Origin of the sequence: Brachybacterium atlanticum (genome assembly GCF_025669985.1) — a bacterium.
In the GTDB taxonomy this organism is placed as follows: Bacteria; Actinomycetota; Actinomycetes; order Actinomycetales; family Dermabacteraceae; genus Brachybacterium; species Brachybacterium conglomeratum.
Window position 1 is genome coordinate 1 of the sequence record NZ_JAKJJW010000023.1, and the last position, 52,716, is coordinate 52,716.

50 protein-coding genes are annotated in these 52,716 nt (G+C 72.9%); 24 read left to right on the forward strand and 26 right to left on the reverse strand.

Annotation, left to right across the window (positions count from 1 at the left end; all coding sequences use genetic code 11):
- Positions 1-397: 397 nt before the first annotated feature.
- From L3K22_RS11555 to mphO, 6 genes are all read right to left on the reverse strand, one after another.
- A complete protein-coding gene (locus L3K22_RS11555; protein WP_263311491.1) occupies positions 398-1,174 on the reverse strand; it encodes a MerR family transcriptional regulator in 777 nt (258 codons plus the stop codon).
- A 321-nt stretch (positions 1,175-1,495) separates the two neighbouring features.
- Positions 1,496-2,344: a sugar phosphate isomerase/epimerase family protein gene (locus L3K22_RS11560; RefSeq protein ID WP_263311492.1), complete on the reverse strand. Its 849-nt coding sequence runs from the start codon at positions 2,342-2,344 to the stop codon at positions 1,496-1,498.
- Positions 2,345-2,434: 90 nt separating this feature from the next.
- Positions 2,435-3,607, reverse strand: a complete 1,173-nt coding sequence (locus L3K22_RS11565) for a Gfo/Idh/MocA family protein (RefSeq protein ID WP_263311493.1) — start codon at positions 3,605-3,607, stop codon at positions 2,435-2,437.
- Between the two features lie 164 nt (positions 3,608-3,771).
- Complete coding sequence (locus tag L3K22_RS11570) at positions 3,772-4,131, reverse strand: MFS transporter (RefSeq protein WP_263311532.1); 360 nt, start codon at positions 4,129-4,131, stop codon at positions 3,772-3,774.
- 504 nt (positions 4,132-4,635) lie between these two features.
- Positions 4,636-5,631, reverse strand: coding sequence for a transglycosylase family protein (locus L3K22_RS16690; RefSeq protein ID WP_308445929.1), 996 nt, complete (start codon positions 5,629-5,631; stop codon positions 4,636-4,638).
- Between the two features lie 375 nt (positions 5,632-6,006).
- The gene (mphO, locus tag L3K22_RS11580) at positions 6,007-6,960 is read right to left on the reverse strand and encodes a macrolide 2'-phosphotransferase MphO (protein ID WP_263311494.1); all 954 of its coding nucleotides are present in this window, start codon (positions 6,958-6,960) and stop codon (positions 6,007-6,009) included.
- A 258-nt stretch (positions 6,961-7,218) separates the two neighbouring features.
- Between mphO and L3K22_RS11585 the strand changes: the two genes are divergently transcribed.
- Positions 7,219-7,776: a lysoplasmalogenase family protein gene (locus L3K22_RS11585; protein ID WP_263311495.1), complete on the forward strand. Its 558-nt coding sequence runs from the start codon at positions 7,219-7,221 to the stop codon at positions 7,774-7,776.
- A 128-nt stretch (positions 7,777-7,904) separates the two neighbouring features.
- Here the strand turns inward: L3K22_RS11585 and L3K22_RS11590 are convergent, their stop codons facing one another.
- The 6 genes from L3K22_RS11590 to L3K22_RS11615 all read right to left on the reverse strand — a co-directional run bounded on the left by L3K22_RS11590 (position 7,905) and on the right by L3K22_RS11615 (position 13,466).
- On the reverse strand, positions 7,905-9,293 hold the full coding sequence (locus L3K22_RS11590; protein WP_263311496.1) for a TerC family protein: 1,389 nt from the start codon (positions 9,291-9,293) through the stop codon (positions 7,905-7,907).
- Positions 9,294-9,535: 242 nt separating this feature from the next.
- Positions 9,536-9,862, reverse strand: a complete 327-nt coding sequence (locus L3K22_RS11595) for a plasmid stabilization protein (protein ID WP_263311497.1) — start codon at positions 9,860-9,862, stop codon at positions 9,536-9,538.
- A gap of 219 nt (positions 9,863-10,081) precedes the next feature.
- Positions 10,082-11,188, reverse strand: a complete 1,107-nt coding sequence (locus L3K22_RS11600; protein ID WP_263311498.1) for a baeRF2 domain-containing protein — start codon at positions 11,186-11,188, stop codon at positions 10,082-10,084.
- A gap of 174 nt (positions 11,189-11,362) precedes the next feature.
- Positions 11,363-12,547, reverse strand: a complete 1,185-nt coding sequence (locus tag L3K22_RS11605; protein ID WP_263311499.1) for a YeiH family protein — start codon at positions 12,545-12,547, stop codon at positions 11,363-11,365.
- Positions 12,544-12,684, reverse strand: coding sequence for a hypothetical protein (locus L3K22_RS11610; RefSeq protein ID WP_263311500.1), 141 nt, complete (start codon positions 12,682-12,684; stop codon positions 12,544-12,546). Before L3K22_RS11610 ends, L3K22_RS11605 begins: the two co-directional genes overlap by 4 nt.
- Positions 12,685-12,815: 131 nt before the next feature.
- Positions 12,816-13,466, reverse strand: coding sequence for a mismatch-specific DNA-glycosylase (locus L3K22_RS11615; protein WP_259883396.1), 651 nt, complete (start codon positions 13,464-13,466; stop codon positions 12,816-12,818).
- Positions 13,467-13,638: 172 nt separating this feature from the next.
- Here L3K22_RS11615 and L3K22_RS11620 point away from each other — a divergent pair, with 172 nt between their 5' ends.
- Positions 13,639-14,256 (forward strand): thymidine kinase, encoded by a 618-nt coding sequence (locus L3K22_RS11620; RefSeq protein ID WP_263311501.1) that lies wholly within the window; start codon positions 13,639-13,641, stop codon positions 14,254-14,256.
- Positions 14,257-14,339: 83 nt separating this feature from the next.
- On the forward strand, positions 14,340-17,579 hold the full coding sequence (locus tag L3K22_RS11625; RefSeq protein WP_263311502.1) for a GH92 family glycosyl hydrolase: 3,240 nt from the start codon (positions 14,340-14,342) through the stop codon (positions 17,577-17,579).
- Here L3K22_RS11625 and L3K22_RS11630 read toward each other — a convergent pair.
- The 4 genes from L3K22_RS11630 to L3K22_RS11645 form a co-directional block, all read right to left on the reverse strand.
- Positions 17,513-18,370: a YwaF family protein gene (locus L3K22_RS11630; protein ID WP_263311503.1), complete on the reverse strand. Its 858-nt coding sequence runs from the start codon at positions 18,368-18,370 to the stop codon at positions 17,513-17,515. The genes L3K22_RS11625 and L3K22_RS11630 overlap by 67 nt on opposite strands.
- A 115-nt stretch (positions 18,371-18,485) precedes the next feature.
- The gene (locus L3K22_RS11635) at positions 18,486-20,606 is read right to left on the reverse strand and encodes a PTS fructose transporter subunit IIABC (protein ID WP_263311504.1); all 2,121 of its coding nucleotides are present in this window, start codon (positions 20,604-20,606) and stop codon (positions 18,486-18,488) included.
- Between the two features lie 47 nt (positions 20,607-20,653).
- The gene (locus tag L3K22_RS11640; RefSeq protein WP_263311505.1) at positions 20,654-21,610 is read right to left on the reverse strand and encodes a 1-phosphofructokinase family hexose kinase; all 957 of its coding nucleotides are present in this window, start codon (positions 21,608-21,610) and stop codon (positions 20,654-20,656) included.
- Complete coding sequence (locus tag L3K22_RS11645; protein ID WP_263311506.1) at positions 21,607-22,368, reverse strand: DeoR/GlpR family DNA-binding transcription regulator; 762 nt, start codon at positions 22,366-22,368, stop codon at positions 21,607-21,609. Before L3K22_RS11645 ends, L3K22_RS11640 begins: the two co-directional genes overlap by 4 nt.
- Positions 22,369-22,573: 205 nt before the next feature.
- Between L3K22_RS11645 and L3K22_RS11650 the strand changes: the two genes are divergently transcribed.
- Positions 22,574-24,775, forward strand: a complete 2,202-nt coding sequence (locus L3K22_RS11650; RefSeq protein ID WP_263311507.1) for a BCCT family transporter — start codon at positions 22,574-22,576, stop codon at positions 24,773-24,775.
- 153 nt (positions 24,776-24,928) lie between these two features.
- Positions 24,929-25,441 carry a phosphoribosyltransferase gene (locus L3K22_RS11655; RefSeq protein WP_263311508.1) on the forward strand — a complete coding sequence of 171 codons (513 nt, stop codon included), beginning with the start codon at positions 24,929-24,931 and terminating at the stop codon, positions 25,439-25,441.
- Positions 25,442-25,723: 282 nt separating this feature from the next.
- Here L3K22_RS11655 and L3K22_RS11660 read toward each other — a convergent pair whose 3' ends face one another.
- Positions 25,724-26,788, reverse strand: coding sequence for a DUF808 domain-containing protein (locus L3K22_RS11660; RefSeq protein ID WP_263311509.1), 1,065 nt, complete (start codon positions 26,786-26,788; stop codon positions 25,724-25,726).
- A gap of 226 nt (positions 26,789-27,014) precedes the next feature.
- Here L3K22_RS11660 and L3K22_RS11665 point away from each other — a divergent pair, with 226 nt between their 5' ends.
- Positions 27,015-27,665, forward strand: coding sequence for an SDR family oxidoreductase (locus tag L3K22_RS11665; protein ID WP_263311510.1), 651 nt, complete (start codon positions 27,015-27,017; stop codon positions 27,663-27,665).
- Here L3K22_RS11665 and L3K22_RS11670 read toward each other — a convergent pair.
- Positions 27,655-27,984: an acylphosphatase gene (locus tag L3K22_RS11670; RefSeq protein WP_263311511.1), complete on the reverse strand. Its 330-nt coding sequence runs from the start codon at positions 27,982-27,984 to the stop codon at positions 27,655-27,657. The genes L3K22_RS11665 and L3K22_RS11670 overlap by 11 nt on opposite strands.
- A gap of 211 nt (positions 27,985-28,195) precedes the next feature.
- Positions 28,196-30,664: a phosphoketolase family protein gene (locus tag L3K22_RS11675; RefSeq protein ID WP_263311512.1), complete on the reverse strand. Its 2,469-nt coding sequence runs from the start codon at positions 30,662-30,664 to the stop codon at positions 28,196-28,198.
- Positions 30,665-30,977: 313 nt separating this feature from the next.
- Between L3K22_RS11675 and L3K22_RS11680 the strand changes: the two genes are divergently transcribed.
- The 6 genes from L3K22_RS11680 to L3K22_RS11705 all read left to right on the forward strand — a co-directional run bounded on the left by L3K22_RS11680 (position 30,978) and on the right by L3K22_RS11705 (position 36,244).
- A complete protein-coding gene (locus L3K22_RS11680; RefSeq protein WP_263311513.1) occupies positions 30,978-31,709 on the forward strand; it encodes a PepSY domain-containing protein in 732 nt (243 codons plus the stop codon).
- 130 nt (positions 31,710-31,839) lie between these two features.
- Complete coding sequence (locus L3K22_RS11685; RefSeq protein ID WP_263311514.1) at positions 31,840-32,766, forward strand: polyphosphate kinase 2 family protein; 927 nt, start codon at positions 31,840-31,842, stop codon at positions 32,764-32,766.
- A 60-nt stretch (positions 32,767-32,826) separates the two neighbouring features.
- Entirely contained in the window at positions 32,827-33,324 is a 498-nt protein-coding gene (gene tpx / locus L3K22_RS11690) for a thiol peroxidase (RefSeq protein WP_263311515.1), read from the forward strand.
- A gap of 197 nt (positions 33,325-33,521) precedes the next feature.
- Positions 33,522-33,902 carry a DUF488 domain-containing protein gene (locus tag L3K22_RS11695; RefSeq protein ID WP_263311516.1) on the forward strand — a complete coding sequence of 127 codons (381 nt, stop codon included), beginning with the start codon at positions 33,522-33,524 and terminating at the stop codon, positions 33,900-33,902.
- A 151-nt stretch (positions 33,903-34,053) separates the two neighbouring features.
- The gene (locus L3K22_RS11700) at positions 34,054-35,343 is read left to right on the forward strand and encodes a globin domain-containing protein (RefSeq protein ID WP_263311517.1); all 1,290 of its coding nucleotides are present in this window, start codon (positions 34,054-34,056) and stop codon (positions 35,341-35,343) included.
- 52 nt (positions 35,344-35,395) lie between these two features.
- A complete protein-coding gene (locus L3K22_RS11705) occupies positions 35,396-36,244 on the forward strand; it encodes a sulfite exporter TauE/SafE family protein (RefSeq protein WP_263311518.1) in 849 nt (282 codons plus the stop codon).
- A 10-nt stretch (positions 36,245-36,254) separates the two neighbouring features.
- On the opposite strand, the gene L3K22_RS11710 is transcribed toward L3K22_RS11705, so the two are convergent.
- The 4 genes from L3K22_RS11710 to zupT all read right to left on the reverse strand — a co-directional run bounded on the left by L3K22_RS11710 (position 36,255) and on the right by zupT (position 41,675).
- On the reverse strand, positions 36,255-37,043 hold the full coding sequence (locus L3K22_RS11710) for an alpha/beta fold hydrolase (RefSeq protein ID WP_263311519.1): 789 nt from the start codon (positions 37,041-37,043) through the stop codon (positions 36,255-36,257).
- A 145-nt stretch (positions 37,044-37,188) separates the two neighbouring features.
- On the reverse strand, positions 37,189-39,417 hold the full coding sequence (locus L3K22_RS11715; RefSeq protein WP_263311520.1) for an NADP-dependent isocitrate dehydrogenase: 2,229 nt from the start codon (positions 39,415-39,417) through the stop codon (positions 37,189-37,191).
- 198 nt (positions 39,418-39,615) lie between these two features.
- Positions 39,616-40,800: a hypothetical protein gene (locus tag L3K22_RS11720; RefSeq protein WP_263311521.1), complete on the reverse strand. Its 1,185-nt coding sequence runs from the start codon at positions 40,798-40,800 to the stop codon at positions 39,616-39,618.
- Positions 40,801-40,844: 44 nt separating this feature from the next.
- Positions 40,845-41,675, reverse strand: coding sequence for a zinc transporter ZupT (gene zupT / locus L3K22_RS11725; protein ID WP_263311522.1), 831 nt, complete (start codon positions 41,673-41,675; stop codon positions 40,845-40,847).
- A 102-nt stretch (positions 41,676-41,777) separates the two neighbouring features.
- Here zupT and hisD point away from each other — a divergent pair, with 102 nt between their 5' ends.
- The gene (gene hisD, locus L3K22_RS11730; protein WP_263311523.1) at positions 41,778-43,115 is read left to right on the forward strand and encodes a histidinol dehydrogenase; all 1,338 of its coding nucleotides are present in this window, start codon (positions 41,778-41,780) and stop codon (positions 43,113-43,115) included.
- A gap of 2 nt (positions 43,116-43,117) precedes the next feature.
- On the opposite strand, the gene L3K22_RS11735 is transcribed toward hisD, so the two are convergent.
- Entirely contained in the window at positions 43,118-43,561 is a 444-nt protein-coding gene (locus tag L3K22_RS11735; protein WP_263311524.1) for a DUF3054 domain-containing protein, read from the reverse strand.
- Between the two features lie 172 nt (positions 43,562-43,733).
- On the opposite strand from L3K22_RS11735, the gene L3K22_RS11740 reads away from it, so the two are divergent.
- From L3K22_RS11740 to L3K22_RS11770, 7 genes are all read left to right on the forward strand, one after another.
- On the forward strand, positions 43,734-44,867 hold the full coding sequence (locus L3K22_RS11740) for a histidinol-phosphate transaminase (protein WP_263311525.1): 1,134 nt from the start codon (positions 43,734-43,736) through the stop codon (positions 44,865-44,867).
- The gene (gene hisB / locus L3K22_RS11745; protein ID WP_062947818.1) at positions 44,864-45,481 is read left to right on the forward strand and encodes an imidazoleglycerol-phosphate dehydratase HisB; all 618 of its coding nucleotides are present in this window, start codon (positions 44,864-44,866) and stop codon (positions 45,479-45,481) included. Before L3K22_RS11740 ends, hisB begins: the two co-directional genes overlap by 4 nt.
- Entirely contained in the window at positions 45,478-46,083 is a 606-nt protein-coding gene (locus tag L3K22_RS11750; RefSeq protein ID WP_263311526.1) for a hypothetical protein, read from the forward strand. Before hisB ends, L3K22_RS11750 begins: the two co-directional genes overlap by 4 nt.
- Positions 46,080-46,814, forward strand: coding sequence for an imidazole glycerol phosphate synthase subunit HisH (gene hisH, locus L3K22_RS11755; protein WP_373318045.1), 735 nt, complete (start codon positions 46,080-46,082; stop codon positions 46,812-46,814). Before L3K22_RS11750 ends, hisH begins: the two co-directional genes overlap by 4 nt.
- Positions 46,811-46,969, forward strand: coding sequence for a CG2302 family histidine operon protein (locus L3K22_RS11760; protein WP_010550150.1), 159 nt, complete (start codon positions 46,811-46,813; stop codon positions 46,967-46,969). Before hisH ends, L3K22_RS11760 begins: the two co-directional genes overlap by 4 nt.
- A gap of 70 nt (positions 46,970-47,039) precedes the next feature.
- A complete protein-coding gene (gene priA / locus L3K22_RS11765) occupies positions 47,040-47,774 on the forward strand; it encodes a bifunctional 1-(5-phosphoribosyl)-5-((5-phosphoribosylamino)methylideneamino)imidazole-4-carboxamide isomerase/phosphoribosylanthranilate isomerase PriA (protein ID WP_263311527.1) in 735 nt (244 codons plus the stop codon).
- Positions 47,771-48,628, forward strand: coding sequence for an SseB family protein (locus L3K22_RS11770; protein WP_263311528.1), 858 nt, complete (start codon positions 47,771-47,773; stop codon positions 48,626-48,628). The genes priA and L3K22_RS11770 overlap by 4 nt, the downstream gene beginning before the upstream one ends.
- A 67-nt stretch (positions 48,629-48,695) precedes the next feature.
- Here the strand turns inward: L3K22_RS11770 and L3K22_RS11775 are convergent, their stop codons facing one another.
- Together L3K22_RS11775 and L3K22_RS11780 are read right to left on the reverse strand one after the other, a co-directional pair.
- Positions 48,696-49,028: a DUF1844 domain-containing protein gene (locus L3K22_RS11775; RefSeq protein ID WP_050815731.1), complete on the reverse strand. Its 333-nt coding sequence runs from the start codon at positions 49,026-49,028 to the stop codon at positions 48,696-48,698.
- A gap of 164 nt (positions 49,029-49,192) precedes the next feature.
- A complete protein-coding gene (locus L3K22_RS11780) occupies positions 49,193-50,122 on the reverse strand; it encodes a DUF4352 domain-containing protein (protein WP_263311529.1) in 930 nt (309 codons plus the stop codon).
- Positions 50,123-50,466: 344 nt separating this feature from the next.
- Here L3K22_RS11780 and infC point away from each other — a divergent pair, with 344 nt between their 5' ends.
- Genes infC through L3K22_RS11800 form a run of 4 tightly spaced genes read left to right on the forward strand, consistent with a single transcriptional unit; the run spans position 50,467 to position 52,638 of the window.
- Positions 50,467-51,039 carry a translation initiation factor IF-3 gene (infC, locus tag L3K22_RS11785; RefSeq protein WP_318604320.1) on the forward strand — a complete coding sequence of 191 codons (573 nt, stop codon included), beginning with the start codon at positions 50,467-50,469 and terminating at the stop codon, positions 51,037-51,039.
- A gap of 25 nt (positions 51,040-51,064) precedes the next feature.
- Positions 51,065-51,259, forward strand: a complete 195-nt coding sequence (gene rpmI / locus L3K22_RS11790) for a 50S ribosomal protein L35 (protein WP_010550143.1) — start codon at positions 51,065-51,067, stop codon at positions 51,257-51,259.
- A gap of 58 nt (positions 51,260-51,317) precedes the next feature.
- On the forward strand, positions 51,318-51,698 hold the full coding sequence (gene rplT / locus L3K22_RS11795) for a 50S ribosomal protein L20 (protein ID WP_263311530.1): 381 nt from the start codon (positions 51,318-51,320) through the stop codon (positions 51,696-51,698).
- Between the two features lie 19 nt (positions 51,699-51,717).
- The gene (locus tag L3K22_RS11800; protein WP_263311531.1) at positions 51,718-52,638 is read left to right on the forward strand and encodes a TrmH family RNA methyltransferase; all 921 of its coding nucleotides are present in this window, start codon (positions 51,718-51,720) and stop codon (positions 52,636-52,638) included.
- Positions 52,639-52,716: the final 78 nt, after the last annotated feature.

Below are 52,716 nucleotides of genomic sequence, written 5' to 3' on the forward strand. Positions count from 1 at the left end.
GCCGTCGGAGGCGGCCGGTGCCGCCTGCCCGCCGCCGTCGGACGCCTGCGAGGGATCGTCCTGCCCGCCGCTGCACGCGGCGGTCAGACCGAGCGCGGCGGTGAGCGTGAGCGCGGCGAGGGTGCGCCGCAGGGCTGAGGTGCTTCGGACCTTCACTGTGCCTCCTGGGGATCGTTGGCCCGGGCGACGGTACGCTCCGAACCCTGGTGCCGCGTTCCGGGAGCGTCCAGGAAGCCGGTCACAGCGCCGACGGCGTGGGGTGAATCACGAAATGGTAACGGTGCGGGCCGCGTCGACGGTGCCGGGCCCGCGGAGCTCGCCCTGCTCGGTGCCTGGCGCAGCAGGACGACGCAGGGGCCCGCACGCCTCTCGGCGTCCGGGCCCCTGCGGGCGGTCATCATTCGAGGTGCTCAAGCGCGTAGACCGTCATCGCGTCGCGAACGTGCTCGGCGAAGGGCCGGCCGTCGACCGTGAAGGTCGCCCCGAATCGGGGATCGGTGACGTACATGTCGCCGATGCCGACGAAGGCCTCTGCGCCGGGCCGTTTCCCGCCCCATCCCGCGCTGATCCAGGTGTACAGCCGGGCCGTCAGCGCCTGGACTTCCTCGCGCTCCGCGGGCAGCTCGCGCGCCGAGGTGTCGGCGAAGCCTGCCACCAGGGCGTCGACCTCCTCGCGGAAGCCCTCCTTCTCGGCGTCGCTCAACGAGCGCCACCACCGGTCGGAATCGGCGTAGGCCTGCTCGCCCCACCTCTCCTCGACCTCCTCGCGGTACTGCGTGTGGTCGAATCCGTCGAACATCGTGTCCGTCATGAGCTCTCCTCCTGTCTCGAGAATCCGGATCGTGGACTGCACCGAGGCGACGATGCGGGACAGGCGCTCCTGCTCCCTCTCGAGCTGCGCGGCATGCGCCCGCAGCGCTGAGACCGTCTCGACCTGCTCGTCGAGCACGCGGCCGATCTCGGAAAGCTCGAGCCCCAGCTCGCGCAGGACGAGGATCCGCTGCAGGCGCAGCAGCGACGCGCCGCCGTAGAACCGCTGCCCGCCGTGGCCGGTGCGGCTCGGGGCGAGCAGGCCCACCTGCTGGTAGTGGCGCAGGGTGCGGCTGGTGACGCCGGTGCTGCGGACGATCTCCTGGATCGACCACTCCGGGGCCGAGTGCTGGGGCGACTCCATGGCTCCTCCTCTCGTCGGTCTCCTTCGGTGCGATCACGATCTTTCCGCTTGACGTGACGTCAAGCGCAAGGGGAGCGGCGGGAGAATCTTCGCCGGAGCCGCGCCCCGCAGGGACGACGACGCCCGCCGGACCGTGCGGGGCACGCACGGCGGGCGTCACGAGAGGGGCCGTCTGCAGAAAGGGGCGTCAGGCGGCACGCCGCGGAGCTCAGCGCCGCGGCGTGCCGCCTGAGTCCCATTCTGCAGGCAGGCCCGGGCCATGCAGGCGGGCCCGGGGGGCACGTGTCGGGTCGGAGCGACGAGTCGGCGGGCGACCGTCGCTCAGTAGCCGATGGACCTCAGGTACTCGCGGGACTCGCGGATGCAGTCGATCGGGTCGCGGCCGTAGGTGTCGTCCTGCTCGATGAGGAAGTACTCGGCACCGGCCTTCTCCGCGGCGGGCAGCAGCGCGGGCCAGTTCATGTTGCCCTGGCCCACCTCGGCGAACTGTCCGAGGGAGAGGAAGGTCCCGTAGAACTCCTTCATGTCCATCTCGCCGGCGTCGAAGCGCCTCACGGCGTCCTCGGGCATCGGCGCGACGCGGAAGTCCTTGACGTGGATGAGCTTGCAAGTGCCGGAATAGGCCTCGAGCATGTCCAGCGGAGCCATGCCGCCGCGCTGGACCCAGTGCAGGTCCACCTCGAACAGCAACGAGGGGGCGACGCGGCGCACGATGTCGAAGATCCGCTCGCCGTCGAACTGGATGAGGTCCACGTGGTGGTTGTGGTAGCAGAGCGTGATGCCCTTCTCCGCGAGGCGGGCCGCATAGGGCTCGACGGAGGCGGCCCAGCCCTCGGCCGCCTCCTTCGAGGTCATCGCCGAGAACGGCATCATGCCGATGCGCAGGAAGCGCGCTCCGGTCTTCCCGCACGCCTCGACAGCGCGGTCGAACTCGGTCTCGAGCGCGAAGCCGTTGCCGCCCGGGGCGATCGAGACGCTCATCGCGGCGGTCTCGACGCCGAGGTCCGCCTTGCCGCGCACGAGGTCGTCGATGAGCTCATCGGTCATCTCCACCTGGGAGGCCTCGACGGCGTCGATGTCGAGTTCGCGCACCTGGCGCAGGACCTCGTACATCCCCTTCTCGTCGATCTGGTCCTTGAGCATCATGAGCTGGAGTCCGAGGACGGGCATGGGTGTTCTCCTTCGAGAGTGCGGTGACGGTGGGAATGCGGGAGCGGCCCGGGCCGACGGGAGGTCGGCGCCGGGCCGCAGGGCGAGCGCTCAGGAGCGGGTGGGGAACTTCCCCTCCTCCTCGATGCGCTTGTTGAGCTCGGAGAGGTACTCCTCGGCCGGGTAGTCCACGAGGTCGATCTCGCGGCCGGTCCAGGCCGACAGCTGCATTCCGGAGGCCAGGCGTACGCCGTTGATGCCCTCGGCGCCGTCGGCGATCAGCGGGGTGCCGTCGTTGACGTGCGCGGCGAAGTTGGTCAGGACGTCTATGTGCTGCTGGCCCCAGGCCGACTCGTAGGTCTTCTCCTCGACGGTGTACAGCGAGGAGGCGTCCATCTCGCCGCGGAACAGCTTGGCCACGTCCTCCATGGTCATCTTGTCGCTGAGGCTGCGCTCGTCCTCCGACAGGCGGTAGACGGTGACCTTGTTCGACTTGTCGACGACGACCTTGCCCTCGTCGAACAGCAGCTCGAGGCGGTCGGTACCGATGATGTCGTTGGTCGAGGTCATGAAATGACCGGTGACGCCCTCGCCGAAGTCGACGAGCGCGTTGACCTCGTCCTCGGTGGCGATGTCGCGCTGGAAGCCGAAGGCGAGCTTCGCGAAGACCTTCTTCGGAGTACCGGCGAGCCACTGCCACAGGTCAAGCTGGTGGGGAGCCTGGTTGACGAGCACGCCGCCGCCCTCGCCGCCCCAGGTCGCGCGCCACTCGGACTGGTCGTAGTAGCCCTGCGGGCGCCACCACGACGTGATGATCCAGGAGGTGTGGCGCAGCCTGCCGAGCTCGCCGGAGTCGATCAGCGCCTTGAGGTCGGTGTAGACGGGGTTGGTGCGCTGGTTGAACATGATGGCGAAGGTGGTCTCGGGATGGTCGGCCGCGAAGGCGTTCATCTCCTCGACCTGTTTGGTGTAGACGCCTGCGGGCTTCTCGGTGAGTGTGTGGATGCCCTTGCCGATCGCGGTGATCGTCATCTCGGGGTGGAGGTAATGCGGCACGGTGGTGACCACGGCGTCGACGTCCCCGGAGTCCAGCATCTCGACGTAGTCGTCGTAGAAGGGGGTGCCCGCGTGCTTCTCCGCGGCGGCGTCCTTCTTCGCGGGATCGGTGTCGGCGATGGCGCCGAGCGTCATGCCCGCGATCTTCCCGTCGGCCAGGAGGCCGGCGTACATGCCGCCCTGAGCGCCGAATCCGATGATGCCGAGGCGGACGTTCTTCTCCGACATGGTGTCTCCGTTCTGTGGTGGTGACGCGCTCCCGGGAGGGGATGCGGGTGGATCTGGTGGGACCGAGGAGCGAGGGGAGGGAGGGCGGGAGGAACGCGCTCTCCGTCTCCGTCGAGCCTATGTGCGTCGGCGGACCCGTGGCCGGGGCCGCCGACGCACGGGGATCAGGCCTGCTCAGAGGCCGAGGCGGCGGACGCCGCGTGACGTTCCTCGAGGATCGCGGCGTTCTCGTCGACCCGCTTCTTGGTCAGCGGGTACCAGAAGACGAGGGCCAGCAGCGAGACCAGCAGCAGGGCGGGGACGAGGGTGCCGAGGGTGTAGATGCCGTCGAGCACGGACTGGTTCTGCTCCACGCCGCCGGACTGGTAGCCGATCCAGCCGAGCGCCCAGCCGACGAGACCGCCGGCGATCGCCTGGCCGAGCTTGCGGGACCAGGAGTACATGCCGTAGACGGTCGCGTCGTTGCGCTCGCCGGTGCCAGCTGAACGGCCTGATGTCCTTCTTCTGCTGGGGTGTCGCTGCAGCGGTGCTCATCGTCGAAGCTCCTCCGGGTTCATCCTTGAACCGCGAGCGCGGCGCGCGCGGGGCCGTGGTTCGCTCAGATCGCGATGCGCTCCGTGGGACCGGTGAGGCGGGGTGAGGAGAGTCTGGTCAGGAGATCCGAGGAGAGGGCGATGTTGCCGGAGGTTGCAGTGCTGCCGAATGGACTCGAACCTGTTGCCTCATGAGTTAATGGAAGGCTTACCAGCATCGATGCTCTTGTCGGCACCTGAAGACGTCGGTCGTATGGCGGGGCGTGGGCCGGGTCTGCTCGTTCGGTTGTCAACGGTTGCCGGTGGCGGCCGGCAGTCGCTTCAGGTCCGCCGAGAGGCGGTGCGCTCGGCGACTCTCGCCGAGGAGTCCCGGAGGCGCTGACACGGGAACGACGGACGGCCGGGCCGCCCACGAGGGGCGATCCGGCCGTCCGGGAGGGTGCGGCGGAGCCGCAGGCGGTCATCGCCCCGTCGGGGGCGCGGCCGCTGAGGGGATCAGTAGAGGTTCAGGAAGGCCTGCAGGACCTCGACGGTGTCCCCGTCGATCTCGTCGGAGCCGTTCTGGGCGGCGCCGACCTCGTGCTGGAGGCCCGCGACGGTGTCCTCGCCGATCACGCCGTCCTGCGAGGTCTTGGCCCAGGCCTGCAGGGCGAGGGTGGTCTCCTCGTCCATCTCGCCGGTCTGCTCGACGCCCAGCCAGTCCTGGAGGGCGGTGATGGTCTTCGGGCCCATCTTGCCGTCGACCTCGAGGGTGCCGGCGACGGAGAGGTCGCCGGTGGCCTTGGAGCCGGGCTCGCCCTTGGACGCCTGCGGGGCCGGGGCGGCCTCCTCGGCCGGGGCCTCCTGCTGCTTCGGCTCCTCCTGCTTCTTCTCGGTCTCCTTGGTGAAGCCGTTCTCGTCGCAGTTGTCGGCGATGCCGTCACCGTCGCAGCTCCAGTCGCCCTGGGGCTCGGTGCTCTCGCGCTCGGTGGAGCGGTTCGCCTGCTGGTCGGACTCGCGGGGCTCGGGAGCCTGCTGCTGCTCCTGCTCCTCGGCCGGGGCCTGCTGCTCCTGCTCGGGGGCCTCCTCCTGCTCCTCGGCCGTGGGGGCGCCCGAGGTGTCGGAACCGCCGTTGATCGAGACGCCGCAGGTGGGCCAGGCGCCCTTGCCCTGCACGGCCAGGACGCGCTCGGCGACCGCGATCTGCTGGCTCTTCGAGGCCTGGTCGGCGGTCGAGGCGTACTCGGTGCCGCCGAAGCCCTCCCAGGTCTGCTGGGAGAACTGCAGGCCGCCGTAGTAGCCGTTGCCGGTGTTGATGGACCAGTTTCCGCCGGACTCGCAGGCGGCGACCTCGTCCCAGCCGGTGGCGGCCGAGGCGGAGGTGGTGGTCGCGGCGATCATGCCGGAGGCGACGACGGCGCCGCCGGCGACGGCGACGGCCGAGCGGCTGAGGCCGCGGCGGAGGGTGGCAGCGCGGGAAGTGCGCTGGGCGTGGGTGCTGTGCTTGGACAAGGGGACGTCCTCTCAGGTCGTGGGCGGTCGGCGGCCCCGGGCGGGCGCGGCTCGACCTCTTCGGACGTCGGCCACCGTACGGGCTCGCCGCCCCCTCGCGGCAAGGACCCGGGCCCGGAACTGACCGGGGTTTTACTCTTCCGGTTCGAGGGCATGACTCGCCGAGGGGCGTTTTGCGCGCTGCTGACCTGCGGTGACGCGGTGAGCTTCCTGTTCGGGATGGCGCGGTGTGAGTCATGGCGCGTCCTGTGGTGTCCTTCACAGCGCCCGTCCACCGCGCGGTCGGCCGACGGCACGCGGTCCGTCGGGCTTGCGGCAGCGGGCCGGTCGGCTCGCCCCCGGCGTGCCGTCCTGGCGGCCTCTCTCGCGCCGGCCTCAGTCGGCGTCCGGAGGGTCGAGCGCGGCGGCCGCTGCGGCGCGATGCTCCTGCGCGCCGGTCTCCAGCGCATAGAGGCCGTAGGCGAGCGGGGAGGCGGAGAACATCTCCTCGGCGTGCTCGCCGAGCCGTGGGTGGACGGTGCCGCCGCCGGCCTCGTAGGCGGCGAGCATCGCCGCGAAGGCCTCCGGGGGAGCGCTCGCGCGGTGGAACATGAAGTCCCGCGCCGGATCGCCGACGGATGCGGTGGTCCAGTCCAGCACCGCGCTGAGCCGCTCGCCGCGCACGAGGGTGTGCCCGGGATAGACCTCGCCGTGGGTGAGCACGCTGAGGTCCGGCCAATAGGAGTCCTTCGCCAACCACGCCTCCCAGCGCTCCCGCAGCGCGGGTGCGATCGGGAAGGCCTCGGCGACGCGGGCGAGGTCCTCGCGCCAGCCGGCGCGGACCTGCTCCGGAGTGCGGGACGGGATCCCGGTGGCGGCGGCCGCGACGGGGTCCACCGCGTGGAGCTGGGCGAGGAAGATGCCGAGGGTGCGGGCGTACTCGGTCGAGGCCATGTCCAGGTGCCACCGGACCGTGCCGTCGGGGTCGACGGTCAGCCCCGGGGTGCCGGGCAGGAGGGGATAGGCGATCAGGCGCGCCGTGCTGATCCGCCAGTCGGGGATCGCGACGTCCAGGTGCGGGGCGAGGTGGGCGAGCAGCCGGCCCTCGACCGCGGCGCGGGACAGCACCTCGGCGCGGCGGGGGATCCGCAGCACCCAGTCCTGCCCGTCCCGCGACCGGGCGAAGGCGACGCGGAAGTCGAGGCCGATCTCCTCGGTGCGCAGTGAGTCGCCGAGGAGGTCGAGCCCGTGATCGGCGGCGAGGGCGAGGAGCTGCTCGAGGTCGGCGGGCGGGGGAGCCCCGGCGTCGGCCGTGGCCGACGACGGGCTCGAGGGAGAGGTCTCGGTCATCCCGGCAGTCTGCCCGGCCCCGCGCACGACGTCATCCGGTTTCCCGGCCGACGGTGCGCCCGTCCGGTGCTCGCCGGCCGCGATGCCTGCCCGCGTAGGCTCGGGCCATGGGCGGGATGCGAGGAGGCATCGGCGCCGCGACCCGGATGGCGCTTCTCGCGCTCGCCCTGGTCACGACGGTGCCTCTCGGGGCGCAGCTGTGCGGCGGTGGACCCGTTGCCGAGGTCACCCAGCCCCTGCTCATGCCGCTGCTGCTCGGTGCGCTGCTGGTCGGGACGGAGCCCCCCGGGCGGCCGGCTCGTCCGGCTCTTCGCGCTGGGTCTCGTGCTCTCGTGGGCGGGGGACGCCCTGCCACGGTTCCTCGACGGGCAGGCGCAGTGGCTCGGCCGCTTCCTGCTCGCCCAGATTGTCTACGCGCTCGCGCTGTGGCCGCTGCGGGGAGGCTCGCTGCTCGGGTGCCGGGCGGCGGTGCTGCCCTATCTCGTCGTCGCCGTGGTGATCGTGGGCCTGTGCGCCCCGTCGGCCGGGGTGCTGCTGACTGCGCTGGTGGTCTACGCCGCGGCGATCTGCGCGATGGCGGTGCACGCCACCGGCCTCGGCGTGCGCGGCGGGATCGGGGGAGCGGTGTTCGTGGTCTCCGATTCCCTCATCGCCCTGAACACCTTCGACGTGCTCACCCTCCCGGCGCACGAGGTGTGGGTGATGGCGACCCATGTCGCGGCGCAGGTGCTGCTCGTGCTCGGCGTGCTGGGCCGCACCGCCCGGGCCGGACGATGGCCGAGAGATGGCGCGGGGCGTTCCTCTACGCCTATGTAGCCGTAGAGGAACGCCCCGCGCCAGTGGCCGACCATGGCCAGGCGGGCCAGGTGGGTCAGGCGGGCCGGTGGGGCTGCCGGGCACGGGCCCGGGTCGGCGAGGCCGGTCCAGCCGGTGGGGAGGCCCGCTCAGCCCCTGCGCGTCTCGGCGTGCTCGGCGCGCGCCTGCTCGCGGGCGCGGCGCTTGGCCTCCTTGGTCTCCCGCAGCTCCTTCTCCTCGGCGAGGGTGATCACCGTGCCGCCGGGATCGGTCGCGACGGTGCCGTCGGGGTGGGTGACCAGCAGGCCGTCCGGCTGCTCGTCGGAGCGCTCGCCCCGCTCGTTGAAGGCGAGCCGCGCCTCGTGCACGCGGTGGGCGTCGGCGAGGAGCTCGCGCACGCTGTGCTCGGCCACGACGATGTCCTCGTACTTCGCGGGCAGGCCGTCGACGATCTTCTCGTGGGCGAGCATCTTCTCGTACATCGCGTCCCGCTGCTCCTCGAAGGAGCGGTAGGTCATCTCGAGATATGCGCGGGCCTCGTGATGGGCGTTGTTCACCGCGGCCTGCGCTCGTCCCTTCGGGGACAGCAGCGAGGCGAGGACCGTGACCGTGAGGACGCCGATGATCACGCTGAGCGAGAAGGCGGTGGTGATCTCCGGGATCGCGTGCACGGCCTCGCCGCCGTTGATGAAGCCCAGCTCGTTCTCGTGCAGCGCGTGCACGACGAGCTTCACGCCGATGAAGGCGAGGATGATCGACAGGCCGTAGGAGAGGTAGACCAGGCGGTCGAGCAGCCCGTCGATGAGGAAGTACAGCTGACGCAGGCCCAGCAGGGAGAACACGGTCGCGGTGAACACGATGTAGGTGTTCTGGGTGAGGCCGAAGATCGCCGGGATCGAGTCGAGCGCGAAGAGGATGTCGGTCGCGCCGATCGCGATCATGACCAGCAGCATCGGGGTGAGGACGCGCTTGCCGTTCTCGATGGTGAAGAACTTGTCGCCGTCGTACTCGTCGGTCGCGGGCAGGACCTTCTTCACCAGGCGTACGAAGACGCCCTCGGAGTCCTCGTGGGAGTCCTCCTTCAGCTCGTCCACGATCATCTTGATCGCCGTGTAGAGCAGGATCGCGCCGAAGAGGTAGAAGGCCCAGGAGAAGTTGTCGATCGCGGCGGCGCCGAGGGCGATCATGCCCGAGCGGGCGATGATCGCGAAGGTGATGCCGAACAGCAGCACCTTCTGCTGGTCCTCTCGGGGCACGGAGAAGCCGGCGATGATGATCAGGAAGACGAAGAGGTTGTCGACCGAGAGGGCCTTCTCGGTGACGTACCCGGCGAAGTACTCGGTGCCCATGTCGACGCCGCCGAAGACGAGGACGAGCACGCCGAAGGCGAGCGCGATGCCGACGTAGAGCGCGGACCACACGGCCGCTTCGCGCAGGGTGGGGATGTGCGCCTTGCGCACATGGAAGATGTAGTCGAAGGCGAGGAGCCCGAGCACCACGATGATGGTGACGGCCCAGATCAGGGGGGAGACGGTCATGGAGGACCTTCCGGGTCGCGAGGTGGACCCGGGTCTCTCCACCCTCCGGCCTGTGCCGGTGGGCCGCTGCGCCCGGGGGCCCGTTCGGCGGTCCCCGTGGTGACGTGCGCAGCGTGGCGGATACTCCCCCGTTGCCGTCCGCGAGCGTAGACGGCGTCCCTGAGAAGCTCCCGAACGTCGCTCGCGGGTGCGGGGGAGTTCTGCGACCGAGCTCTCGCCCTCGGGCTGTCACCCTCGGGCGGTCAGCGGTCCTCGAGTGCGTCCTCCAGCTCGTCCTTGGTCATCGTCGAGCGGCCCTCGACCCCCTGCCGGCGGGCGTCCTCGTACAGCTGCTCCTTCGTGCGTCCCTTCGCGCCGCTGTGCGAGCGCTCGCCGCCCCGCTCGGACGGGGACTTGTCCTCGAGGGACACGCGGCTCGCCTCCTCGGACTCGCCCTCCTGGGCGCGGGTCTTGTTCACGGTGCGGGCCGCGATCTCCTCGGCCTCGTCCTCGGGGACGCCCTTGTCGAGCTGGCCGTCCTTGATGTGCTGGTACTGGCGTTCGCGCTTCTCGTTCCATGCCTCTGGCATGACTGCTCCTCCTTCTCCGTCCTGCGTCCACGACCCCCGGGACGGGGTGCCGTCGTGCCGGACGTGACCGGCATCTCCATGCTGTCGCGCGGGTCGGGCCGATGTCGAGGCCGGGGGCCGATCGGTCGGGGCCGGAACAGGGGCTCGTACTGCCCGGACCGTCCCTGCGGGAGGCGGGGCAGGCCGACGGGGACGGCAGCCCCCGTCGGTCGGCGACGCTCACTCGCGCGCGCGGTCCCCGGACATCGACCCGATGCTGTTGGACGGGGTGGCCTCGTCCTTCCAGCGGAGCAGCGCGCCGACGCCCTCGGGGATCCCGAGCGCGTCCTCCTGCAGGGCGGAGACCGAGGCGTCGATGGCCAGAGCCGTGCGCAGCAGCTCCTCGATCCCGGCGGGCTCCCCGCCGGTCACGAACACGAGCTCCTCGACCTGGCCGCGGCCGATCGCCTGGGCGACCTCGGTCGCGCCGCCCACCGAGGCGCCGTCGCGCGCCTGGCTCTCGCGGAAGCGGCCCTCGAGGTCCCGCTGCCGGGCGGCGATGAACTCCTCGGTGGCGCGGGTGAGCGCCTCGCGGAAGGGGCCGCGGTCCAGCGCGGCACCGCGGCTGCCGCCGGGGACCTCCAGGAGCCGGTCGCGGGTCTCACGGCCCAGCGCCTCGCGCAGCAGTCCCATCGCGCGCACGTCGCCGCTGAGCATCACCATGTCCACGCGGTGCTCGCGCAGCGCGCGCTCGACGGCCTCGGCGACCGCGTCGGCGTTGCGCTCCCAGGAGTCCTCGACGCGGGCCTCGAAGTTGTCGGCCCGCCAGCCGTGCTGGGGCCCGCCTCCGACGCTCGCCTTGTGGAGGACGTCGTGGCCGCCCTCGACGGTCGCGTCCTCTCCCAGACCGTTCGGGCCGTGGGCGATCGACGGGTTCTCCGGTGCTCGCAGGTGCAGGTCGGCGCCGGCCCGGTCCACGACCACCAGCAGCTGGCGCACCGCGAAGGGGATCAGCTGCAGCAGCGGCAGCAGTTGCGGGAACTCGCCCCGGTGGGCCGACTCCTGCAGCGGAGGCGCCGGAAGGACCCGGTCCACGAGGATCCCGTCGTCGTTCGCGAAGACGGAGCGGCCCTGCCGTCCGCCGAGGGTCGAGGGGCTGAGCACCGTCTCCTCGATCTGGGCGAGCAGCGCCTGCGGGGCGCCGTCGGCCGTGAGGGTGGAGCGCATCCGCGCCCAGCGGGCCTCGAGCTCGCCGGCCGCTTGGGGGTCGGTTCGGGTGGTGTCGAGGTGGACCGAGACGACGGGGCCGGTCGCTTCGAGGACGGGCGTGAGCCAGGGCAGTTTCACAGTGGACCTCCAGGTGCTCGACGTGCGGGGACGACCGTGCTCCCAGCTCGGCCTCTTCGCCCCGCCTGGGTCCGTTCAACCCTGGCACGCGGGGTCCGGCATCGCAAGCGGGTTCGGGCCGAGGGGGTCGCTGCCCTGCGTGGGGCCCGCTCCGGCTCCCGTCCCGCGGGGCGGTCAGAAGGTGAAGCCGCGGAAGAGCAGCAGCGCCAGGCCCAGGCCGACGACGAGGTTCACGACGGTCGCCGCCGCGAACACGACGATCGGCTTCCAGCCGGACTCCCTGATGCTCGAGGCGTTGAACTCGAGGCCGATCGAGACGAAGGCGAGGGTCAGCGCCCAGGTCTGCAGCTCCTTGGCGGCGTCCAGCCGCAGCTCGAGGACGGCCTCGGGGAGGGACTCCGCGAGCACCGTCGCCACGACCGAGGCGAGCAGGAAGCCGAGCACGAACTTCGGGAACCGCTCCCAGAGCATCGCCAGCGAGCGGCGATCTCCCACGCGGCGCGTGCCGGAGCCGGCGACGGCCCGGCCGGCGGCGGGGGCGACCCTGAAGGAGAAGTACAGCGTCAGCAGCACGGCGACGATGCCCAGCAGCGCGTTCTGGGTGACCTTCACGATCGAGGCGATCTGCAGCGGCTGCTCGCCGGCGACCGCGCCCGCGGCCGTCACCGCGGCGGTGGTGTCGATGTTGCCGCCGATCCAGGCGCCGGTGACCGCGGGGGACAGCCCCATCAGGTCCGCGAGCCAGGGGAGCAGGAAGATCGAGGGCACCGCGAAGACGATCACGAGGGTGGCGGTGTAGGCGAGCTGCTCCTTCTTCGCCTCCACGGCGCCGGCGGCCGCGACGGCGGCGGAGACCCCGCAGATCGACAGGGCGGAGGCGAGCAGGGCCCGCAGCCTGTCGTCCAGCCCCAGCAGCCCGGCGAACCACCAGGTGAACGCGAAGACGACGGTGATCAGCAGGATCGCCTGGAGCACGGCGGGACCCGCCGCGCGCACCACGATCGCGAAGTTCACGGTCGCGCCCAGCAGCACCAGGCCCACCTTGATGAACAGCTCGGTGCGGAAGGCCGCGGCCATGCGACGGCGCACCCCGGTCAGGGACAGCACCGCGTTGCCGAGGAAGCCGAGCGCGATCGCGTAGACCGGGTACTCGATCGACTTCGCGACCTTCCCGACGGCGGTGCCCTCGGTGAGCTCGGGGACAGCATCGGTGAGCACCGAGACCAGCCAGGCCAGGGCCACCACGATCACGAGGCCCGCGACGGTCCAGCCGAGCGCGGCGCGCGGAGCCGGGGCGGGGGAGGGGGCGCCGGCCTCGGCCGCGGCGCCGTCGGCGGCGGTCCGCTCCGTCGCGCTCACGGGATCAGCTCCGGGGAGATCAGCCCGGCCATGCAGGCGCCGAACAGGACGAGCCCCACGAGCGTCGCGATCCAGTCCTCGCCGAGGGAGAACCGCTTGTGGTCATCGGGGTCGTCGGGGCGCTCGGTGCTGCTCACCGTTCCTCCTCCAGTCTCGGGATGTCCCGGTGCACGCGCCGGGGCCTGGAGGCACTGTAGGACATCGGCGCGGGGTGTTTCGGCGTGCGACCAGCACGTTCGCTCCGCGTCCTCGTCCTGTCAGGTGCCCGTCAGCTCTCGTCCATGTGACGGACACCCGCGGCGGCCGCCACGACGCGCCAGTCCTCGGCGAGGGAGGCGATCGTCGCGTGGGCGTTCAGGCCGGAGGGCTGGGGGACGACGTGGAGGTCGATCCCGGCCGGCCAGCCCTCGACCTCGGCGGGGTCCTGCCGTCCGAGCCGGGCGCGGGGCAGCGCGTAGGCGGTGCGGAAGGCGGTGATCCCGGCGATCGCGACCGTGCGGGGACGCAGCGTCTCGAGCCGCTCGACGAGCCGGCGGCCGGATGCGCGCAGCTCCTCGCGGCCCAGCTCGTCGGCGCGCACGGTCGCACGGCCGATCAGGTTCGTGATCCCGATGCCGCGGGTGCGGAGGTCCTGCTCGTCCTCGGGGTCCAGGCCCCGGGAGGCGTCCACGAGGCGGGAGGTGAGGCCGGCGCGGTGAAGGGAGGGCCAGAAGCGGTTCCCGGGCCGGGCGAAGGGGGCGTTCACGGCCGCGGTCCACAGCCCCGGGTTGATGCCGACGATCAGCAGGCGCAGCTCCTCGCCCCGTCGCGGGTCCGGCAGCACGTCGTCGATCGCGTCGGGGTCGGGGGTCGCGAAGTCGGCCAGCTCGTCCCGGGAGGGACGTCGACCGCCGAGCGGGGAGGGGCGACGAATGCTCATCCCGGCACTGTACGACGGCTCCGGTGACGCGGTCCCGCCGTACTGTGGCGCCATGGACGCGACGGCGGCAGGACGGGCAGGGACAGGACGGGCAGGGACAGGACGAACAGGGGCAGTGCGGGCGGAGACGGGCCGGCCCGGGAGCGACCGGCCCCGAGCAGGGCGGCTGCAGGTGATCGCGGGCCCGATGTTCGCGGGCAAGACCGAGGAGCTGCTGCGGCGCGTGCACCGGGCGCGCCTGGCGGGTCGGCGCGTCGAGGTGGTCGGGCACAGCCTGGATGACCGCGGCGGCGCGGAGCGGCTCAGCACCCACCTGGGCCGCAGCGTGCCCGCCCGGATGCTCGAGGAGCCGCATCCCCTGCTCGACCTGCTGGACGGGGACACCGCAGCGGGCGAGGAGGGCGCAACGCCCGAGGCCCAGGCGCCCGACGGCGGTGTCGAGCTGCTCGCCCTCGACGAGGCGCAGTTCTTCGGGCCCGCCCTCGTGCCGGTGCTCGAGCGGCTGCTCGAGGCCGGGATCGACGTCGCCGTCGCCGGGCTGTGCCTCACCTACGACGGCGAGCCCTTCTCCCCGCTGCCGGAGCTGATGGCGCGTGCCGAGGAGGTCGTGAAGCTCACCGCGGTGTGCACCGTGTGCGGGGCCGATGCCGCCTTCCACATCCGCCTGGTCGACGACGGGGCCGACGCCCACCGCGCGACCGCCGCGCAGGTGGGCGGCGGGGAGTCCTACCGGGCCCGCTGCCGCGCCCACCGCGATCCGGCCCTGCGGGAGCGGGGCCCGCTCGACTGAACCCGACGCGCGGGGCGGTGCTCGTCCGTGCGTCCTGCGCATGCCTGACCTGTCCGCCGCCTCCCTCTCGTTACGCTGGCGCGATGATCCTCACCCCGGACCAGGCACCCGTCGGCTCCCCGCATCCCGGTCGCCGGGGAGACGAGTCCGTCACGGCGTCCGCCGTGCGCTATGAGGCGGAGGCGGGGGAGCGCGCCGAGCAGGCGCTGCCCGCCGAGGCCAGAGCGGCGGGGATCGTCGGCCGCACCATCGCGCCCGGCGAGGTGCTGCGCTGGTTCGTGCACCCGGTCCTGGACGAGGAGCTGAGCTGGGGCGCGACCCATGTCGCGCTCGACCTCGTCCTCGACGACGGCTCCCGCCTCTCGCAGCACGAGCCCCGCGACCAGCACGGCTCCCTCGCCACCGCCCGCGGGCTCGGCGAGGCGAGGATCCTTTACTCCGACCAGTGGAACGACGTCCAGGTGGGGCTCGGGGCGCTCATCGGCCGCCGGATCGAGGAGGTGCTGGTCGAGGTCGATGTGCCCGAGGACCACGAGGCCGATCTCCTCGAGGACCTCGAGTCCGAGCCCGGGGAGGCCGCGCCGCCCGCCCCGCTGCACGGGTGGATCGATGGCCCCTCCCTCGCCGTGCCGCCCGCGGACCCGCCGCTCGAGGACCCCGTCGCCTGGGTCGACACCCGGCGTGGCACCCGCTCGGCCTTCGAGTTCTCGCGCGGGAACACCCTGCCGATCACCGCCCTGCCCAACGGCTTCGCGAAGTTCACCCCCGCGACCGACGCCCGCACCCGCCGCTGGATCTACCAGCACCACCGCACCCATCTCCAGGGCCTGTCCCTCACCCACCAGCCGAGCCCCTGGATGGGCGATCGCCACCAGCTGGTGCTGATGCCGCTGCTGGGCGAGAGCCCGGACGCGAGCCCCGCCGCGCGCGAGCGCGCCTTCTCCCACGCGGACGAGACCGCCCGCCCCGACCTCTATGCCGTCGCCCTCGAGGGCGGGATCGGGATGCGGCTGGCGCCCACCGACCACGGCGCCGTCTGCGAGATCTCCCTGCCGGAGGACTCCGGGCCCGGCCACCTCCTGCTCGAGGGCGTGGATACGCACAGCCGCCTCGACGCCGCCGGCGCCGTCTTCGACGGGCGGGTCCAGGGCTGGATCGACTCCTCGCCCCAGGAGGGGTACGACCGGGCCGACGGGGCGACGCGCATGTTCGTGCTCGCCGAGGTGCAGCCCGCCCCCGTGCGCGTCGGCCGCGCGGAGGGCGACAGCGGAGGCAGCGTGCTCAGCTTCGCGCCCGGCACCCGCACCGTCATGGTCCGTCTGGTGACAAGCCTGCTCGGCCAGGACCAGGCACAGCGCACTTTCGCGCTCGAGCTCGCCGGACGCACCCTGGAGCAGGTCCGTGAGGAGGCCCACGCCCTGTGGACCCGCCGCCTGCAGGTGCTCGAGGCGCCCGGCGCGACCGCCCCGCAGCGCCGCACCCTGTACGGCAGCCTCTACCGCCTGAACCTCTACCCGTCCTCCCACTGGGAGAACCGCGGCACCGCCGAGGTGGTCGAGCCCGTCCACGCGAGCCCCGTGCTGCCCGTGCGCGGCGCGGCGACCGACACCCGCACCAACGCCGAGACGGTGCCGGGGCAGATGTACGTCGACCACGGCTTCTGGGACACCTATCGCACCGCCTGGCCCGCCTACGCCCTGCTCTACCCCGAGCTCGCCGCGGAGCTCGCCGACGGCTTCGTGCAGCAGCACCGCGAGGGCGGCTGGATCGCGCGCTGGTCCTCACCCGGCTATGCCGACTGCATGACCGGCACCAGCAGCGACATCGCCTTCGCGGACCTGCAGGTCAAGGGCGTGCCGCTGCCCGATCCGCAGGCGACCTACGAGGCCGCGCTGCGCAATGCGACCGTCGCCCCGCCGATCCCCGAGGTGGGTCGCAAGGGCGGGGAGACCGCCGTGTTCCGCGGCTACGTCGCCACCGACGCCGAGGTGGGGGAGAGCGTCTCCTGGAGCCTCGAGGCGCACATCAACGACGCCGGCATCGCCGCGCAGGCGGCGCTGCTCGCCGGGCGGGCCGAGGCCGAGGGGGACCGGCTCCGCGCCGAGCGGTTGCGCGGCGAGTCCGCCTATCTCGCCGCGCGCAGCGCGAACTATGCCCTGCTGTTCGATCGGACGACGGAGTTCTTCCGCGGCCGACGCTCCGACGGGGCCTTCGCCGTCCCGGCCGAGGAGTTCGACCCGCTGGAGTGGGGAGGGGACTTCACGGAGGCCAACGGCTGGACCTTCGCCTTCCACGCCCCGCACGACCCCGAGGGCCTCGCCGCCCTGCACGGCGGCCGCGACATGCTGCGCGGCCGGCTCGAGCAGTACCTGGACACGCCCGAGCGCGCCGACCGCCGCGGCTCCTACGACACCACCATCCACGAGATGGTCGAGGCGCGGGCGGTGCGGATGGGCCAGTTCGGGTTCTCCAACCAGCCCGCCCATCACATCCCTTTCCTGTTCCACCACGTGGGGGCGCCGGAGGAGGCCTCCCGGATCGTCCGCGAGGTGCAGCGGCGCCTCTTCGTCGGCGAGCAGATCGGGCAGGGGTATCCCGGCGACGAGGACAACGGCGAGATGAGCGCCTGGTGGCTGCTGACGGCGCTGGGGCTGTACCCGCTGCAGCTCGGCACGGGCCGCTATCACCTGGTCGCGCCGCTGTTCGAGACGGTGCGGGTGCGGCCGCTGGGCCGGGAGGGCTTCACCCTCACCGCGCACGGCACGGGCGGGACGCCGGCCGGTGCCGAGGACGTCTGCATCACCGGGATGCGGGTGCGCGGCGCGGAGCACGCGGACTCGTGGATCGACCACGCGGATCTCCGCGGCGAGATCGAGATCGAGCTCGGTGCGGAGCCCGGTGACTGGGGCACGGTCCCGCCCTCGCCGACCGCGCCGGGGCAGCGGCCGCAGCCGCTGTGGGATCTCTTCGCCGCGGACCCCTCGCAGCCGCTGCTGGACGACGACGCCCGCACCGAGCTCGTGCTGGAGACGGCGAGCGCCGTGCTCGACCTGCCCGAGCTCGGCGAGCCGATGCAGGCCCGCTTCCTCACCCTCACCTCCTCCGCGGAGACGGGCGGGGACCCGATCGCGTGGCGGCTGGAGGGCTCGGACGACGGCGAGAGCTGGGAGGTGCTCGACGCCCGCTCCGCGCAGCGCTTCGAGTGGCGACGCCAGACCCGCCCCTTCGAGATCGCCTCCCCGCGGCCGTGCCTGCATCACCGCCTGGTGGTGACGACCTCCGAGGGCCCGCTGCGGCTGGCGGAGCTCGAGCTGCTCGCCTGAGCGGGCACCGGCCGCCGCACGAGCCCACCGCGCCCCGAGAGCGGGGTGCCCGCGCGGCGGTCGATGAGCACCCACGGCAGGGTCATCGCCGCCCACACCGCGGCGATCAGCACCGCCTCGACCAGCAGGTACTGCGGCCACGGCCCCAGCAGGTCCAGGATGCTCGGCCCGGCGGGCGCCCGGTTCAGGTAGCCGTAGTTCGCGCCGGTGAGGGTGTTGCCGGTGACGGCGATCCCCGCCCACAGCAGCGTCGCCGCGTAGGCGATCCCGTACCCGCGCCAGGTGGGCCGGCAGCCGAGCCCCCACACCAGCACCACCGGGGCGAGCACTCCGGCGCCGTGCGCGATCCAGTACTCCGCGAACTCCAGCGGCACCCACACGAAGTAGTTCAGGTCCGGGGTGAGCACCGACTGCATGTTCAGCGTCAACCCCCAGAACCAGCACACCACCACCGCCCAGCGCGCCTGCATGATCAGGGCGATCGGGACCAGGAACCGCAGCGCGTCGGAGTAGTGCAGCGGCAGGGACTCCTCGAGGTTCCACGCCCAGGGCATGAACCCCCATGCCGTCCAGGCCGCGGAGTTCGCCAGCAGCGCCCAGCCCGCGACCCGCAGCGCCCGGTCCACCCGGGCGCTCTCGCCGCGGCGCGCCCAGCGCACCAGGACGACGGCGGCGAGGGCGAGGAGCACCAGCATCGAGAGGTGCGCGCCGCCGTAGGCGGGCATGTGCCCGATCGCGGGGGCGACGAGGAGCGGGTCGTAGGGGCCCGGGCCGGGGCGGTCCAGATGCATCGTCGGCTCTCCTCGTGGTCGCTCGGACCCGCCCCGTCGTCGGGGCGCACGGGCAGAGCATACGGAAGCGCCCCGCCGCGGCGGGGCGCTTCCGCAGGGCTGCGTGCGGGCCTTCTCAGGCGGCGACGCCCTGGCGGCGCAGCCCGATCTCCTTGAGCAGCGTCACGAGCGCGGCGGCCACCACCGTGCCGGCCAGCAGCGCGAGCACGAAGCCCCACACCGGGCTGATCGCGAAGGCGACGAAGATGCCGCCGTGCGGTGCCTGCGAGCCGACGCCGAACGCCATGATCAGCGCACCGGTGACCGCGCCGCCGGTCATCATCGAGGGGATCACGCGCAGCGGGTCCGCGGCGGCGAAGGGGATCGCGCCCTCGGAGATGAACGCCGCGCCCAGCAGCCAGGCCGTCGTCCCGTTCTCCCGCTCCACGGGGGAGTAGAGGCGGCGCCGCACCAGGGTGGACAGCGCCATCGCCAGCGGCGGCACCATGCCGGCGGCCATCACGGCGGCCATGATCTCGAACGCGGCCTCGGTGCCCTGGGACAGCCCCGCGGTCGCGAAGAGATACGCCGCCTTGTTCACGGGCCCGCCCAGGTCGAGGCACATCATCAGCCCGATGATCACGCCGAGCAGCACGGCGGAGGAGCCGGACATGCCCGTCAGCCCGTCCTGCAGCGCGGTCATGAGGGCGGCGAGCGGGCGGCCCAGGAACAGCAGCATCAGCCCGCCGACCACGAAGGTGGTCACCAGCGGGATGATCACCACCGGCATCAGCCCGGCGAGCCAGCGAGGCGGGGTGAGGGTGGTGAACCACAGCGCGATCAGGCCCGCGAGCAGGCCCGTGATGAGACCGCCGAGGAAGCCGGCGCCCACGGCCACCGACACGGCACCGCCGATGAAGCCGGGCGCGATGCCGGGCCGGCCGGCGAGGCCGAAGGCGATGTAGCCCGACAGTGCCGCGACGAGGAAGCCCATGCCGAGGTTCCCGAGCGTGAACAGCACCGCGCCGAGATAGAGGGCGAGGCCCGCGCGCTCGGTCTGCGCCATGCCGGTCGCGCCCTCGTACTCCTGGTGACCGGGCAGCGAGGACAGCGAGAACCCGGTCGCGACGTCCTGGGCGACGAAGGCGACGTCGAAGCCCGCGACGAGGAAGCCGAGCGCCATCAGCAGGCCGCCCGCGGCGACGAAGGGGATCATGTAGGACACGCCCGTCATCACGGCGCCCTGGATCCGGCGGGGCCAGGACTGGGACGCGCCGCTCTCCGCCTTCTGCGAGGTCGCGGCGCCGGCCTGCACACGGCGGGCCGACGGATCGGAGGCCGCGGCGACCGCCTCGTCGATCATCTCCCCGCCATGGGAGATCGCCCGCTTGACCGGGTGCTCCACGAGGGGCAGTCCCGCGAAGCGCTCCCGGCCCGAGATGTTCACGTCCGCGGCGACGATCAGGGCGCTCGCACGAGCGATCTGCTCGTCGGTGAACGGGGTGATGCCGCCGGAGCCCTGGGTCTCCACGTGCAGCTCGATGCCCTTGTCCTTCGCGGCGTTCTCGAGGGACTCGGCAGCCATGTAGGTGTGGGCGATCCCGGTGGGGCAGGAGGTGATCGCCAGCAGCACCGGGGCGTCCGCCGACGGCTCGTCCGACGGGGCGGGGCTCGGCGCGGCAGCGCTCGCCGAGGCGGAGCCGGAGGTCGGAGCGGCGGTCGAGGCGGCGCCCGTCCCGACCGCTGCGTCGGCGGGCTCCTCGGACGTCGCGGCGCCGGCGGCCTGCGCGTCGGTTCCCGCCTCCTCGGGGGCGACCACGTCCATGACGAGCGCGGAGACCTCCTCGGGGGTGGATGCCCCCCGCAGCGCGGCGAGGAACTCCGGGCGGATCAGGGCGCGGGAGAGCTGGGCGAGGAGCTTCAGGTGCTGGTCGTCGGTGCCGGCGGGCGCGGTGATCGCGATGATCAGATCGGCCGGCCCGTCGGCGGAGCCGAAGTCCACCGGCTCGCTCAGACGCACGAGCGCGAGCGCCGCCTCGTGGACGGCCTCGGTGCGGCAGTGGGGGATCGCGAAGCCGCCGGGCATGCCGGTCGCGAAGGACTCCTCGCGCTTCAGCAGCCCGGCCTCGAGGCCGTCGCGCTCGGCGCGGCCGGTCGCGGCGACGAGGTCGGCCATCATGCCGATCACGGCGTGCTTGTCCCCGGGCGGGGCGACGTCGAGCCTCACCAGCTCGGGGGTCATCAGCGCAGCGGACATGGGGGTTCTCCTTCGAACGGGCACCCTGGCGGGGCGGGTGGAGCGGGTCAGAGTCGGACGACGGCGGAGGCGTCGATCCGCACCTGGTCGGGACGGGGGATGGTGGTGCCGGGCAGGCCGACCGCGGCCGTGCCGTAGGCGAGTGCGCGCGCGAGCCGGTCGGCCGGGGCCTCCTCGAGCGCGCGGGCGATGAGATAGCCGGCGGTCGCGGAGTCGCCCGCGCCGACGGTCGAGACGACGGGCCCGGGCGGGACCGGGCAGTACCAGGCCGCCCCCTCGGTCGCGAGGAGGCCGCCGGCCCCGCCGAGGGTCACGAGCACCGCGCCGACGCCGCGGCGGTGCAGGTCCAGCGCGGCCTCCGCGACGGGGTCGAGCCGTCCCGCCGCCGCCTCGGCCTCGAGCGCCGCACCGTCCGCGCCGAGGATCTGGCCGAGCTCCTCGGCGTTGGGCTTGAGGAAGTCGGGGGCGGCGCGGTCCAGCGCTGCGGCGAGCGCGGCGAGCGGGGCGTCGGAGGTGTCCACGCCCACCCCCGCGCCGCGCTCCCGCAGCGCGACGACGAGACGCACGTACTCGTCCGTCGGCAGGCCGGGGGCGAGGGAGCCGGAGAGCATGACGCTGTCCCCGGGGCGGGCGACGGCCAGCAGCAGCTCCTCGAGGGCGGCGACCTCGGCCCGGTCCAGCGTCGCGCCGGGCTCGTTGAGCTTCGTGGTGGTCTCCGGGGTGGAGAGCACGGTGAGGTTCGTGCGCACACGGCCCGCGACGGGGCTCGCCCGGTGGGGGAGGGCCTCGGCCTCGAGCAGGTCCAGCAGCGCATCCTGCGGCGCGGCGGGGAGGACGGCGGTCACGGGAAGCCCGGCGCGGTGCACGCCCAGCGCGACGTTGATCCCCTTGCCGCCGGGCTGGAGGCCGTCGGCGCGGATGCGGTGCACGCCGCCGGGGACCAGGGGACCGCCGAGGTCGACGGTGCGGTCGAGGGAGGGGTTCGCGGTGAAGGTGATGATCATGCGGTCAGCACCTCGATCCCGGCCTCCTCGAGCTCGGCCGCGAGCTCGGCGGGCAGGCCGTCGTCGGTGACCAGGGCGTCGATCCCGGCGGTCGTCGCGAAGGTGACCAGATGACGCGTGCCGGCCTTCGAGGAGTCCGCGAGCACGACGCGTCGTGCCGCGCAGCGGGCCATCGCGGACTTCACCGCCGCCTCGTCGGGATCCGGGGTGGTGAAGCCGGAGGGGTCGAAGCCGTTGCAGCCCAGCACGACGAGCTCGGGATGCAGCAGGCCCATCGCCTCGACGGTCCCGGCGCCGACGGCGGCCTGGGTGGTGGGGCGGACCCGCCCCGGCAGCACGTGCACCTCGAGATCGGTGTGCACGAGGGCGCCCTGCGCGATCGCCGGGGCATGGGTGATCACGGGGCCGCGCCGGCCGCTGAGGTGCGGGATGAGCTCGCCGACCGTGGTGCCCGCATCGAGCATCACCGCGGCGCGGGGATCGCCGGGCAGCAGGCTGGCGGCGGCGCGGGCGATGCGGCGCTTGGCTGCGACATTGGTGGTGCGGCGGGCCTCGAGGTCGGGCTCGACCTCGGCGGTGCTCGGAGGCACGGCCCCGCCGTGGACCCGCACGAGCAGCCGCTCGGCGGCGAGCTGGTCGAGGTCGCGGCGCACCGTCTCGGTGGTGACGTCGAAGTCGACCGCGAGCTCGGTGACGGTCACGCGGCCGCTCGCCTCGAGCATCTCGAGGATGCGGCGCCGGCGTTCACGGGCGTACATGGGGCACCTGCTTCGTCGGAGGTCGGACGGGGGCCGTCGCGGTGCGGGGCCGTGGACGGCCCGGCGGGATGAGAGCACCATACGCCCGAAAACCACAGAGAACAACAGTGGAAGTGCCTTTGTTTCTGTGGATGGGGTGAGGTGGGTCGGGCAAGGGGCGAGAGCGCCTCTAGAGTGAGCGAGCCGTCCACTCCCAGGAGGAACGATGACCCCGCCGGACCAGACGCCGCGTGCGAGCCAGCGCGCGAGCCGGACCGCGAAGGCCGCCGACGAGTACGCCGCCGAGCGGCGGGTGCGCCACTTCACCAGGCGCGACCAGGCCAAGCGCTTCCTCGACGAGGTGAACTACCCCCACAGCATCCATCCGGCGCTGGTGCCGGGCGTCTCCGTGGAGGACCAGAAGGTCCGCTACGGGATCGACAAGGTCATCGTCGGCGTGGTGGGCGCCGTGATCATCGGCTTCGTCGCCTGGGGCGTGCTCGCCCCGCAGCCGGTCTTCGACATCTCCGGCGCGGCGCTGACCTGGGTGATGCACAACCTCGGCTGGGTCTTCAACGTCCTCGCCATCGGCATGGTGATCCTGCTGCTGGTGATCGCCCTGTCCCGCTACGGCAGGATCCCGCTGGGCCTGGACGGGGAGGAGCCCGAGTACGGCACCGCCTCCTGGGCGGCGATGCTCTTCGGCGCCGGCATCGGCATCGGCATCATCTTCTTCGGACCCTTCGAGCCGCTGACCTACTACCTCTCCCCGCGCCCCGGCGCCCCCTACGACGCCGGCTCGATCGCCGCGATGAAGGGCGCGATCGCGCAGTCCGCGCTGCACTGGGGGATCAACGCCTGGGCGATCTACGCGATCGTCGGCCTCGCCGTCGCCTACATCTCCTTCCGCCGCGGACGGGTGCCGCTGATGAGCGCGATCGTCGCCGGGCTCTGGGGCGGGGACTCCTCCTCGCCCGCCAGCCGCGTCATCGACGCGCTCGCGATCATCGCGACCCTCTTCGGCACCGCCGCCTCCCTCGGAATCGGCGCCCTCCAGATCGCCCGGGGCGTGGAGATCGTCGGCGGACTGCCGCCCACGGGCACGGCGCTCGCCATGGTGATCATCGGCGTGCTGGCCCTCGGCGCGATCGCCTCCGCGGTCTCCGGGGTCGCGCGCGGCATCCGCTGGCTGTCGAACATCAACATGGCGCTCGCCCTCGTGCTGGCCGTGTTCATCTTCGCCGTCGGTCCCACCGTGTTCCTGATGAACATCATCCCCGGAGCGATCACCGAGTACTTCGGCACCCTGCCGGACATGCTCGGTGCGAACATGTCCGAAGGCGAGGACATGCAGACCTTCCTCTCGAGCTGGACCACCTTCTACTGGGCGTGGTGGGTCAGCTGGGCGCCCTTCGTCGGCGTGTTCACCGCGAAGATCTCCCGCGGCCGCACCATCCGACAGTTCGTGCTCGGCGTGCTGCTGATCCCCTCCTCGATCATCGTGCTCGCCTTCGCCGTCCTCGGCGGCACCGCGATCTGGCTGCAGCGCCGGGCCAGCGAGCTCGACGCCGCCGGGAACACCGTCGGCATCGCCGACCCCGATCTCGCGATCGCGCCCGACGGGACGATCGAGTCGCTCCCCGCCCCGCAGGAGATCTTCTTCGCGGTCGTGGACCAGCTGCCCGGCGCCGGCATCATCTCCGCCGTGGTGGTCGTGATGCTCGCGATCTTCTTCATCACCTCCGCCGACTCCGCCTCGCTGGTGAACTCGCAGCTGTCCCAGAAGGGAAACCCCGCCCCGAACCGCCTCATCACCGCGTTCTGGGCGCTGTGCATGGCGGGCATCGCCATGGTGATCCTGCTGTTCGGCGGGCAGAACGCCCTGCAGGGCCTGCAGAACCTCATCGTCGTCTCGGCCCTGCCCTTCGCCGTGGTGCTGGTGCTGATGGCGGTCGCGCTGGTCAAGGAGCTGCGCAACGACCCGATGACCATCCGTGAGCACTACCAGGAGGCCGCGGTCGAGAACGCGGTCAAGGCAGGCGTGGCGGAGTACGGCGATCACTTCGCCCTCGCGATCGAGCCGACCGCCCCGGACAGCGAGTACGCCACCGGCGGCGAGTTCGACTCCACCGCGCCCGAGGTCACCGAGTGGTACGCCCGCACCGACGAGGACGGCAACCCGATCGACTACGACTACGAGCGGGGCGTCTACCTCGACGCCGACGGGAACCCGCTGCCCGACGAGGACGAGGGCGCGGACCCCGGGACGGACGACGCCGTGGATCCCGGGGCGGACGACGCCGAGGGGGACGACGCCGAAGAGGACGACGCCGAGGGGGACGACTTTGCGCAGAGCTCGCTGGAGGAGGCTCCCGAGGACGGCGACGGGCCCGCCCGGCGACCGGGCGGAGGCACCGGGCGGAGCTGAGGCGCCGGGCCGTCGGCGGCGCCCGGCGCACCCGGTGCGCGGGACGGGACTGAGGCATCGGCCATCCCCGCGCCGCAGCGAGGGAGGCACGGGGCGGGCGGGCCGCTACCATCGGAGCACTCCGCGCCGCCCATCCACAGGAGCTGTGACCCGATGACCCAGGCCTACCACGCCGATTCCTCCGACCTCGCCCGGAAGGAAGTGCTGACCTGGGAGCTTTTCGGCACCGCCTCGCGCGAGCTGGCCCAGACGATCGCCGACTCCGACTTCGAGCCGGAGATCATCATCGCCGTGGCCCGCGGCGGTCTGCTCCCGGCCGGCGCGCTCTCCTATGCGCTGGGCGTGAAGCTCTCCGACGCGATCAACGTCGAGTTCTACACCGACGTGCACGAGACCCTGCCCGATCCGGTGCTGCTCGCCCCGATGCTCGACACCGAGTCGATCAAGGGCAAGCGCCTGCTGGTCGTGGACGACGTCGCCGACTCCGGCCGCACCCTCGCCCTCGTGCTCGACCTGATGCGCGAGATGGGCGCCGACGCCCGCAGCGCCGTCATCTACGGCAAGCCCCGCTCGGTCGCGGAACCGGACTTCGTCTGGCGCCGCACCGACGAGTGGATCGTCTTCCCCTGGTCGGCCGAGCCGCCCGTCACCCCGTCGGTGGGCTGAGCGCAGCGACCTGCACCCTCCGCGGGCGCGCCAGAGACGATTCGGGTCAGGTTCTGAGCCACTTTCGATGCGGAAGCGGATCAGAACCTGACCCGATCGTGATTCCGGGCCGGGCTGTGCGGGGTTAGGGATGCACGGCGCTGAGCTCCTCGGCCGGGGACGGAGGCGGCTCACCGTCGCACAGCCGGCGCAGCCCGGTAAGCATGCGCGGCGCCGCGCCGCCCCGTGGAGGGACGACGCGGCACCGGTTGCCGGAGCGGGCGGGGCGGAGAGGCGGGACGCTCAGCGGGCGGCCGGCGGCTCCATCGAGTCGCCGGCCGGCTCCTGCCCGCGGCCCGTCCCTGCATCGTGCACGTCGGCGGTGCCGCGACCATCGACCGCGGCGTGCCCTGCGCCCTCGCCGTGCTCCTCGCCGCCGCCGCGGTGGCCGAAGGGCAGGAAGTGCACGATCACGGCGAGGATCCCGCCGATGATCAGGCCGAACACGAAGGAGAAGAAGGTGTTCACCAGCCAGGCGAGCAGCGCGCCGACGCCGGCGACCCCCGCGACCAGGCCCTCGAGATGGTGCACCAGGCCGTAGGGCTGGGCGAGCCCGAGCTCATGGGTGCCGACCAGCAGGATGTGGCCGCCCACCCACAGCATCGCGACCATGCCGACGTAGCTGATCACGTCCATGACCCGCGGCATCGCGCCGACGAGGCCCTTGCCAAAGCGCTTCTTCCCCTCGGAGGAGTCCTCGTCCATGGCCATCGCCAGGCCGATGTCGTCCATCTTCACCAGCAGGCCCACGGCGCCGTAGACCAGCGCGGTGATGCCGAGCGCGATCACCACGAGGACCGCGGCGCGCGTCCACAGGCTGTCGGTGTCCACCGAGTTCATCGAGATCACCATGATCTCGGCCGAGAGGATCAGGTCGGTGCGCACCGCGCCCGAGACGACCTTGTCCTCCGCCCCGGCGCCCTTGGTGCTCGCAGGCGCCTCCTTGGGCTTCCCGCGCACCAGCTCCCAGACCTTCTCGGCGCCCTCGAAGCTGAGGTACAGGCCGCCGAGCATGAGGATCGGGGTGAGCAGCCAGGGGGCGAACACGCTCAGCAGCAGCAGGACCGGCAGGATGAAGACGAGCTTGTTGCGCAGCGAGCCCTTGGTGATCCGCCAGATGATCGGCAGCTCCCGGTTGGGCTTGATCCCCTGGACGTACTGCGGCGTCACCGCGGCATCGTCGATCACGACGCCGATCGCCTTGGAGCCGGCCTTCGCGGAGGCGGCGGCGACGTCGTCGGCGCTGGCCGCCGCGAGGCGCGCGAGCGCGGCGACGTCGTCGAGCAGGGCGGCGAGTCCACCGGCCATGAGAGTCCTTCTTCCGAGGAGTCGGCCGCGGGCGCGACCGGGCTCAGGATAACGGCGCAGGAGTCACGGACCGCTCGGCAGGGCCATGATCACGGCACGGGTCCGGTTCCGCCCACGGCCCGGCGCCCGTCAGCGCCTCGACACGAGGTCGTCCCGCGTTCCCCTTGCGGCGAACATCCGTGACCGCCCCTCGACGCGCCGCCGCGCAGGTGACAGGGTGGAGGCTATGGATATCGCACTCATCGGAGGACATGGGAAGGTCGCGCTGCTCGCGGCCCCGCTGCTGGTCGAGGCCGGTCACACGGTGCACTCCGTGATCCGCAACCCCGAGCACGCAGGCGAGGTCGAGGCGACGGGCGCGAGGGCCGTGCTCGCTGACATCGAGACCCTCGACGAGCGGGGCTGGGACGAGCTCCTGCGCGGGAAGGACGCCGTGGTGTGGACCGCGGGCGCCGGCGGCGGGGCCCCCGAGCGCACCCGTGCGGTCGACCACGACGCGGCGGTCGCCTCGATGGACGCCGCCGAGCGCGTCGGCGCCACCCGCTATGTGATGGTCAGCTACTTCGGCGCCTCGCTCGACCACGGCGTGCCCGAGGACGACTCGTTCCACACCTACGCCGAGGCGAAGGCCCGGGCCGACGAGCATCTGCGCGGCACGGGACTGGACTGGACGATCCTCGGTCCCTCGGGCCTCACCCTCGAGGAGCCGACCGGTCGCATCGACACCGCCGCCTCGGAGTCCGGCACGGTCTCGCGCGGCAACGTCGCGCGCGCGATCGTCGCTGCGCTCGCCGAGCCCGGATCCGTCGGGAAGTTCGTGACCTTCAACGACGGCGAGCAGGAGATCGGCGAGGCCTTCGCCTCCCTCAGCCGCTGATCCGGAAGCCCGTCTGGCCGCGCGGCGTCTCGCGGCGCACGTCGATCCCGTCGACGCGGGCGCTGGAAGGCCCCTGCCGGAGGTGGTCGAGCATGGCCTCGACCACCTCCGGCGCACCCTCGACGTCCGCCTCGACGGTGCCGTCCCAGAGGTTGCGCACGGTCCCGGCGGCGCCGAGTCGCGCCGCCTCCCTGGCGGCGTCCATCCGGAAGCCCACGCCCTGGACCCGTCCGCGCACGCGCACGATCCGGCGGATCCGCTCCGCGCCGTCGACGCCTGCGTCGGCGCCCTGATCCTGGTCCTGCTCCGGCTCGCTCATCGCCCCCGCTTCCCGCTCTCCTCGCCTCGCTGGTGCGCCGCAGCGCCCGTTGCGACAAGAGTACGGGCCGGGAACCGCCCCGTCGCCGGGCGCGTCTCGCGCTCGGCGGGCCCTCGGGCAACGACCCACGTCCCTGACCCCGAACGCCCGGCCCTTGAGCCCGACTCGAGACCGGGCCCCGTCCCGGCCCGTGGGCCAGGACGGGACGGGGTCACTCGTTGTCGCCGCCGGTGTCCTCCAGCTCGTTCGAGACCGCGTCGCCGCCGTCGCCCCACTGCCAGGCGGTGATGTCCGGGGCGTCCTCGCCGTGCTCATAGGCGTGGGCCCGGGCGCGGACCCGGGCATCGACCATGCGCTGGCGCAGTCCGGCGAATCGCGTTCCCAGCCCGTCGACGCGGTCGATCACGTCCATCACCAGGTGGTAGCGGTCGGTGTCGTTGAGCATCAGCATGTCGAAGGGCGTGGTGGTGGTGCCCTCCTCCTTGTAGCCGCGCACGTGGATGCGGGAGTGACGGTCGTGGCGGTAGGCGAGGCGGTGGATCAGCCACGGATAGCCGTGATAGGCGAACACCACCGGGACATCCTCCCCGAAGTACCCGTCGAAGTCCTTCTGCGAGAGGCCGTGCGGGTGCTCGGATTCGTCCTGCAGCCGCATCAGGTCCACCACGTTGACCACCCGCACCCGCAGGTCCGGGATCTCCTCGCGCAGGATCTTCGCCGCGGCGAGCACCTCGATGGTGGGGATGTCGCCGGCCGCGGCGAGCACCACCTCCGGCTCCTCGCCCGGCTCCTCGGTCCCGGCCCAGTCCCAGATGCCGAGTCCCCGCGTGCAGTGCACGACCGCCTCGTCCATCGTCAGCCAGTTCGGGTTCGGCTGCTTCCCCGCCACGACCACGTTCACGTACTGCTTCGAGCGCAGGCAGTGGTCGTAGGTGGACAGCAGCGTGTTCGCGTCCGGCGGCAGGTAGACCCGCACGATCTCGGCCTTCTTGTTGACCATGTGGTCGATGAAGCCGGGGTCCTGGTGGGAGAAGCCGTTGTGGTCCTGACGCCACACGTGCGAGCTCAGCAGGTAGTTCAGCGAGGCGATCGGTCGGCGCCACTCGAGCTCGTTGGTCACCTTCAGCCACTTCGCGTGCTGGTTGACCATCGAGTCGACGATGTGGATGAACGCCTCGTAGGAGGAGAACATGCCGTGCCGCCCGGTGAGCAGGTAGCCCTCGAGCCAGCCCTGGCACTGGTGCTCCGAGAGCATCTCCATGACGCGGCCGGCCCGGGCGAGGTGCTCGGAGCGGTCATGCTCCTCGAAGTCCGCGTTCCACTGCTTGTCGGTGACCTCGTAGACGGTCTGGAGCCGGTTCGAGGCGGTCTCGTCGGGCCCGAAGATGCGGAAGGTCGAGGGGTTCTCGCGCACCACGTCCCGCAGCCAGGTGCCCAGCACCCGCGTCGCCTCGGAGACGGAGCCGCCGGGCGCGGGCACGTCGACGCCGTACTCGCGGAAGTCGGGCAGGCGCAGCGGGGTGAGCACGGAGCCGCCGTTGGTCGACGGGTTCGCTGACATGCGCAGCGTGCCTGTCGGGGCGGTGGAGGCGACGTCCTCGACCAGCGTCCCGCTCTCGTCGAAGAGCTCCTCGGGGTGGTAGGAGCGCAGCCAGGCGTCGAGCTCGGCGAGGTGCTCGTCGGTGTCCCGGGCGCTGGCGAGCGGCACCTGGTGCGAGCGCCAGGATCCCTCGGCCTGCTGGCCGTCGATCTCCTTCGGGCCGGTCCAGCCCTTCGGGGTGCGCAGCACGATCATCGGCCAGGCGGGGCGCTCGGTCTCGCGGCCGGCCTCGGCGTCCTCCGCGGCCCGGGCCTTGATCTCCGCGATCCTGTCGAGGGCCGTATCGAGCACCTCGGCGAAGCGGCGGTGGGTCTCGAGCGGATCCTCGTCGTCGAAGCCGCCGGTGAAGAGGAGCGGCTCGTGCCCGTAGCCGCGCATCAGCGCCTCGAGCTCGTCGTCGCCGATCCGGGCAAGCACAGTCGGGTTCGCGATCTTGTACCCGTTCAGGTGCAGGATCGGCAGCACCACCCCGTCCTGCTGGGGGTTGAGGAACTTGTTGGAGTGCCAGGAGGTGGCGAGCGGCCCGGTCTCCGCCTCGCCGTCGCCGACCACGGTGAACGCGATCTGGTCGGGGTTGTCGAACATGGCGCCGTAGGCGTGGGAGAGGGCGTAGCCGAGCTCGCCGCCCTCGTGGATCGAGCCGGGCGTCTCCGGGGCGACGTGCGAGGGGATCCCGCCGGGGAAGGAGAACTGCGTGAACAGGCGCTTCATCCCCTCCTCGTTCTCGCTCACCGCGTGGTACACCTCGGAGTAGGTGCCCTCGAGGTAGGACGCGGCGACGAGGCCGGGGCCGCCGTGTCCGGGTCCGGTGATGTACATGGCGTTCAGCCCGCGCTGGGCGATGGCCCGGTTCGCGTGGGCGTAGAGGAAGGTCAGGCCCGGGGTGGTGCCCCAGTGTCCGAGCAGTCGCGGTTTGACGTGCTCGCGCTGCAGGGGCTTGCGCAGCAGCGGATTGTCCTTGAGGTAGATCTGGCCGACGGAGAGGTAGTTCGCGGCGCGCCACCAGGCGTCGAGCCGCTCGAGGTCGGTGTCGGAGGGGGCGGAGGAGGGGGTGCTGGGCCATGCGGGAGAGGTGGTCATGGTGCCTTCCTGATGTACCTGATGATCCTGGGACCTGAGGTGCCGTGCCATGGACCGGCTCGGCGTCGATACGGCCACCGTATGGCCGGAGCAGCAGGGTGGGAAGGGACCTTCGGGCCCTGGACGGCGTGCCCGGGCATCGCGACGGGCGCAAGAGGGCGCGGCACCGTCCTGACCGACCGATGAGCACTCGATGAGGGTCCGATGAGAAGGTGCTCAGGAACCGTCGGGAGCGTCGCCCGACGGCATAGCCTGAGGTCACACGCAGAGCGGCGGACTCGATCCGCCGGTCGATCCCAGGAAGGCCGACCCCATGACCCGCACCTCCGCCCTTTCCCGCAGCACCGTCCGCGGCATCGCCCTCTCGGCACTCGTGCTCGGCCTTGCCGCCGGGTGCGGCGCCGACTCCGGCAGCGACGAGGCCCCTGCCGTCGAGGGCCCCGGCGCTTCCGAGCAGGAGGACGCCGGCGCCGCCGACGACGACACCGCCACCGCCGACGACACCGCCTCCGACGACGGTGCGAGCGACGACGGCGCCTCCGACGGCGGGGCGGCGAGCGACGACGGGGGAGAGGCCCCGGCGGCCGGTGCTGCGGCGCTGCCCGAGGACGCCGACCTCGCCACCGAGCAGCTGCCGATCACCGCGGAGAAGGCCGTCGAGATCGGCCTGGACGACGTCGGCGGCGGCGAGCTGGTCCAGATCGAGATCGACCATGACGACGACGTGTGGGAGTGGCAGCTCGAGATCGTCGACGGCGGCCGCCAGCACGACCTCGACATCGACGCGACCCGTGGCGAGGTCACCGAGCACGACCAGGAAGATGACGACGACCAGGACCCGGCCGTCGACGTGACCTCCCCGATGCCCTACGCCGAGGCGATCGAGGCCGCGCTCGGGAAGGAGCCGGGACGGGTCTCCGGCTGGGACCTCTCCTCCGACGACGGCTGCATCCACTACACGATCGACATCGACCGCAGCAGCGGCGACGACGACGTGGAGGTCGAGGTGGACGTCGAGACGGGCGAGGTCCGCGTCGACGACTGAGCTGCCTGCCGCCGAGACGTGGACCCGGGCCTCTGAGGAACCGCGTCTCGACGCCGCGGATCCGCCGGTCCTGTCGCTGGCGGTTCTGAACGAACCCCTGTGGTGAGCCCCGACCGCTACGCTCCTCCACATGGCGAACTCGAAGAAGAAGTCCTCGAAGAAGAAGTCCTCGAAGAAGAAGTCCGACGGGTCCGGGCAGGAGGCGCCCCGTGGGTTCCCGATCGCGAACGACTGGAAGGGTGACGTGCAGGACTTCGACCCGCGCGCCACGCCCGGCTTCTCCGGCAAGAAGGCCGACGGCAAGGAGTTCCTGCTCGCCCGCGATGCGGAGCTCGACGAGCTCCAGGAGCGGCTCTACGCCGCCTACCACGGCAACGGCGAGGGTCGCTCCGTGCTGCTGATCGTGCAGGGCATGGACACCTCCGGAAAGGGCGGGATCATGCGCCACGTCGTGGGGAGCGTCGATCCGCAGGGCGTGGAGATCACCGCGTTCAAGGCCCCGACGGCGGAGGAGAAGAAGCACGACTTCCTGTGGCGGATCCGCCCGCACGCCCCGGCTCCGGGGACGATCGGCGTGTTCGACCGCTCCCACTACGAGGACGTGCTGATCCACCGCGTCCACGGCTGGGCGGACTCGAAGGAGATCCGCTCGCGATACACGGCGATCAACGCCTTCGAGCGGGAGCTCGCCGCGGCCGGCACCACGGTCGTGAAGGTCATGCTCCACATCTCCTACGAGGAGCAGGGATCGAGGCTGATGGAGCGGCTCGAGCGCCCGGACAAGCACTGGAAGTACAACCCCGCCGACGTCGACGAGCGCCAGCACTGGGACGACTACATGGACGCGTACACCAAGGCGCTGCGCGCCACCTCCACCGTCGGTGCGCCCTGGCACGTGATCCCCGCCGACCGCAAGTGGTACGCGCGGATCGCCGTGCAGCAGCTGCTGATCGACGCGCTGACGGACATCGACCCGCAGTGGCCGACGGCGGACTTCGACGTCCTGGCGGAGATCGACCGGCTGCGCGAGACGATGGGGCAGGGCGAGTCGGACTGAGCCCGCCCGGGCCCGTGACCTCGGCTTGTGTCCGCACGCTCGCAGGCCGATGATGGAGCCATGGCTTCCATCACCTTCAAGAACGAACCCGTCACCACCGTCGGCGAGCTGCCCGCGAAGGGCTCGGCGCTGCCGGCCTTCGAGCTCGTGGGCCAGGACCTCGGCGCCGTCTCCGGCGCGGACCTCGCCGGCAAGCGCGTCGTGCTGAACATCTTCCCGTCCCTGGACACCGGCACCTGCGCCATGTCCGTGCGGAAGTTCAACGAGCTCGCCGCCGGCTTCGAGAACACCGTCGTCGTCTGCGTCTCGAAGGACCTGCCCTTCGCGCAGGCCCGCTTCTGCGGCGCCGAGGGCATCGAGAACGTGGTCACCGGCTCCGCCTTCCGCTCCTCCTTCGGCGAGGACTTCGGCGTGACCATGAAGGACGGGCCGCTCGCGGGTCTGCTCTCCCGCGCGGTCGTCATCGCCGACGTCGACGGCACGGTTCTGTACACCGAGCAGGTCGCCGAGGTCTCCGAGGAGCCCGACTACGACGCCGCCGCGGCCGTGCTCGCCTGAGCCCGCCCGCCCCGCCGGACCCGGCCGTGACCGCTCGTCGCGCGCCGGGTCCTGTGCTTCCCGGCCTGCGCACCCTCGCCCCCGCGCACCTCGACCCCTGTGCTTGCCGGGCAGCGCACCTCGGCCCCTGAACACCTCGGCCCCTTGGCACCGGTCGCCCCACCGATCCTCGGGCCGCCCGACGGAAGGAGCTCACCATGTCCGCCCTGACCATCACCCTCGAGCGCGTCCACGATCTGCTGGACGACGACGGGCCCGCCGACGGCGAGCGCCGCGTGCTGGTGGACCGTCTCTGGCCGCGCGGCGTGAAGAAGGAGCGCCTCGTCCACGACGAGTGGGACAAGGACGTCGCCCCGAGCTCCGAGCTGCGCAAGGCCTTCCACGGCGGGGAGCTCGACTTCGAGGAGTTCTCCGCCCGCTATCGCCGCGAGCTGGAGGAGGGCGGGGCCGCCCAGGCGCTGCTGGACCGGGCGGAGGAGGACGGGGCGGGCGCCCTCGTGCTGCTGTTCGCCGCGAAAGACGTCGAGCACAACCACGCCCAGGTGCTGCAGGAGGTGCTGCAGGAGCTCGCCGGCTGAGGCCTTTGCCCCCGCTCCCCGTCGGCTGAACCCGCCGCCGTCGACGGGGACGAAGGTCCGGGGGCTTCCTGTCAACGCGCCCCTAACGTGGACGAGCAGGCCGTCGACGGCAGACGGCCGACAGCCCCGCCCCGTCCAGGAAGGACCTGCCATGTCCGTGGCGACCGCCTCGATCCTCCACCCGCAGCTCGACATCGAGGAGCGACTCGAGCCTGCTCACGAGCAGATCGTGCGGGACACGCTTCCGCTCGTCGGGCAGCACATCGAGGAGATCGCCCCGGTGTTCTACGGGCGGATGTTCGCCGCGCACCCCGAGCTGCTGCGCGACACCTTCAACCGCGGCAACCAGGCCCAGGGCGCCCAGCAGAAGGCGCTCGCCGCCTCCGTCGCGACCTATGCGACCCTGCTGGTCGCCCCGGACGGGCCGAGCCCCGCCGCGCTGCTGTCCCGGATCGGGCACAAGCACGTCTCCCTCGGCATCACCGAGGACCAGTACGAGATCGTCCACGAGCACCTGATGGCCGCGATCGTCGAGGTGCTCGGCGCCGACGTGGTCACCGGGGACGTGGCCGCCGCGTGGGACGCCGTCTACTGGCACATGGCCCGCACGCTCATCGCCTTCGAGCACAGGCTGTACGCCGAGGCGCAGGTGACCCCGGGCGACGTGTTCCGCACCGCCCGCGTCATCCGCCGGATCGAGGAGAGCTCGAGCGTGGCGAGCTTCGAGCTGGCCGCCCCCGAGGGGGACGAGCCGCTCGCCGACTTCCTGCCCGGCCAGTACATCAGCGTCGGCGTGCGCCTGGCCGACGGGGCGAGGCAGCTGCGTCAGTACTCGCTCTCCGACGCCCCCGGCCGGGGACGCTGGCGGATCTCGGTGCGGCGCGAGGACTTGGACCCGGCCGGCGAGGTCTCCTCGCACCTCCACCGCACCCTCCACGAGGGCGACGAGCTGCAGGTGACCCTCCCCGCCGGCGACCTGGTCCTCGACGCGCAGGCGACCTCGCCCCTCGTGCTGGTCTCGGCGGGTATCGGGATCACCCCGATGCTGGGGATGCTGCGCCATCTCGCCGCGGTCGACAGCGAGCGCGAGGTGGTCGTGCTGCACGCCGACGGCGACGCGGCCGACGCCGCGCACCTGCCCGAGCTGCTGGACACCGTCGCCTCCCTGCCCGAGCACAGCGGCTCCCGCGCCCGGCTGTGGTTCTCCGGCGAGCTCGGCGAGGACCCCCTCGCGGGCCGGACGGACCCCCGCCTCTCGGCGCATACGGGACGGATGACGATCACGGGCGAGCACCTGCCAGAGGGTGCGGAGATCTATCTCTGCGGCGGCAGCGGCTTCCTGCGCGGCGCCCGCGAGCAGCTGCTCGCGGCCGGGACGGAGGAGGAGCGGATGCACGTGGAGCTGTTCTCCCCGAACGACTGGTTGCTCCCGGGCGCCTGAGTCCCGTGGACCGCCCGTCGCGGACGGCGGAGGAGGACTAGGGTCGTCCCTCGTGGAACCCCTCTCCCTTCTCGTCCTGCTCGTCATGGGCGTGGTCGCCGGCGCCATCAACGCGGCGGTGGGATCCGGCTCCCTCCTCACCCTCCCGGTGCTGCTGGCGGTCGGTCTCCCGCCCGGCGTCGCGGTCCGCACGAACACGGTGGGGATGTTCTTCTCCACCGTCGGCTCCGTGCTCGGCTATCGCCGCGAGATCGCCGAGGAGCGACGCGATCTCACGCCGCTGGTGCTCACCGCTCTCCTGGGCGCGAGCGTGGGCGCGCTGCTGCTGCTGACCTCCCCTGCCGAGGCGCTCGACGTGGTCGTGCCCGTGCTGATCGTCGTCGCCCTCGCGCTCGTGGTCCTGCAGAAGCCGCTGACCACCGCGCTGCGCTCCCGCTCGGAGAAGCGGGCCGAGGGCCGCGGCGCGGCCGACGGGGCGGAGACCGAGGGGGCGACCGATGCGGGCGCGTCGGCGGACGGCTCCGCGCGCAGCCCGCTGCGCTCCCCGGCGCTGGTCGGTTCGATCGGTGCGGCCTCCGTCTACGGCGGCTACTTCACTGCCGCGCAGGGAGTGCTGTACCTGGGGATCCTCGGCGTCTTCACCGGGCGGTCGATGGGCTCGGTCAACAGCGTCAAGAACCTGCTGAGCCTGTGCGTGAACCTCGCCGCGGCGCTGATCTACTCGATCGCGTTCTTCGTGGTCGACGCGCAGGTGGTGTGGGCCGCGAGCGCCGCGATCGCGGTGGGCTCGCTGCTGGGCGGCTTCTTCGGCGCGCACCTGGCGAAGCGTCTGCCCGAGAGGGCGCTGCGCGGCGTGATCGTGGTGGTCGCGCTGGCGGCGCTGCTGCGTGAGGTGCTCTGAGCCTGCGGTCTCAGCGCAGGAAGGGCAGCACCCGCTCGAGCACCTCGTCCGGCGGGAACAGGGTGCCGCCGTGGTCCCGGCCGGGCAGGGAGACGAACTCTGCGTCCGGCATCAGCGCGGCGGCGCGCGCGGACTCGTCATGGCGGGGATGGTCCGCATCGCCGGCCATCCACAGGGCCGGCACGGTGCAGGAGGCGAGCGCCTCGTCCGGAACGGCGGCGGTGGCGTCGGTCGCGGCGAGCAGCGCCGCGACTGCCTCGTGGTCCGCGGTGAGGAAGGCGGTGCGGGTGGCGCGCGCACGGCGCGAGGTGACCTCCGGCCCCAGCCCCTGACCGGCGCAGAACGACTCCATGCCCTGCTCGCGGACCGCGTCGATCACGCCCGGGAAGAACACCGAGTCCACCGCGCCCCGCTGCGCGGAGGCCGAGCCGCCGAGGCTCACCAGGCGCGTGACCAGGCCAGGATGCGCCAGCGTCGTGCTCAGCGCGATGCGTGCGCCGAGCGAGTAACCCATCAGCGCCGCGCGGCCGATCCCCTCCGCGTCGAGCACGGCGAGCAGGTCCTGCACGAAGACCTCCTGCGTGTACGCCGCGGGGTCGTGGGGCTTCCCGGAGCTGCCGTGGCCGCGGAGGTCCACCCGGAGCACGGTGTGCTCGGCGGTGAGCGGCCCGAGATAGCCGAGTCCCCGCCAGATCGCACGGGAGAGCACCGAGCCGTGCAGCAGCACCAGCGGCGGTCCGTCCCCGGAGACGTCGTAGCGCAGGTCGATGCCGTCGACGGGGGAGGGGATGACGGGCATGGGGAGGTCCTTCGGGCGCGGGAGCGGGCGGGACCAGGATACGGAGCGCCGCGGCTCCGTGCCGTTCGGGGCGAGCGCACGGAGAAGGGGCCGGGAGGGTCATCGAAGGATGACCGGCCCGGCCCCGGTCAGGAGCGCGCCGCGGTCACAGTGCCGCGGAGATCTCCTCGAGGATGCGGTTGAAGGTCGCCGACGGGCGCATCACGGCGGCGGTCTTCTCCGGGTCGGGGCGGTAGTAGCCGCCGATGTCCGCGGGCTCGCCCTGCACCGCGAGCAGCTCGGCGGCGATGGTCTCCTCGCCGTCGGTGAGCTCCTTCGCGATGGGGCCGAAGGCGGTGGCGAGCTCCGCATCCTCGGTCTGCTTCGCCAGCTCCTGCGCCCAGTACATCGCGAGGTAGAAGTGGCTGCCGCGGTTGTCGATCGAGCCGAGCCTGCGCTGCGGGGACTTCCCCTCGTTCAGCAGGGTCTCGGTCGCACGGTCCAGCGCGTCGGCCAGCACGGCGGCGCGGGCGTTGTCCGCGGTGCGGGAGAGGTGGCGCAGGGACTCGGCCAGTGCCAGGAACTCGCCGAGAGAGTCCCAGCGCAGGTAGTTCTCCTCGATGAGCTGCTGGACGTGCTTGGGCGCGGAGCCGCCGGCACCGGTCTCGAAGAGGCCGCCGCCGTTCATCAGCGGCACCACCGAGAGCATCTTGGCGCTCGTGCCGAGCTCCATGATGGGGAAGAGGTCGGTGAGGTAGTCGCGCAGCACGTTGCCGGTGACGGAGATGGTGTCCTCGCCGGCGCGGACGCGGGCCAGGGTGTGCTTCGTCGCCTCGATCGGGGAGAGGATGCGGAGGTCCAGGCCCTCGGTGTCCTCTTCGGCGAGGTAGGCATTCACCTTGGCGATGAGGTTGCGGTCGTGGGCGCGGGTCTCGTCCAGCCAGAACACGGCCGGCATCCCGGACTGGCGCGAGCGGCGCACGGCGAGCTGCACCCAGTCGCGGATCGGCGCGTCCTTCGCCTGGCAGGCGCGGAACACGTCGCCGGCGGCGACCTCGTGGGTCATCAGCGCCGCACCGGAGGAGTCGCGCACCTCGACGCGCCCTTCGGCCGCGATCTCGAAGGTCTTGTCGTGGGAGCCGTACTCCTCGGCCTTCTGCGCCATGAGGCCGACGTTGGGGACGGTGCCCATGGTGGTGGGGTCGAAGGCGCCGTTGCTCTGGCAGTCCTCGATGGTCGCGGAGTAGACGCCCGCGTACGAGGAGTCGGGGATCACCGCGAGGGTGTCCTGCTCGGCGTCGTCCTTGTTCCACATGTGGCCCGAGGTGCGGATCATCGCCGGCATGGAGGCGTCGATGATGACGTCGGAGGGGACGTGGAGGTTGGTGATGCCCTTGTGGGAGTTCACCATCGCGAGATCGGGGCCCGCGGCGAGGTCCTGGTCGATCGCGGCGCGGGCGCCCTCGCGCACCGACTCGTCGAGCTCGTCGATCCCGGCGAGCAGGCCGCCGAGCCCGTTGTTCGGGGACAGGCCCGCCTCGGCGAGCAGGCCGCCGTACTGGGCGAACAGGGTGGGGAAGAAGGCGCGGACCGCGTGGCCGAAGAGGATCGGGTCGGAGACCTTCATCATCGTGGCCTTGAGGTGCAGGGAGAAGAGCACGCCCTGCTCCTTCGCCGCGGCGATCTGCTCGCGCAGGAAGGTCTCCAGCGCCGCGACCCGCATGACGGTGGAGTCGACGACCTCGCCGTCCAGCACCGGCACGGACGGCTTGAGCACGGTCTCCGTGCCGTCGGCGGCGACGTGCACGATCGAGAGGGTGTCCTCGGCGTCCATCACCACGGACTGCTCGTTGGAGCGGAAGTCGTCCGCGCCCATCGTCGCGACCGAGGTCCGTGAGTCCTTGCTCCACTCGCCCATGCGGTGGGGGTGCTTCTTGGCGAAGTTCTTCACCGCGGCGGGGGCGCGGCGGTCGGAGTTGCCCTCGCGCAGGACGGGGTTCACGGCCGAGCCCTTGACGGAGTCGTAGCGGGCGCGGACGTCCTTCTCCTCGTCGGTCTCGGGGTTGTCGGGGTACTCCGGCAGGGCGATGCCCTGGCCCTGCAGCTCGGCGATCGCGGCCTTCAGCTGCGGCACGGAGGCCGAGATGTTGGGCAGCTTGATGATGTTCGCCTCGGGCGTCTTCGCGAGCTCGCCCAGCTCGGCGAGCGCGTCAGCCTCCCGCTGCTCCTCGGGCAGGAGGTCCGAGAACGCCGCGACGATGCGTCCGGCCAGGGAGATGTCACGGGTGGTGACCTCAATCCCGGCGGTGTCGGAGAAGGCGTCGAGGATCGGCAGGAACGAGGCGGTCGCCAGCATCGGTGCCTCGTCGGTGTGGGTGTAGATGATGCGCGCCATGTGTCGCGGGGCTCCCTCGGGTCGATGCGTCATGGGTCTCGGGCCAAGGCTATCTTGACGTCAAGAATTCTTCGACGGCGGGCACGGCCGTCCGCCGAACCGGACGCCCCCACGGTACGTGAGCGGGGTGCGGGGCGCAGTCCCGGGCGGCCGACGGGACGACAGAACGGCCGACGAGGAGGCGAGTCGCCGCGGCGCTCAGCCGTCCTCGGGCTCGGCGCCCTCGAGCACCTCGAGGTCCCAGGGGTCGGAGAGCACGACGTGGGTGGCGTCCTCGGCGTCGACCGTGACGGCGAAGGCGTGGGCGCGGTAGTCGCCGGGGGAGAGGGCGCCGTGGCAGGCGCCGTGCGTGGTCCAGGCGGTCTCCGCGGTGCTCACCCCCTCGCCGTCCATCCACTGCAGCGGGATGCTGCCGGCGTTCCGGGCCCCGGCGACGATGACGCCGTCCCCGGGGCGGGTCACCACGATCCCGGTCATCAGGGGCAGGGTGCCGTGGTCCTCGGAGGCGGCGGTGACCTGCGCGGTCGCGCCCGCGCCCGCCTCGTCCTCGCCCGCCTCGGTATGGACGGCGGGGGAGGGGTCGGCGGCGGCGACGCTCAGCCCGGCGCCGTCGCCGACGGGGGCGAGCTCGCGGCCGCAGCCCAGGGAGGAGAGGTCCGCGGGGGTCTCGCCGTCCTCCGCCGTGACCGCGCCGGGAACGGCCCGCAGGCGGCCGTCGACCACGTCCAGCAGCACGTCGGCGCTCGCCTCCCAGCCGCTGCGCTCCGTGGCGCGGCCGGAGCCCTCCGGGCTCGCGCCGGACAGGCGCAGCAGGTACTGCCCGTCGCGCAGCGGGGCGTCGTCGCAGGTGCCGAGCACGAGCCGGGCGGCGACGGTGGAGGGTGCGGGGCCCTCGGTGGTCGTCTCGACCCGGGCCCGCACCACCATCGGCGGCGCCGGGGCGCCGTCGACGCCGAGCGCGTCCCCGTACCCCTCGGCCGGCGCGTCGCGGTCCGCGGGGTGCGCGGGGACGATCACGGCCTCGGGGGCGAGCCCGCCGTAGGCGGCGCCCGGCTCGAGGGCGAGGTCGCCGGTGATCATCACCTCGTTGCCCTCCGCCTGCACGCTCGTGGGGGTCAGCGTCCCCGCGTCGCGGGAGGGCAGGGGGTCCTCCGCCGTGCCCGGGTCGCACAGCCAGGCGGGATCCACCGGGACGGTCTCGGCGCCGGCCACCTGCTCTGGGTCCATCGGGGCCGCGGTCGCCGCCTGGCTCGAGGGGTCCTCGCCGCCGAGCGGTCCGGGCAGCGCATCGCAGGCGACGAGGGAGGCGGCGAGCGCGAGCGCCCCTGCGGCGGCGACGATCCGTTCCGGGCGCGCGAGCCCCCTGGCTGCCCTGGTCGTCATCGTGTCCCCCTCCCCGTCGTCCCCGCACAGAACCTACCGGAGCGTCACAGCACCAGCAGGGTCACCGCCATGACGGCCATGCCGGCGATCAGCGAGTAGATGACCGTGTGGTGCTCCCCGGTCTCCTCCGCGGCGGGCAGCAGCTCGTCCAGGGACACGAACACCATCACCCCGGCCACGCCGGCCAGGATCGCGCCCATCGCGTCGCCGGTGAGCACGGGGGCGAGCAGCAGGTAGCCGATCACGGCGCCGACGGGCTCGGCGAGCCCCGTCATCGTCGCCAACCAGAACGCCTTGCTGCGCGAGCCGGTCGCGCGGCGCACGGGCACGGCGACGGCGAGGCCCTCGGGGATGTTGTGCAGGGCGATCGCGGCGACCACGGGGATCGCGACCTCGGGGGCCTGCAGCGCGGCGGCGAAGGTCGCGAAGCCCTCGGGCACGTTGTGCAGGGCCAGGGCCGCGGCGGTGATCGCGCCGGTGCGCAGCAGGCGGGCGCGCAGCGCCCGGTCCTCGAGCTGCTCGTCGGGCTCGCGCACCTCGGCCCGTCCGTGGCTGCCGTCCATGCGGCCGGCGAACTCGTGCGGGCTGACGGCGCGGGGGACGAGCCGGTCGAGCACGGCGATCAGCGCGATCCCGACGAAGAAGGACAGGGTCGCCAGCGCCGTGCCGCGCCCGGTCGGGGACGCGCCGCCGGAGAGCACCCGGGCGCCCTCGGGCAGCAGCTCGACGAAGGAGACGTAGAGCATGACGCCGGCCGACAGGCCCAGCCCGCCGGCGAGGAACCTCTGCCCGGTCCCGCGGCCGAGCACGCCGAGAGCGGCGCCGATCGAGGTGGCGCCGCCGGCGACGAGGGTGAGGAGGAAGGCGACGAGCACCCGTGCACCCTACTGGGCGGTCCGCGCCTCGGCGGGGACCCTCGGCCCGTCCCGTGGTGGGCACCACGGCCGACGCTGGATGACCGCTCCTAGACTGACCCCATGTCCCCCGCCGACGCCTTCCTCACCGTCACCGACCTGCGCGCCCGCAGCCTGAGCGCCGCCCAGCTCACCGCCGCCCTGCCGCGTGCGGAGCTCGACGTCGCCGCGGCCGCCGAGGCCGTGCGCCCCGTGGTCGAGGACGTCGCAGCCCGCGGCGCCGAGGCGGTGCTCGAGGCCTCCGAGCGCTTCGACGGGATCCGTCCCGCGCATCTGCGGGTCCCCGCCGCCGAGCTCGAGCGCGCCCTCGCGGAGCTCGACCCGCAGATCCGCTCCGCGCTCGAGGAGTCGATCGCCCGGGTGCGCGCGGTCGACGCCGCCCAGGTCCGTCCCGCCGAGACCGTCGAGGTGGTGCCCGGAGGAACCGTCACCCAGCGCTGGGTCCCGGTGCGCCGCGTCGGCCTGTACGTGCCGGGCGGCCGCGCCGTGCTGCCCAGCTCCGTGGTGATGAACGTGGTGCCCGCCCAGGCCGCCGGGGTCGAGCAGATCGTGCTCGCCTCCCCACCGCAGAAGGAGTTCGGCGGCCTGCCCCACCCCACGATCCTCGCCGCCTGCGCGCTGCTCGGGGTCACCGAGGTGCTCGCCGCCGGCGGCGCCCAGGCGATCGCGCTGCTCGCCCACGGCGCGGAGGACCTCGGCGACGGCGACGGGCTCGAGGGCGTGGACCTCGTCACCGGACCCGGCAACGTCTACGTCGCCGCCGCCAAGCGCCTCGTGCGCGGGAAGGTCGGCATCGACGCCGAGGCCGGCCCCACCGAGATCGCGATCCTCGCCGACGACACCGCCGATCCCGCCTTCGTCGCCGCGGACCTCATCTCCCAGGCCGAGCACGACCCGATGGCCGCGAGCGTGCTGGTCACGCCGTCCGAGGCACTGGTCGAGGCAGTCGAGGCGGCGCTCGCCGCCCAGGTCCCCGCCGCCTTCCACCGCGAGCGGATCGAGGAGGCGCTGCGCGGACCGCAGAGCGGCGCCGTGCTCGTCGCGGACCTCGCCCAGGGCCTCGCGGTCGTGGACGCCTACGGGGCCGAGCACCTCGAGATCCAGACGTCCGAGGCCGACGAGGTCGCCGCACGCGTGACCAACGCCGGCGCCGTCTTCGTCGGCCCCCACAGCCCCGTCAGCCTCGGCGACTACGCCGCAGGCTCCAACCACGTGCTGCCCACGGGCGGCACCTCCCGCTTCACCGGCGGGCTCGGGGTGCAGACCTTCCTGCGCGGCATCCACGTGGTCCGCTACGACCGCGACGCGCTCGCCGGCGCCCGCGAGGCGGCGACCACGCTCGCCCGCGCCGAGGGGCTGCCCGCCCACGGCACCGCGATCGACGTCCGCTTCGAGGGCTGAGATCAGCCGGCGTCGGTAGTCCGGTCGGCGTCGGCCGTCCGGTCGGCGCCCGTCGGGCTCTCCTCGACGGCGGCGCGGCGCTCCGCGGCACGCTCTCCCCGGGTGAGCCACAGCGCGATCGCGCGCCAGCCCAGCATCCCGACCGCCAGCACGATCGCGGTGACGATGAGGAAGGACACCTCGGTGCCCGCCCCGAACAGGGTGCGGACCGCCATCCCTGTCGCGAGGGTGATCGCCCACACGAAGAGGCCGTGCGGCCAGATCCGGAACGGGGCGCGCCAGGCGCGGATCGCGAGATGGCCCAGCAGCGCGCCGACGGCGAAGGGCCACCCCACCAGGAAGATGTTCTCGGTGGTCAGGGGCGTGCCGTGCTGCACGAAGCCGATGGCGACGAAGAGGATGACGACCAGCAGGTCGCCGACGAGGGCACCCAGGGAACGGAACATCCCGCCAGAGTACTGGGACGCGGCGTGGAGCTCACCGAGGGAAGGCCCCGGGACGACCGGCGCGGGGATGCGGGACGAGATGACGATGAGCCACGTCACGTCGGCGCGGGCCCCGGGGCCGCGACGCGGACCGGGGGGACCTGCACCCGCGACGCCAACTACGATGAGTGCCATGTCCGCCTCGCCCGTCCCGACCCGTGAGCCCTCGGTCCTGCCCGTCCCCCGTGACGGCATCGCCGGAGCCGCCCCCTACGGCGCGCCGCAGCTCCCGGTCGCGCATGCGCTGAACGTGAACGAGAACCCCTACGGCCCCTCGGAGGAGCTCGCCGCCGCGATCGGCGCCGCCGCCGCGCAGGCCGCGGCGGGCCTGAATCGCTACCCGGACCGGGAAGCGCTGGACCTGCGCCGCGAGCTGGGGGAGTACCTCGCCGAGGAGTCCGGCGTGCCCGCCCCGCCGGCCGAGGCGGTCTGGGCCGCGAACGGCTCCAACGAGGTCATGCACCAGCTGATGCTCGCCTACGGCGGCCCGGGCCGCACGGCGCTCGGCTTCACGCCGCACTACTCGATGTACCCCGAGTACGCGCGCGACACCTTTACCGCCTGGGTCACCGCCGAGCGGGGCCCTGCTCCCGACTTCGCGCTCACCGCGGAGACGGTCACCGCCGCGATCGCCGAGCACCGGCCCTCGATCGTGGTGCTCACCTCGCCGAACAACCCCAGCGGCACGGCGCTCGACCTGGACGTCGCCCGCGCCGCCGCCCGCGCGCTCGAGCCCGCCCGCGGGCTGCTCGTGGTCGACGAGGCCTACGGCGAGTTCCGCCGCGACGGGGTGCCCAGCGCCCTCACCCTCCTGGCCGAGCACCCGAACCTCGTCGTGGCCCGCACCATGTCCAAGGCCTTCGCGCTCGCCGGCGCCCGCCTCGGCTATCTCGTCGCCGATCCCGCGATCGTCGACACCGTGCGCGTGGTGCGCCTGCCCTACCACCTCTCCGCCGTCACCCAGGCGGTGGCCCGCACCGCCCTCGCCCACCGGGTGGAGCTGCTGGGGAAGGTCGCGCTGCTGCGCACCGAGCGCGACGCGCTCGCCGCCCATCTCTCCGGTCGCGGCCACGAGGTCGCCCCGTCCGACGCCAACTTCGTCCTCTTCCGCGCCTTCGCCGATCGCGACGACGTGTTCCAGGCCCTCCTGGAGCGCGACGTGCTGATCCGCGCCGTCGGACCGGCCGGCTGGCTCCGCGTCAGCGTGGGCACCCCCGAGGACAACACCGCATTCCGCACCGCCCTCGAGGAGGCCGACCCCCGATGACCGAGACCGCCCGCCCGTCGCGCACTGCGACCCTCTCCCGCACCACCCGGGAGTCCTCCGTCGAGGTCAGCCTCGACATCGACGGCACCGGCCAGGTGGACATCTCCACCTCCGTGCCCTTCTTCGACCACATGCTCACGGCCCTGGGCACCCACGCCCGCTTCGATCTCACCGTGCGGGCGACGGGCGACACCCACATCGACGCCCACCACACCGTCGAGGACACCGCGATCGTGCTCGGCCAGGCGCTGCGCGAGGCGCTCGGCGACAAGCACGGCATCACCCGCTTCGGCGACGCGCTGGTCCCGCTGGACGAGGCGCTCGCCCAGGCCGTCGTGGACCTCTCCGGCCGCCCCTACTGCGTCCACTCCGGGGAGAGCGAGGCCCAGGCCACCCACCTCATCGGCGGGCACTTCACCGGCTCCCTGACCCGTCACGTCTTCGAGTCCCTCGCCCACCACGCCGCGATCTGCCTGCACATCCGGGTGATCGAGGGCCGCGACCCGCACCACATCGTCGAGGCGCAGTTCAAGGCGCTCGCCCGGGCGCTGCGCGCCGCCTGCGCCCCCGACGACCGGGTCCTCGGGGTGCCGTCCACCAAGGGAGCGCTGTGAGCACCGACGACACCACCGGCCGCGGGCCCGAGCCCGAGGACATCGACGCCGAGTTCGCCCGCCTCACCGAGGGGCTCTCCCTCGACGACGCGCCGCTGACCGTCGAGGACGTCCTGTCCGACGCCTCGGCCGCGCCCGAGGAGGACGAGGTCCCCACGATCGCCGTGGTCGCCACCTCCGTCGCGACCGCGAAGGCGCTCGCCGGCGTGATCCGGCTGGGCCGCGAGGCGCGCACCGACGGGATCGACATCCCCACCGACTCCCGCACCTTCGACACCGCCACCGGCGCGGTCGCCGTCGGCCCGCTGTCCGAGGCGGCGGCGCACGACCTCGCCGCGATCACCTCCACCGCCCTGCAGCGCAACGGCATCGTGGTCTTCTGGCGCCGCGGCGACCGCATGACCGCGACCCGGTACAAGAACGGCGAGCGCGGCGAGGACATCTCGCCCGCGATCGTGCTCGGCGCCGTCGATGACCTCGTCGAGGAGCTGCTGCTGGGCACGACCTCGCTCGACGAGCTCGGCGAGGGCCTCGACCCCGCCTCGCTCACCCGGGCCGAGGCGCTGGAGTGGATCTCCTCCGGCGGGAGGAAGGGCCCGTGAGCGCGACCGAGACCGGGGCATCGGCCGCTGCGAGCGCCGCGGACGCACCGGCCACCGCGGCAGCGCCGGGTCCCGCCCCGCACGTGGTCGTCCTCGACCACGGCTCCGGCAATGTCCGCTCCGTCGTCCGCGCCCTCGAGGCCGCGGGCGCCGAGGTCGAGCTCACCGCGGATCGCGAGCGCGCCCTCGCGGCCGACGGGCTCGTCGTCCCCGGCGTCGGCGCCTATTCCGCGACCCTCGCGCAGATCCTCGCCGTCGGCGGCGACCGGATCATCGAGCGGCGACTGGCCGGCGGCCTGCCGGTGCTCGGCATCTGCGTGGGCCTGCAGGCGATGTTCGAGGCAGGCACCGAGCACGGCGAGCGCACCCGCGGGCTCGGCCAGTGGCCGGGCGAGGTCACCCACCTCCAGGCCGAGGTCGTGCCCCACATGGGCTGGAACACCGTCGAACCCGCTGCGGGCAGCGCGCTGTTCGCCGGAATCGAGCAGGAGCGCTTCTACTTCGTCCACTCCTACGCCGCCCGCAGCTGGGAGCTGGAGGACACCGGCCCGCTCAAGGCGCCGCAGGTCACCTGGGCCCAGCACGAGCAGGACCGCTTCGTCGCCGCCGTCGAGAACGGAGCGCTCAGCGCCACCCAGTTCCATCCCGAGAAGTCCGGCGCGGCCGGCGCCCGCCTGCTCGCGAACTGGCTGGGCACCCTGCCGCGCCGCGACCGGGAGCAGGACGCATGATCCTCGCGTTCCTGATGCTCTTCGCCGGCGGGATGCTCCTCGGCGGCGCCTGGTCCTTCTACCGCTCGAAGAAGCCCTGGTGGGCGATCGCGGGACTGGCCGTGCTCGGCCTCGTGTGCCTGGGCATCTCCTTCTGGCGCATCCAGAGCGGCTGAGCACGCCTCCCCACCCCGTCCGTCCCCGCGCCCGACCGGGCACCACCCCCTCAGTCCCAGGAGGACCCCCATGACCGCTCCCGTGCTCGAGCTGCTCCCCGCCGTCGACGTGCAGGGAGGCCAGGCCGTCCGCCTCGTCCAGGGCGAGGCCGGTACCGAGACCGGCTACGGCGCGCCGCTGGACGCCGCACTGGCCTTCCAGGAGGGCGGCGCGAACTGGCTGCACCTGGTCGACCTCGACGCCGCCTTCGGCCGCGGCTCCAACGCCTCCCTGCTCGCCGAGGTCGTCGCCGCCGTGGACATGAACGTCGAGCTCTCCGGCGGGATCCGCGACGACGAGTCCCTCGCCGCGGCGCTCGCCACCGGCTGCCGCCGCGTGAACCTCGGCACCGCCGCCCTCGAGAACCCCGAGTGGACGGCCGACATCATCGCCGAGCACGGCGACCGCATCGCGGTCGGCCTCGACGTGCGCGGCACCACCCTCGCCGCGCGCGGCTGGACCCGCGAGGGCGGCGACCTGTGGGAGACCCTCGAGCGTCTCGACGCCGCCGGCTGCCAGCGCTACGTCGTCACCGACGTCACCAAGGACGGCACGCTCCAGGGCCCGAACGTGGACCTGCTCGCCCAGGTCTGCGAGCGCACCGACGCGAAGGTCGTCGCCTCCGGCGGCATCTCCTCCCTCGACGACCTGCGCGCGCTGCGCGAGCTGGTCCCCGTCGGGGTCGAGGGCGCGATCGTGGGCAAGGCCCTGTACGCGCAGGCCTTCACGATGGGCGAGGCGCTCGACGTCGCGGGACGCCCGTGACCTCCGAGAACACCTCGCAGAACGAGGACCACGGACCGACGGGCCCGGACGCCGACCCCGGCGGACGGGCCCGTCGGGCCCTGCCCTCCCACTTCCGCGAGAAGTCCGCGCTGACCGACACCGCGGGCGTCTCCTGGGAGGGCCGCGACTACACCGTCAGCCCGTTCCCCGGCGACGACGGCGCGACCCCGGCGCACCTCGCCGAGGCGCTGCAGGCGCACCGGGCGGGCCGGGACCCGCACCGACGCGCGCTCGTCGCGGCGCTGACGACCTCCCGGGTGCTGGTGCCGATCATGGCGGTCGCGACCGAGACGGGCACCACCGCCCACGGCCTCACAGGCGACAACGGCGCCGACATGGCGATGGTCTCGATCACCGCGCCCGACGGGACGACGGTGCTGCCGCTGTTCACCTCCGTCGACCAGCTCTCCGCCTGGCGCGGCGATGCCCGGCCCGTGCCCGTGGTCGCGCCGCAGGCGGCGCAGGCCGCCGTCCAGGAGGGCTGCACCGCGCTGCTGCTGGACGCCGCGACGCCCGAGGCCGAGGGCGGCCCCGTGCTGCTGCCGCGCTCGGTGCTGTGGGCGCTCGCGCAGGGGCGCGAGTGGATCCCGCCGCATGAGGACGGCGAGCTCGCCGCGGAGCTCGAGCGGGTCGGGACCTCCGCCTCGCCCGCCGTGCTGGGCCTCGCGGCCCGCGCCGGCGAGCGCGCCGAGGTGGACCTCCACCTGCGGCTGCGCCCGGGGCTGACCGCGGAGCAGGTCTCCGCGGTGGTCCAGCTGGTGACGCAGGGGCTCGGGGGATCGCAGCTCGTCGCCGAGCGGATCAGCTCGATGCGGCTCGTGCTCGGCTCCTGAACCGGAGCCGGTGCCGGTGCCGGTGCCGGAGCCGTAGCCCGGCCCGCGACGCCGGGGCCCGACCTCGTCAGGAGACCCGGCCGGTGTACTTCTCGCCCGGCGCCTTGCCCGGCTCGTCGGGGAAGGGCAGGGCCTCCGCGAAGGCGAGCTGAAGGGAGCGCAGACCGTCCCGCAGCGAGCGGGCGTGCTCGTTGCCGATCTCAGGGGCCGCGGCGGTGACCAGGCCCGCGAGGGCGGTGATCAGCTTCCGCGCCTCGGCGAGGTCCTGGTACTGCCCGGTCTCCTCGTCCTCGGCGAGGCCCACCTTCACCGCCGCGGCGCTCATCAGGTGCACGCAGGCGGAGGTGATGATCTCGACCGAGGAGACCTCGGCGATGTCGCGCAGCTCGTCGGCGCCGATCCCCTCGTCGTGGCTGTGCGGGGCGTCGTGGCTGTGCGGGGCGTCGTGCGCGTGCGGGGTGCTGTCGTGGGAGTGCTCGGTCACTGGGGGTCCTTCGTTCTCGGTCCGCGTCCGGCTCGGACGCGGTGCGGGGATGGTGGTCCGCGGCGGGCGGAGGGAGTGGCTCAGCCGGCCAGGGGCAGGGATCCGGTCATGTCCTCGCCGAAGTCGACGAGGATCGCGGAGGGCTCGGTGCCGATCGGCACGTCGAAGACCAGGTGGACGGTGCCGCTGCCGCCGCCCGGGATCTGGGTGGGCCTCTTGCTGTCGGCGATGTGCACGCGGCTCGCATCGAGGTCGAGCGGGTGGGTGGCGCCGTCGGCGGACTCCAGCGAGATCGACTCCGGGGTGAGCGGCACCGCCCGGTCTCCCTGGTTGTCGATCTCGACGGTGGCGATGACGAACTCGCCCTCCGGCTCGACCGGGTCGGAGCGGCTGCCGACGCTGCGCACGCCCGCCTCGGTGCTCACCGCGGTCATCTCGACCTCGCCGATCGTCGCGCTGCCGCCGGAGGCCCCATCCTGCGGGGCGGCGGTCCCGGCGGGCGCGGACGGATCGGAGTCGCCCGGGTCGTCGGAGCCCAGGGCGCGGAAGGCGAGGATGCCCCCGCCGACGGCGACGGCGAGGACCAGCACGGCGACGAGGACGATCGCACCGATGAGCAGTCCGCGGCGCGAGCCCTTCGCCTCGTCGGGGTCCTGCACCTTCGCGGGCCGACGGTTCGGGACGGCCGGGCGCGGGGGAGGGGTCGGGAACCCCTCGGGCACCGGGCGCAGCATCGCGCGGGGAGCGGTGACGCCCTGGACGCCGGTGACGGAGCGGCGCTCGGTCTCGGAGAGGTCGTCCGGGCCCTCGGTCTGCTGGGCGGGCTCGGCGGGCTCGCCGCCGCCCGGGGCCGGGAGCTCCTCGTCGTTCCCGTAGCCGTACTCGTGGGAGGCGTCCACGGGGCTCTGCGGGGCGGGGAGCTCCGGGGTGCCGGCCGGCTCCGCAGGGGCGGTGCCGGGAGAGAGCGCTGGCCGGCCGTCCTGCTCGGACGCCTCGCGGTCGGTGTGCACCTGTACTCCTCGCTGATCGCGGCCTGGCGGCGCGACGCACATCACCTGGACGTCCGTCGTACTCCTGGTAGGATAGACGACTGGAACAGGTCGAAACCCTCGTCATACGTTCCTCAAGTGGAGTCCCTTCCCACCTCGTGGCATCCAGCCGCTGGGTCAGTATCGCAGTCGGGCGTCATCGTCCGGCGAGCGGGCCGTCGCGCCCGACCGCCGTCGCAGCGCTCGCACCTTGGGGCCTCCGCATGACTGCGGGGGCCTTCGTCGTCTTCCGACTCGAAACAAGGTGAGGAGCCAACATCAGCGAACAGCGCATCAACGGTCAGATCAGGGTCCCCAAGGTCCTCCTGGTCGGTCCCAACGGCGAGCAGGTCGGTGAGGTCCGTGTCGAGGACGCCCTGCGTCTCGCCCAGGAAGCAGACCTCGACCTGGTCGAGGTCGCACCGGGTGCGAACCCGCCCGTCGCGCGGCTCATGGATTATGGCAAGTTTAAGTACGAAGCCAACCTGAAGGCCCGCGAGGCTCGGAAGAACCAGGCGAACACGGTCCAGAAGGAAATCCGGATGGGCCTGAAGATCGACACGCACGACTACGAGACCAAGCGTCGCAACGTCGAGAAGTTCCTCGACGGCGGCGACAAGGTGAAGGTCATCATCCGCTTCCGCGGCCGTGAGCAGTCCCGTCCCGAGCGGGGCGTCAAGCTCCTGCAGCGCATGGCGGAGGACGTCTCGGAGTACGGCTTCGTCGAGTCCCACCCGCGGCAGGACGGCCGCAACATGGTGATGGTCTTCGGGCCTCACAAGAAGAAGGCCCAGGCCATGGCCGAGGCCCGCAAGCGCAAGACCGACGCCGAGAAGGCAGCGGCCCGCGGCAAGGACGACGAGTCCGCGCCCGAGGCCGAGGCCGGCGCCGAGTCCTGAGAACGTCACAAGGAGAAACAGGCCAATGCCGAAGAACAAGACCCACTCGGGTACCAAGAAGCGCGTCCGCGTCACCGGTTCGGGCAAGCTCATGCGGGAGAAGGCGAACGCTCGCCACCTCCTGGAGCACAAGTCCTCCACCCGCAAGCGCCGTCTGGGCTCCGACACCGATGTGTCGAAGGCCGATGCCAAGCGCATGAAGAAGCTGCTGGGCCGCTGATCGCCCACGCGGGAGCACGGCTCCCGCGACCCTGAACTTACGATCGAAGGAGTATCACGTGGCACGCGTGAAGCGGGCGGTCAACGCCCAGAAGAAGCGTCGGGAGATCCTCGAGCAGGCCAGCGGCTACCGCGGCCAGCGCTCGCGCCTGTACCGCAAGGCGAAGGAGCAGGTGCTGCACTCGCAGACCTACAACTTCCGCGACCGCAAGAAGCGCAAGGGCGACTTCCGTCAGCTCTGGATCCAGCGCATCAACGCGGCGTCCCGCGCCAACGGCCTGACCTACAACCGCTTCATCCAGGGCCTCGGCCTCGCGGGTGTCGAGGTGGACCGTCGCATGCTCGCCGAGCTCGCCGTCAACGACGCGCCGGCTTTCGCCGCCCTGGTCGAGGTCGCCAAGAACGCCCTCCCCGACGACGTCAACGCCCCCGCGGCCTGACATCGCTGCCCGTCCAGCGATGACCGAGCGCCCGGATCAGTCCCCGATCACCTCCCCCCGCTCCGAGCGGGTGCGGAAGGTGGCGGCGCTGACCGGGCGCTCGGCGCGTCGCAAGCAGGGACGCTTCCGCGTCGAGGGGCCGCAGGCCGTGCGCTCCCTCCTCGCGCACCGTCCCGAGCTCGCCCTCGAGGTGCACCTCACCGAGCGCGCCGCCGAGGCGCACCCCGAGCTCGAGCGCCTCGCCCGCGCGGCGGGCATTCCGGCCCGCCTCGTCGACGAGCAGATCCTGCGCGCCATGGTGCGCGAGAGCGGCCCGGCCGACGCGACCGCCGACGTCGCGTCCGCTCCTGCCGCCGCCGGGACGGGCGGCGCCCCGGGAGCGCTCGTCTCCCCGCAGGGCGTCGTCGCCGTCGGCGCCCTGCCCGCCGAGGACCCGGACGCCGCGACCGCCGCGCTGGAGGCGCTGCCCGATGACTGGCCGCTCACAGTGGTCGTGCTCCACGAGGTCCGCGATCCCGGGAACGTCGGCACCCTGATCCGCACCGCGGACGCCGCCGGCGCCGACCTCGTGCTGCTGACCCGCACCAGCGCCGACCCGTACTCGCCGAAGGCCGTGCGGGCGAGCGTCGGCGGGCTCTTCCACCTCCCCGTCCTCACCGGCGCCGAGAGCGGCCCCCTGCTCGAGGCCCTCGCCGCCCGCGACATCACCGCCGCCGCGACCAGCGGTTACGCGGACTCGGAGCTGTTCGACGTCGACCTGCCGGACCGGATCGCGTGGATCCTCGGCAACGAGGCGCACGGGCTCGACGAGGAGATCCTCGCCGCGGCGCCGCTGACCGTGCGGATCCCGCTGGCCGGCCACGCGGAATCGTTGAACGTGCACACCGCCGCGACCGTCTGCCTCTTCGAGAGCCTTCGCCGACGGCGGGCCGGGGCATGAGCGCGCCCGTCGCGGAGACCGCCCCCGCTGGCCGCCGCGGGCCCGGCCGCGCCCTCGGCGCCGCCGCGGTCCCCCTCC

What these genes read in the sequence shown, in the direction of transcription:
- L3K22_RS11555 (WP_263311491.1), bottom strand. Translation starts at nt 1,174, where the DNA reads ATGGAGTCGCCCCAGCACTCGGCCCCGGAGTGGTCGATCCAGGAGATC.
- L3K22_RS11560 (WP_263311492.1), bottom strand. Translation starts at nt 2,344, where the DNA reads ATGCCCGTCCTCGGACTCCAGCTCATGATGCTCAAGGACCAGATCGAC.
- L3K22_RS11565 (WP_263311493.1), bottom strand. Translation starts at nt 3,607, where the DNA reads ATGTCGGAGAAGAACGTCCGCCTCGGCATCATCGGATTCGGCGCTCAG.
- mphO (WP_263311494.1), bottom strand. Translation starts at nt 6,960, where the DNA reads ATGACCGAGACCTCTCCCTCGAGCCCGTCGTCGGCCACGGCCGACGCC.
- L3K22_RS11590 (WP_263311496.1), bottom strand. Translation starts at nt 9,293, where the DNA reads ATGACCGTCTCCCCCCTGATCTGGGCCGTCACCATCATCGTGGTGCTC.
- L3K22_RS11595 (WP_263311497.1), bottom strand. Translation starts at nt 9,862, where the DNA reads ATGCCAGAGGCATGGAACGAGAAGCGCGAACGCCAGTACCAGCACATC.
- L3K22_RS11615 (WP_259883396.1), bottom strand. Translation starts at nt 13,466, where the DNA reads ATGAGCATTCGTCGCCCCTCCCCGCTCGGCGGTCGACGTCCCTCCCGG.
- L3K22_RS11625 (WP_263311502.1), top strand. Translation starts at nt 14,340, where the DNA reads ATGATCCTCACCCCGGACCAGGCACCCGTCGGCTCCCCGCATCCCGGT.
- L3K22_RS11630 (WP_263311503.1), bottom strand. Translation starts at nt 18,370, where the DNA reads ATGCATCTGGACCGCCCCGGCCCGGGCCCCTACGACCCGCTCCTCGTC.
- L3K22_RS11635 (WP_263311504.1), bottom strand. Translation starts at nt 20,606, where the DNA reads ATGTCCGCTGCGCTGATGACCCCCGAGCTGGTGAGGCTCGACGTCGCC.
- L3K22_RS11640 (WP_263311505.1), bottom strand. Translation starts at nt 21,610, where the DNA reads ATGATCATCACCTTCACCGCGAACCCCTCCCTCGACCGCACCGTCGAC.
- L3K22_RS11645 (WP_263311506.1), bottom strand. Translation starts at nt 22,368, where the DNA reads ATGTACGCCCGTGAACGCCGGCGCCGCATCCTCGAGATGCTCGAGGCG.
- L3K22_RS11650 (WP_263311507.1), top strand. Translation starts at nt 22,574, where the DNA reads ATGACCCCGCCGGACCAGACGCCGCGTGCGAGCCAGCGCGCGAGCCGG.
- L3K22_RS11655 (WP_263311508.1), top strand. Translation starts at nt 24,929, where the DNA reads ATGACCCAGGCCTACCACGCCGATTCCTCCGACCTCGCCCGGAAGGAA.
- L3K22_RS11660 (WP_263311509.1), bottom strand. Translation starts at nt 26,788, where the DNA reads ATGGCCGGTGGACTCGCCGCCCTGCTCGACGACGTCGCCGCGCTCGCG.
- L3K22_RS11665 (WP_263311510.1), top strand. Translation starts at nt 27,015, where the DNA reads ATGGATATCGCACTCATCGGAGGACATGGGAAGGTCGCGCTGCTCGCG.
- L3K22_RS11670 (WP_263311511.1), bottom strand. Translation starts at nt 27,984, where the DNA reads ATGAGCGAGCCGGAGCAGGACCAGGATCAGGGCGCCGACGCAGGCGTC.
- L3K22_RS11675 (WP_263311512.1), bottom strand. Translation starts at nt 30,664, where the DNA reads ATGACCACCTCTCCCGCATGGCCCAGCACCCCCTCCTCCGCCCCCTCC.
- L3K22_RS11680 (WP_263311513.1), top strand. Translation starts at nt 30,978, where the DNA reads ATGACCCGCACCTCCGCCCTTTCCCGCAGCACCGTCCGCGGCATCGCC.
- L3K22_RS11685 (WP_263311514.1), top strand. Translation starts at nt 31,840, where the DNA reads ATGGCGAACTCGAAGAAGAAGTCCTCGAAGAAGAAGTCCTCGAAGAAG.
- tpx (WP_263311515.1), top strand. Translation starts at nt 32,827, where the DNA reads ATGGCTTCCATCACCTTCAAGAACGAACCCGTCACCACCGTCGGCGAG.
- L3K22_RS11695 (WP_263311516.1), top strand. Translation starts at nt 33,522, where the DNA reads ATGTCCGCCCTGACCATCACCCTCGAGCGCGTCCACGATCTGCTGGAC.
- L3K22_RS11700 (WP_263311517.1), top strand. Translation starts at nt 34,054, where the DNA reads ATGTCCGTGGCGACCGCCTCGATCCTCCACCCGCAGCTCGACATCGAG.
- L3K22_RS11710 (WP_263311519.1), bottom strand. Translation starts at nt 37,043, where the DNA reads ATGCCCGTCATCCCCTCCCCCGTCGACGGCATCGACCTGCGCTACGAC.
- L3K22_RS11715 (WP_263311520.1), bottom strand. Translation starts at nt 39,417, where the DNA reads ATGGCGCGCATCATCTACACCCACACCGACGAGGCACCGATGCTGGCG.
- L3K22_RS11720 (WP_263311521.1), bottom strand. Translation starts at nt 40,800, where the DNA reads ATGACGACCAGGGCAGCCAGGGGGCTCGCGCGCCCGGAACGGATCGTC.
- hisD (WP_263311523.1), top strand. Translation starts at nt 41,778, where the DNA reads ATGTCCCCCGCCGACGCCTTCCTCACCGTCACCGACCTGCGCGCCCGC.
- L3K22_RS11735 (WP_263311524.1), bottom strand. Translation starts at nt 43,561, where the DNA reads ATGTTCCGTTCCCTGGGTGCCCTCGTCGGCGACCTGCTGGTCGTCATC.
- L3K22_RS11740 (WP_263311525.1), top strand. Translation starts at nt 43,734, where the DNA reads ATGTCCGCCTCGCCCGTCCCGACCCGTGAGCCCTCGGTCCTGCCCGTC.
- hisB (WP_062947818.1), top strand. Translation starts at nt 44,864, where the DNA reads ATGACCGAGACCGCCCGCCCGTCGCGCACTGCGACCCTCTCCCGCACC.
- L3K22_RS11760 (WP_010550150.1), top strand. Translation starts at nt 46,811, where the DNA reads ATGATCCTCGCGTTCCTGATGCTCTTCGCCGGCGGGATGCTCCTCGGC.
- priA (WP_263311527.1), top strand. Translation starts at nt 47,040, where the DNA reads ATGACCGCTCCCGTGCTCGAGCTGCTCCCCGCCGTCGACGTGCAGGGA.
- rpmI (WP_010550143.1), top strand. Translation starts at nt 51,065, where the DNA reads ATGCCGAAGAACAAGACCCACTCGGGTACCAAGAAGCGCGTCCGCGTC.
- L3K22_RS11800 (WP_263311531.1), top strand. Translation starts at nt 51,718, where the DNA reads ATGACCGAGCGCCCGGATCAGTCCCCGATCACCTCCCCCCGCTCCGAG.